Source organism: Sinorhizobium fredii NGR234 (assembly GCF_000018545.1).
Taxonomy (GTDB): Bacteria; Pseudomonadota; Alphaproteobacteria; order Rhizobiales; family Rhizobiaceae; genus Sinorhizobium; species Sinorhizobium fredii_A.
Map to the genome: position 1 here is coordinate 285,741 of NC_012587.1, position 56,063 is coordinate 341,803.

The following is a 56,063-nucleotide window of genomic DNA, read 5'->3' on the forward strand; positions in this document are numbered from 1 at the left end:
TACCTTCCAGATGGTGCATTTCCTCGCCAACCGCCGGATGCAGGTCTTCACCAATTCCTTCCCGATCGCCGAGCACCTGCTCAAGCACTCGAAGAACACGGTGATGCTTTCGGGCGGGACGATCTATCGCGAGCAGAACATCATCCTCAGCCCCTTCGACAATGACGTGACGCGCAACTTCTATGCGCGCCGCATGTTCATGGGGGCGCAGGGGCTCGGGCCGCTCGGCCTGATGGAGGCCGATCCGCTCTTGATCCAGGCCGAGCAGAAGCTGATCGATCAGGCCGACGAACTGGTCGTGCTCGTCGATTCGTCGAAATTTCACAAGCGTTCGAGCCTCATTCTCTGCGGTCTCAAGCGCATTGCCACAGTCATTACGGATTCGGGCATCGAGGACAGGCATGCCTCGATGCTCGAAAGCGCCGGCGTCACTCTCGTCATCGCCAATGCGAAGTCGAAAGTCGACGCGGAAACTGCTTCGACATCCGCCTGAGGCGGGTGAGGAGGGGGAAAAGAAAGGCGGCCTTAGCGGGCGCAAGCCGGTAGCAAGACCGCCAGATGGAGTTGTCGGGTCGGACGATGCATCCACTCCAGATGCATGGACCCAAGGGAGGAGAACGTGATGAAAATTCTCAAATCATTGATGGTGACGGCCGCCGTCGCGGCCGCGCTCATGGCGAACGCCGCTCATGCGGAGAACAAGAAGATCGCGCTCGTCGTCAAGGCGCTCGGCATCGGCTTCTTCGAGGCCGCCAACAAGGGTGCCCAGGAAGCGGCCAAGGAACTCGGCGACGTCGAGATCATCTATACCGGTCCGACTTCGACGACAGCCGAGGGCCAGATCGAGGTAATCAATTCGCTGATCGCCCAGAAGGTCGATGCGATCGCGGTTTCGGCCAACGACACCGACGCACTCGTACCGGCGCTCAAGAAGGCGATGGACCGCGGCATCAAGGTGATTTCCTGGGATTCGGGTGTCGCCAAGGAAGGCCGGCTGATGCATCTCAACCCGTCGTCGAGCCCGCTGATCGGCAACATGATCATCAAGCTCGCCGCCGATAACCTGCCGGAAGGCGGCGATGTCGCCGTGCTCTCGGCCTCGGCAACGGCAACCAACCAGAACACCTGGATTGCCGAGATGAAGAAGGTCCAGGTCAACTACAAGGGCATCAACGTCGTGGCCACAGTCTATGGCGACGACCTTGCCGACAAGTCCTACCGTGAGACGCAGGGCCTCATCCAGTCCCATCCGAACCTGAAGGCGATCATCGCGCCGACCTCGATCGGCATCGTCGCGGCCGCCCAGGCCGTCACCGACGCCGGCAAGATCGGCCAGATCAACGTCACCGGTCTCGGGCTGCCCTCCGAAATGGCCGGTCATGTGAAGTCCGGCGCGTCCAAGTCCTTCGCGATCTGGAACCCGATCGACCTCGGCTATTCGGCGACGATGATCGCCTATGACATCATCAACGGTGCCGAAGCCAAACCCGGTGCGGAACTGAAGATGGGCCGCATGGGAACGGTCAAGCTCGACGACAACAACGAAGGCGCCATGGCCGACCCGTTCGTCTATGATGCCTCGAACGTCGAAGAGTTTGCCAAGATCTTCTGATCGGCGAAGGGGGTGGGGGCTGTTCGGTTCGCCTCTCATCCGCCTGCCGGCACCTTCTCCCCGCAGGCGGGGAGAAGGGAACACGCGGCGACGCATCGCCTTTTGGTGAATGCCGGCGGATAACGCGGGCTGCGACTTGTCCCTCTCCCCGCGAGCGGGGAGAGGGTTAGTCCTCGGGTTAAACCCGAGGAGAGGGGCAGCCTTTCCCCTCGTTGTGCCTGAGCAACCGCCCAATTGAAACGACTGAACTGGTGGACCCTCTCTTGTTGCAGGAAAAGACCACATCGCGGATGAAGCCCGCCATCACTCTCGAGGGCATTTCGAAGTCCTTCCCGGGTGTGCGGGCTCTCTCCGATGTCTCTCTCGCGCTCTATCCGGGTTCGGTAACGGCGCTGATCGGCGAAAACGGCGCCGGCAAATCGACGCTCGTCAAGATCCTGACCGGCATCTATCAGCCGGATTCCGGCATGATCCGGGTCGCCGACACGGAAACGACATTCCCCACCGCCCTCGCCGCGGCGCGCGCCGGGGTGACCGCGATCCATCAGGAAACGGTGCTCTTCGACGAGCTTTCGGTTGCGGAAAACATCTTCCTCGGCCATGCCCCGCGCAACCGCTTCGGTTTAATCGACTGGAAGAAGCTGAACGCCGACGCCGCGGCCCTGCTGCAGCGGGCCGGCGCCGATTTCGACCCGACGATCCGGCTGCGCGACCTCGGCATCGCCAAGAAGCATCTGGTGGCGATCGCCCGTGCGCTCTCCGTCGATGCGCAGGTCGTCATCATGGATGAGCCGACGGCGGCGCTGTCGCACAAGGAAATCCATGAGCTCTACGCCCTGATCGAGCGGCTCAAGGCCGACGGCAAGGCGATCCTCTTCATCAGCCACAAGTTCGACGAAATCTTCCGGATCGCCGATCGTTATACCGTCTTCCGCGACGGAACGATGGTCGGCGAAGGGCTGATCGCCGACGCCAGCCAGGATGATCTCGTCCGCATGATGGTCGGCCGTGCGGTCGATTCCGTCTACCCGAAGAAGGACGTCAAGATCGGCGAGGCGGTGCTGACGGTCTCCGGCTACCGCCATCCGACCGAATTCGAGGACATCAATTTCGAGCTGAGGCGCGGCGAAATCCTCGGCTTCTACGGTCTCGTCGGGGCCGGGCGCTCGGAATTCATGCAGTCGCTGATCGGCATCACCCGCCCGTCGGCCGGTGCGGTCAGGCTGGATGGAAATGTGCTGGTCATCCGCAACCCGGCCGAGGCGATCCGTGCCGGCATCGTCTATGTCCCCGAAGAGCGCGGCCGGCAGGGCGCTATCATCGGCATGCCGATCTTCCAGAACGTCACATTGCCGTCGCTATCGCACACCTCGCGCTCGGGTTTCCTGAAGCTCGCCAACGAGTTCGCCCTGGCGCGCGAATACACCGCGCGCCTCGATCTGCGCGCCGCCTCGCTCGATCAGGACGTCGGCACGCTCTCCGGCGGCAACCAGCAGAAGGTGGTGATCGCCAAGTGGCTGGCGACCAAGCCCAAGGTCATCATCCTCGACGAGCCGACCAAAGGCATCGACATCGGCTCCAAGGCCGCCGTGCACGCCTTCATGAGCGAACTCGCGGCGCAGGGCTTGAGCGTCATCATGGTCTCCTCGGAAATCCCCGAGATCATGGGCATGTCCGACCGGGTCATCGTCATGCGCGAAGGCCGGATCGCCGGCCGCTTCGAACGCTCCGAACTGACGGCCGAGAAGCTGGTGCGCGCCGCGGCCGGCATCGAAACGCAGATCAACGGGAGGGCCGCATGATCGCCAAGCTCCTCAAGAACCGCGAAATCCTGCTCGTCGGCGCGATCGCCGTGCTGCTCGCCCTGATCGCCTTGCGCTTTCCTGGTTTCGTAGCGCCCTTCAATCTCGCCCGCGTCTATAACGACACGTCGATCCTGATCATCCTGGCGCTCGGCCAGATGGCCGTGATCCTCACCCGGTGCATCGATCTGTCGATGGCGGCGAACCTCGCGCTCTGCGGTATGGTCGCGGCGATGCTGAACGCCGCCTTTCCCGGCCTGCCGATCCCGCTCATCATTCTTGCCGCCATGGCGCTCGGCGGCCTGCTCGGCATGATCAACGGGACGCTCGTCTGGAAGCTCGACATTCCGCCGATCGTCGTCACGCTCGGAACGCTGACGATCTATCGCGGCCTGATCTTCCTGCTGACGGACGGCAAATGGATCAATGCGCATGAGATGAGCGACGCCTTCAAGGCGCTGCCGCGGCTGGATCTCGCTGGAATGCCGGTGCTCTCCTGGCTGTCGCTCCTGATGATCGCCGTGATGTTCCTGGTCATGAGCCGCACGCCGATCGGTCGAGCCTTCTATGCGGTCGGCGGCCATCCGCATGCCGCCGTCTACACGGGGATCGATGTCGGCCGCACACGCTTCTTCGCCTATTGCCTGTCGGGCACGCTCGCCGGCCTCTCCGGCTATCTTTGGGTGTCGCGCTATGCGGTCGCCTATGTCGATATCGCCGCCGGCTTCGAACTCGACATCATCGCGGCCTGCGTCATCGGCGGCATCTCGATCGCCGGCGGCATCGGCTCGGTGGCCGGTGCCGTGCTCGGCGCGCTCTTCCTCGGCGTGATCAAGAACGCACTGCCGGTGATCAACATTTCGCCCTTTGCGCAGATGGCGATCTCCGGAACGGTCATCATCATCGCCGTCGCCGTCAACGCCCGCGCCGAGCGGCGCAAGGGCCGGGTCATTCTCAGGAAAGCGGAGGCGGTCTGATGGCGCACGCTCAACTCTCTCCCCGCAACATCCCCGATCGCCTCGAGGGGCGCGGCGCCCGCCTCCTGAGGAGCTGGGAAGCGCTGCTCATCGTGGTCGCGACGGTGATCTTCCTCGGCAACTCCTTTGCTTCGCCCTATTTCCTCGATCCGTGGAACCTGTCCGACGCCACCTTCAACTTCACCGAAAAGGCGATGATCGCCTTCGCGATGGCGCTGGTGATCATCTCCGGCGAGATCGATCTCTCGGTCGCCTCGATCATCGCGCTCGCCTCGACCGCCATGGGCTACGCCGTGCAACTCGGCGTCGACACGCCGGTGCTCGTCGCGATCGGTCTCGGCGTCGGGCTTGTCTGCGGCGCCGTCAATGGCCTCTTGATCACCGGCCTCGGCCTCCCGTCGATCGTCGTGACGATCGGCACGATGAGCCTGTTTCGCGGCCTGTCCTTCATCATTCTCGGCGACCAGGCCTTTACCGGCTATCCCGAAAGCTTCGCCTGGTTCGGCCAGGGCTATGTCTGGTGGGTCCTCTCCTTCGAATTCACCCTCTTCGCGCTGCTCGCCGTCGCCTATGGCGTGCTGCTGCACAAGACGAATTTCGGCCGCGCCGTCTACGCCATCGGCAACAACCAGACGGCGGCGCTCTTTTCGGGCGTCCGCGTGGCGCGGGTGAAATTCACGCTCTTCCTCTTGACCGGGCTGATGGCCGGCCTTGCCTCGATCTGCCTCACCTCCCGCCTCGGCTCGACGCGTCCCTCGATCGCACTCGGCTGGGAACTCGAGGTCGTCACCATGGTGGTGCTTGGCGGCGTCAACATTCTCGGCGGCTCGGGCACCATACCAGGCGTCGTGCTCGCCGCCCTGATCATGGGCATGGTCACCTTCGGGTTCGGCCTCCTGAACGTTCCCGGCATCGTCATGTCGATCTTCATCGGCCTGCTGCTGATCTCGGTCATCGCCTTGCCGATCCTCTGGCGGCGCGCCCGCCGCCGTCTCGCGCATTGAGGTTTCCCGATGGAAAAATACGCTTTCCGAATGCGGCTCAACCCGGGCATGGCCGAGGAATACAGAGCGCGTCATGATGCGATCTGGCCGGAGCTGGTGACGCTGCTCAAAGAAGCCGGCATTTCCGACTATTCGATCCATCTCGACGAGGAGACCGGCCTGCTCTTCGGCGTGCTCTGGCGCACGGAGAACCATACGATGGCCGATCTGCCCTCGCACCCGGTGATGCAGAAATGGTGGGCCTACATGGCCGACATCATGGAAACGCGGGCGGACAACGAGCCGGTCGCCGTTCCGCTCAAGACCGTCTTTCATCTGTCCTGACATGAAGACCGTTGCCGTCATCGACATCGGCAAGACCAACGCCAAGATCGCGCTGGTCGATCTCGAGCAGTTCGAGGAGATTGCCGTCCGCAAGACGCCCAACGTCGTCGTGAAGGACGGTCTCTATCCGCATTTCGACGTCGAGTATCTCTGGCGATTCATCCTTGATAGCCTCGCCGCACTGCACCGCGAGCGCCCGGTGGATGCGATTTCCGTGACAACACATGGGGCGACCGCCGTCCTGCTCAACGACGCAGGCGAGCTCGCAATGCCGGTGCTCGATTATGAATATGCCGGACCGGATGCGCTTTCCGAGGAATATGGCCAAGCACGCCCGCCCTTTTCCGAGACCGGCTCGGCCCGCCTGCCGATGGGGCTCAATGTCGGTGCGCAGCTCTTCTGGCAGCAGCGCATGTTTCCGCGAGATTTCGCCGAGGTCGCGACGATCCTGACCTATGCGCAATATTGGTCCTATCGTCTCACCGGCGTTGCGACGAACGAACTGACCTCACTCGGCTGTCATACCGATCTGTGGAATCCCAAGACTGCAACGTTCTCGACGATGGTCGAGGCACGGGGTTGGACGCCGCTTTTTGCGCCGGTGCGCAAGGCGGACGAGGTGATCGGCGGCCTGCTTCCCGCCCTTGCCGAGGCGACGGGCCTGCCGGACAGACTGCCAGTCTATTGCGGCATCCACGATTCGAACGCCTCGCTGCTGCCGCACCTGCTGACCCGCAGCGCGCCGTTTTCCGTCGTCTCGACCGGGACCTGGGTCGTCATGATGTCGGTCGGCGGCGAGCAGGTGGAGCTCGACGAGAGGCGCGATACACTCATCAATGTCAATGCACTCGGCGATCCGGTCCCATCTGCCCGCTTCATGGGCGGCCGCGCCTTTTCGCTGCTGATCGGCGACGATCCGCCGCCACCTTCAGCCGAGGCCGAACGTCGTGTGCTTGCGGAAGGCCGTATGCTGCTGCCGTCGGTGCCGGGCGGCTCCGGTCCTTTCCCCTCGGCAGAGCCGCGCTGGACGGTGAACGAAGACAACCTCACCCCGGCCGAGCGGCTCGCCGCCGTCTCCTTCCATCTTTCCCTGATGACGGCGACCTGCCTCGATTTGATCGGCGCGAGGGGCGAAATTGTCGTGGAAGGTCCGTTCGCTGCGAATTCCGCCTATTTGCGGATGCTGGCCGCTGCGACCGGCCGGCTGGTGCTCGCCAACCGCCTCAGCAGCACCGGAACGAGCCTCGGTGCGGCCTGCCTCGTCGCAGGTGCCACGATCAGGACAGGAGCGGAAGCCTTCTCGGAAGCTGTCCCGCGGAGCTATGTCGATTACGCACACAAATGGCAGCGCTTGACCGCCGAGCATGTGTAGAGCGGCTGCAGTCGCAAGTGTGTATCGATGGATGGAAGAAGTAAGAGCGAACGGATATTCTTGGACGCTGGTCGGAGGGCCTGCGTCAGAAAATGTTTCTGTTCGCCGCTCGTCTATGTTCGAGATTGATGACGATCGAGATCGCCGTCATTGCGAGGATTGCGATGGTGGCGGCGCTAATTCCAAGAACAATCATTGCTCATTCCCGTGGACGCATCTTCATGATGTCGCCTGTGCCTGTGACGGTGCAGCGTGCGCGGTTCGCGCCCATTTGACCTTCGATTCGATACTGGACGACAAGTAGAACCGCAATTCTAAACTCTTGTGATTAAAAACCTGTTGTCTCCGGTAGAGTAAAACAGTGCAAGACAGCGGCGAGTAGCGCGTTGGTTGAATTTTAGCGATTCCGATTACGGGCTGGAAACCGTTAACCTTCAAGCAAGGAATTAACCATAAACATGGTCCAACACGTCGGAATAGGAAGTCTCAGCTTCTCTCAAGGCATGATGCCAAGCCGCCGTACCGGTTCCGGTCCGGTATGCAATCTCACCGAAGTTACTTGCGGGATGGACGATAGAGAACGCTCAGGCGCGCCGATTTCATCGACTGGGCGTGACCGGCCACAGCCCCTTCAGCGGGCCACATCTTCCCTCAGGCAAATTTCGTCTACGCATCAGGCCGGGGAACAGCGTGCAGCAGGAAGCGTCAGAACAGGCAAGGAAGGGCCAGGCAGGCAGCCTGCTCGAGCGCCTGCGCTTTGCCGGCCTCGACGAGAGAGCCTGCGCACTTCTGCGCGACCATCGCCAGGTGCTGTCACCGAGCATCGAGCTTGCGCTGCGTGATCTTTTCCAACGGCTGCAGGCCAATCCGGACGCCGTCCGTCATTTCGACAGCGACCGCCAGCTCGACCGGCTGCACGACCTCCAGTCGTCCCATTGGAATGTCCTGACCGACGCCCGTTTCGACGGGCTTTATGCCGAGCGCGTCAAGGTGCTCGCCGACACGGAAGCCCGCATGGGGCTCGACCCGCGCTGGCAACTCGCAAGCCATGCGGTCGTGCTGGAGCATCTCATTGTCGGCGCCATCGAGAATGCTTGGCCCAAATCCTTGCTTCCGTTCGGCAAGGCACGCAGGAGCGAGCTCTGCCGGCTGGTCGCCGCACTCGTCCGCGCCGCCTTCGTCGACGGCGAGATCGCGGTGTCGCTGCGCTTCAACGCGCTTCGCCAGCAGCACCAGCGCCACCTCTCCGACCAACGCAAGGGCGACGAGTCCGAAGTGGCGGCGCTCTTTTCCGATTTCCTGCAGGCTCTCGGCACCGGTGACCTTGGCGCTCGCCTCCCCACGGATGCGCCGGATGCGTATCGGCCGATCGCCGCAGGGCTGAATGCCGCTTTGGACCAGATCCAAAACGCGCTGCTGTCCGGCGACAAACGCGCCGCTGCCGCCGAAACCATTGTGGAAAGCCTGCGCGGCCGCACGAGCGAGTTTTCCGGCTCGGCCAGCGGCGAGGCGGAAGCGCTGACCGGCCAGGTCGCAGCACTCGGTGCGATGACCGAGCGAATGCGCTCGGGCTCGATCAGGATCAGCGAGACCGAGACCAGGGCGAGCGAGACGCGGCAGGCTGCCGAGCGCAGCGGCGAGATCGCCGGTCAGGCGATTTCCGCCATGGCGGATATCGAAGCTTCGGCCGAAAAGATCGGCCAGATCATCGGCGTGATCGACGAAATTGCCTTCCAGACCAATCTGCTCGCCCTCAATGCCGGCATCGAGGCGGCACGCGCCGGCGAGAGCGGCCGGGGCTTCGCGGTCGTGGCGCAGGAAGTCCGGGCGCTTGCGCAGCGTTCGGGCGAGGCGGCGCGCGAGATCAAGCAACTCGTCAACGGCACGAAGACGCAGGTCGAGGCCGGCGTCGAGATCGTCGGCCAGACCCAGAACGCGATCAGCAGCATCGTCGACCAGGTGATTTCCATCAACGCCGCGGTCTCCGGCATCGCGCGCGAGGCGGAGACGCAGGTGAACGATCTGGCCGCCGCGGCCTCCGAGATCGGCGGCATCTCGAAGGCGATGGCCCGAAGCGCGACGCTTGCCGGCGAGGCGGCGGCTTCGACCGAAGATCTCCACGGCACCATCCTGGAGTTGGGACAGACGATCCGCCGCTTCCGTTTCGAGCGCCAGGCAGGCTTGAGGGCTTCGACCATTGCCCCGCCGCCGGCGCTTCTGCCGCAAGTCGATGGGGACGAAGCTGCGATGCCGTTCAGCGATGATACCGCCCTCGGGCGGCACGTCGCCGGATGGCGGCGCTAGTTCAGGGAACAGGTCAGTCGAGGAACAGAATGGCCAGCAAGAACACCGCAAAGAAATCGCTGAAGCTCGCTCCGGTCCTGGACCTGAACGAGGCGACGGCGCTGCATGAAAGGCTGCTCTCGCTCAAAGGGTCGCCCGTCGCGATCGATGCGTCCGCCGTCGAGCGCATCGGAACGCTCTGCGCACAGGTGCTGATGGCCGGCGCAAGAAGTTGGGAAGAGGATCGGGTGTCCTTCACCTTTGCCAAGGTGTCGGACGCGTTCGTTAAAACGACACAGCTCATCGGCGTGGACATCGCGCCCCTGATGGCAAAGGAGATTTGAGAAATGAAGAAGAGAGTTCTGACTGTGGACGATTCCCGGACGATCCGGAACATGCTTCTTGTCACCCTCAACAATGCTGGCTTCGAAACGATCCAGGCGGAGGACGGCGTCGAAGGCCTCGAAGTGCTGGAGACCGCCAATCCCGACGTGATCGTTACCGACATCAACATGCCGCGCCTCGACGGCTTCGGCTTCATCGAAGGCGTCCGCAGGAACGACCGCTACCGCGCCGTCCCCATTCTGGTGCTCACCACCGAAAGCGACGCCGAGAAGAAGAACCGCGCACGGCAGGCGGGTGCTACCGGGTGGATCGTCAAGCCGTTCGACCCGACCAAGCTGATCGATGCCATCGAGCGCGTAACGGCCTGAAATCCGAGGGTGTCCTCCAATGGATATGAACGAAATCAAAGAGATTTTCTTCCAGGAATGCGAGGAGCAGCTCGCGGAACTGGAGTCGGGTCTCCTGAGGCTCAACGACGGCGACCGCGACCCCGAAACGGTCAATGCTGTCTTCCGTGCGGTCCACTCGATCAAGGGCGGCGCCGGTGCGTTCGGGCTGGATGACCTCGTCTCGTTCGCGCATGTGTTCGAGACGACGCTCGATTGCGTTCGATCCAACCGGCTTGAACCCAACCAGGATGTGTTGAAGGTCATGCTGAAATCGGCGGATGTGCTCGCCGATCTCACCAACGCCGCGCGCGACGGCGGCAGTGTCGACGAGGCGCGCAGCCGGCAGCTGATCAAGGAACTTGAGGCGCTCGCCAATGGTGAATTGCCGCAGGCAGCCGTTTCAGAACCGGCCGCAAAGCCGGCGCCGCCCGCCGCGCCGGTACCGGCACCCGCGCCCGCACCGGTCGTCAACGATGAAGGCTTCCAGCCCGTTGCCTTCTCCTTCGACGACTTCGAGGCGAGCGAGCCTCCGGCAATCGAGCCGTCCACCTTTGAGATCCTCTTCAGGCCGAAGTCCGAACTCTATGCCAAGGGCAACGACGCGACGCTGCTGCTGCGCGATCTCTCCCGCCTCGGCGAGATGAGCATTCACTGCGACATGGACGAACTGCCGGCGCTCGGCAGCATGAATCCGGAGGCCGCCTATTTCGCCTGGAAGATATCGCTGAAGACTGACAAGGGCGAAGAGGCGATCCGCTCCGTGTTCGAGTTCGCCGAATGGGATTGCGAGCTCGACGTGGCGCTGGCCGGCGGCAACGCCGGCGCCGGCGAGGAACTGCCGATGCAGCCCGTTCCGTTCGATCTGTCGCTGCTCGACGGCGACGTGTCCGCCTCGTCGGGGGCGGCTGAGGACGACGAGCAGGTTGTTGCCCAGCGCGAGGCCCGCGACGAGGCCGTCTCGGCTGCGGCGACCGCCAGCAATGTCCTGCAGATGGCCCAGACCGCACGCGCCTCCGCCGAGAGCGCCAAGAGTGCATCGCCTGCCTCGGCGGCACAGGCGGCTGCGCAGCAGGCCGCGTCGGCGGCCACTCCGACGATCCGCGTCGATCTCGACCGCGTCGACCGCCTGATCAACCTGGTCGGCGAGCTGGTGATCAACCAGGCGATGCTGTCGCAGAGCGTCATCGAGAACGACACGAACGGCACCTCGTCGATCAACATGGGCCTCGAGGAGCTGCAGCAGCTCACCCGTGAGATCCAGGACAGCGTCATGGCGATCCGCGCGCAGCCGGTGAAGCCGGTCTTCCAGCGCATGTCGCGTATCGTCCGTGAAATCGCCGACATGACCGGAAAGTCGGTGCGCCTCGTCACCGAGGGTGAGAACACGGAAGTCGACAAGACGGTCATCGACAAGCTCGCCGAGCCGCTCACCCACATGATCCGCAATGCGGTCGACCACGGTCTCGAAACGCCGGAAAAGCGCGTCGCCGCCGGCAAGAACCCGGAAGGCACGGTGCGGCTGACCGCCAAGCACCGTTCCGGCCGCATCGTCATCGAGCTTGCCGACGACGGCGCCGGCATCAACCGCGAGAAGGTCCGCCAGAAGGCGATCGACAACGATCTGATCGCCGCCGATGCCAATCTGTCGGACGAGGAAATCGACAACCTGATCTTCCATGCGGGCTTCTCGACCGCCGACAAGATCTCCGACATTTCCGGTCGCGGCGTCGGCATGGACGTCGTCAAGCGCTCGATCCAGGCGCTTGGCGGCCGTATCAACATCTCGTCGAAACCGGGGCAGGGCTCCGTCTTCACCATGAGCCTGCCGCTGACGCTCGCCGTCCTCGACGGCATGGTGGTGACGGTTGCCAACCAGACGCTCGTCGTGCCGCTGACGGCGATCGTCGAAACGCTGCAGCCGGAAGCCTCGGCGATCCACAGCTTCGGCGCCTCGCAGCGGCTGATCTCGATCCGCAACTCCTTCTGCCCGCTGGTCGATGTCGGCCGCATCCTGAACTTCCGCGCCATCCAGGCCAATCCGGTCGACGGCGTGGCCCTGCTGGTCGAGTCCGAAGGCGGCGGCCAGCGCGCCCTGATGGTCGATGCCATCCAGGGCCAGCGACAGGTGGTGATCAAGAGCCTCGAGGCGAACTACACCCATGTGCCGGGCATTGCGGCGGCGACCATTCTCGGCGACGGCCGCGTGGCGCTTATTCTTGATGTCGATGCGATCGTTGCCGCCTCGCGCGGACAAACCCTGAAACCTGAAATGTCCCTTGCTGCAGCCGGATAATACTATGACTTATGTCGCAAAAAATCTGACGACTGGCGGACGGGAGCTGATCGCTTTCCGCGTCGGCGGCCAGGAATTCTGCGTCAACATCATGTCCGTCCGCGAGATTCGCGGCTGGACGCCTGCGATCGCCATGCCGCATGCGCCGAGCTATATGCTCGGGATCGTCAACCTGCGCGGCGCAGTGCTGCCGATCATCGATTTTTCGGCGCGCCTCGGCATGAAGGCGGCCGAGCCGACGGTGCGTCACGTCATCATCGTCGCGCAGGTGAAGAGCCAGGTGGTGGGGCTTCTGGTCGATGCCGTCTCCGATATCCTGACCGTCTCGGATGGCGACATCCAGCCGACGCCGGATATCGCGTCGGACTTCGAAAGAAGCTTTGCGCGCGGCGTCCTGGCGATCGAGGGACGGATGATCTGCCTCGTCGAACTCGACCAGGTCTTCCCGCACGAGGAAAGGGAAGCAGCATGAGAGCCCAAGCCACTTTCGAGCAGAAACTGTCGCCGGATGAATGCCTTGCAGCCGGCGAATACCCGCTGACGCGTCGCGACCTTGGCGAAATCGCCGCGATGATCTACGCGGATGCCGGGATCTATCTGAATGAATCCAAGGCGTCGCTGGTCTATTCGCGGCTGTCGAAACATATCCGCAATCTCGGGCTCAAAGGCTTCCGCGACTATTGCCAGCTCGTCGCCTCGCCGGCCGGTGCTGCGGCGCGCCGCGACATGCTCTCGCATCTGACGACCAACTTCACCCGCTTCTTTCGTGAGAACCATCATTTCGAGCATCTGAAGACCGATGTCCTGCCGGGCCTGATCGCCCGGGCCAAGAACGGCGGCCGGGTCCGAATATGGTCGGCGGCCTGTTCGGACGGCCAGGAGCCCTACTCGATTGCGCTGACCGTGCTGTCGCTGCTGCCGAATGCAGCCGACTACGACTTCCGCATTCTCGCGACCGACATCGATCCGAAGATCCTGGCGCTCGCCCGGGCCGGCGCCTATGACGCGACGGCGCTCGAAACGGTCAGCCCCGCCATGCGCAAGCAATGGTTCCGAGAGGTCGACGTCAACGGTCGCGGCAAGTGGCAGGTCGATGACCGCGTCAAGCGGCTGATCACATTCAACGAGCTCAATCTCATGGCGCAATGGCCGCTCAAGGGGCCCTTCGACGTGATCTTCTGCCGCAACGTGGTGATCTATTTCGACGAGCCGACGCAGATGAAGATCTGGTCGCGCTTCGCGGGCGTGCTCGATACCGGCGGTCATCTTTATATCGGCCACTCGGAGCGCGTCTCGGGGGATGCCAAGGCGATCTTCGACAATATCGGCGTCACCACCTATCGCCACACCGGAAAATTCCATGGAGGTCGGGCATGAACGCTCCCGCCCGCGTTCTCGTTGTCGACGACTCTCCCACCATGCGTGGCCTGATCTCGGCGGTGCTCAATGCCGATCCGGAGGTAAAGGTCGTCGGCCAGGCGGCCGATGCGCTCGAGGCCCGTCAGGCGATCAAGCAGCTCGATCCCGATGTCGTCACCCTCGACATCGAAATGCCGAACATGAACGGCCTCGAGTTCCTCGACAAAATCATGCGGCTCAGGCCCATGCCGGTCATCATGGTCTCGACGCTGACCCACAAGGGCGCTGAAGCGACGATCGCCGCCCTCGAAATCGGTGCCTTCGATTGCGTCGGCAAGCCGCACCCCGGCGATCCGAACCCGTTCGGCGGCCTGGTCGACAAGGTCAAGGCGGCGGCCCGCTCGCAGCGCAAATCGATGATCACCAGCAACCGGGCGGCTTCCGCACCGGCCGTGGCTACCGCTTCCGACTACAGGGCGGGCCGCAAGATCATCGCGATCGGCGCGTCGACCGGCGGCGTGGAGGCGCTGATCGCAGTGCTGCAAAAGTTCCCGGCGAATTGCCCGCCAACGGTGATCACCCAGCACATGCCGCACACCTTTACGAAGAGCTTTTCGGAACGGTTGAACCGCCTCTGCGCGCCGACCGTCGAGGAGGCGACCGACGGCGCCCGCCTCGAAGTCGGCAAGGTCTATCTGGCCCCCGGCGGCGACCGGCACCTGCAGATCGCCAATGCCTCTGCGCCGTGCTGCAGGCTGGTTGACCGGGAGCCGGTCAACGGGCATCGCCCGTCGGTCGACGTCCTGTTCGATTCGGTCGCCGAACTGGCCGGGCGCAATGCGATCGGCGTGATCCTGACCGGCATGGGGCGCGACGGCGCGGCCGGTCTCCTCAAAATGCGGCACGCCGGGGCGCGCACCTTCGGACAAAACGAAAAGACTTGTGTCGTCTATGGAATGCCCAGAGTGGCCCATGAATTGGGTGCTGTCGAAATGCAGCTCCCCCTCGGATCGATCGGGGAGGAGATATTGAAGTCGGCAGCAGCCCGGAAGGAAGGAAACGAATAATGTCCATCGCCGAAAAGATTAAGGTTCTGATCGTCGACGATCAGGTCACGAGCCGCCTGCTGCTGGGCGACGCCCTGCAGCAGCTCGGCTTCAAGCAGATCACTGCCGCCGGCGACGGGGAGCAGGGCATGAAGATCATGGCGCAGAACCCGCACCATCTGGTCATCTCGGATTTCAACATGCCGAAGATGGACGGTCTCGGGTTGCTGCAGGCCGTGCGCTCGAACCCGAACACCAAGAAGGCCGCTTTCATCATCCTGACCGCCCAGGGCGACCGGGCGCTGGTTCAGAAGGCCGCCGCACTCGGCGCCAACAACGTTCTCGCCAAGCCATTCACCATCGAAAAGATGAAGGCAGCGATCGAGGCCGTGTTCGGGGCGCTGAAATGATGCTGGAGGCTGCCGGCAGGCGTGTGCATGTCATTCAGGGCGAGTTCAAGGTCGTCAACGATCCGGATGTCGTTCTCTCGACCATTCTCGGCTCCTGCGTGGCTGCCTGCATGCGCGACCCGGTGTCGGGCGTCGGCGGCATGAACCACTTCCTGCTGCCGGGCTCTTCGACGTCGCCGGCATCGGCCGGCGACGCGACGCGCTACGGCGTGCATCTCATGGAATTGCTTATCAACGGTCTCCTGAAACAGGGTGCGCGCCGCGATCGGCTCGAGGCGAAGATTTTTGGCGGAGCCAAGACGATCGCACGGTTCTCGAATGTCGGCGAACAGAACGCCGCCTTCGCACGGCAGTTCCTGCTCGACGAAGGCATCCGTGTTGTCGGAGAAAGCACCGGCGGCGAACATGGCCGCAAGCTGGAATATTGGCCCGTGACCGGCCGTGCCCGCCAATACGCGCTGACCGGTGTTGAAGCCCAGAGGGCCATCCACCAGGATCAGCGGCCCGCGCCTGCACCGAAGCCGGTCGAAAGCTCGATCGAGTTCTTCTGATCGCCCATCGAGGGCCGGCCAGCCGGGTGCCAACGAATCCTTCAAGACCACGTGAGAAAAACAATGCAGACCGACCACCAGAGCTACATGCCTCACGCGGAAGAATCGCTGCCGGAAGTGCTGATGCGCATCGTCACGGAGCTCCATGACGTCGCCTACCTCATCGAGCGCATCGAGCCACAACTCTGGAACGGCCATGATGGATCAGCGACAGAGGACAAGATGATGGTGCTTCAGGGCATCGACCTTGCCGTCCAGAAGACCCGGGGGCTCGCCGAATTCATCGACACGATCACCGCGTCGATCCCCGACACCTGCCTCGTGGATATCTCGACTGCCGTGAACCTGGTCAAGCTTGCCGACATGAAGAAAGCGCTCGGCAACGGCCTGTTGCGCCACGGCCACTCGCAGCCGCTCACGAAGGCCTCGGGCGATTTCGAGGCTTTCTGATCAGGAAAAGTGCGAGGCTTTCCGCCGGACCGCGCGTCGGTCGTAGCGGCGGGCCGATAAAACATCCTTGCTTCGACATTCGTCAAGTTCGCGCAAGTTTCGCCGCCTAGCTTCGCTTCCGGGGCTGGTAGATTCGCGCGTATCGATACTTGGCTTACCAGAATGTTGGATCTTCGCATGACGCCGTCGAGTACCGGCAAGGGTGCCATGCGATACTGGGTGCGGAAACAGAATGAATCTGTTCGATCAATTCTCGACGTTCACGAAAAACCTGAGCAATCTCGGGCAGAGCAAGCTGATAGCACTCGCGGTGGCCGGCATCGTCGCAATCGGCTTCGTTCTCGGCGCCGCCATCTACGTCAACAAGCCGGCCTATGAAACGCTCTATGTCGGCCTCGAGCGCAGCGATGTCACCCAGATCAGCATTGCGCTTGCCGAGGCCAATCTCGACTTCGAGGTCGGCTCGGATGGCGGCAGCATCCAGGTGCCGGTGGGCATGACCGGCAAGGCTCGGCTGCTCTTGGCCGAGCGCGGCCTGCCGAGCAGCGCCAATGCCGGTTACGAACTCTTCGACAATGTCGGCTCGCTGGGGCTCACTTCCTTCATGCAGGAGGTCACCCGCGTCCGCGCGTTGGAGGGCGAGATTGCCCGCACCATCCAGCAGATTTCCGGCATTGCCGCGGCGCGCGTTCATATCGTGATGCCCGAGCGCGGCAGCTTCCGCAAGGCCGAGCAGACGCCGACGGCATCGGTGATGATCCGCGCCAGCGCGACGGTCGGCCGGGGGGCCGCTTCCTCCATTCGCCATCTCGTCGCCTCGTCGGTCCCGGGTCTCGATATCGACGATGTGACCATTCTCGATTCGACCGGCCAGCTTCTGGCCTCGGGCGACGATCCGGCAAACAGCGCCCTCAACCAGTCGCTCGGCGTGGTGCAGAACGTTCAGACCGATCTCGAGAAGAAGATCGACAACGCGCTTGCCCCCTTCCTCGGCATGGACAATTTCCGCACCAGCGTCACCGCCTCGCTCAACACCGATGCCCAGCAGATCCAGGAGACCGTGTTCGATCCGGAATCGCGGGTCGAGCGCTCCACCCGCGTCATCAAGGAAGAGCAGAAATCCAGCCAGCAGCAGCCGGACAACGCCGCGACCGTGCAGCAGAACGTGCCGCAGGCGGCGCCGCGCGGCGGTGCGGGCCAGCAGTCGAACGACGAGGCGGCCAAGAAGGAAGAGCAGACGAATTACGAGATCAACAGCAAGACGATCGCGACCGTCAAGAACAGTTATTCGATCGAACGGCTGTCGATCGCCGTCGTGGTCAACCGCGGCCGTCTGGCGGCGATGGTCGGCGAAGGGGCTGACCAGGCAAAGATCGATGCCTATCTTCAGGACATGCAGAAGATCGTCGCCTCGGCGGCTGGCGTCGACACGAATCGCGGCGACGTCGTCACGCTGAATGCTATGGATTTCGTCGAGACGCAGCTGCTCGATCAGGCAGTGGCCGGACCGGGCGTCATGGAGATGCTGACGCGCAATCTCGGCGGCATCATCAACTCGCTGGCTTTCATCCTCGTCGCCTTCCTGGTCGTCTGGCTGGGCATGCGGCCGCTCGCCCGGCAGATGGGCTTCGGAGGCCAGTCGGGTCATCTCGAAGGCGAGGGCGCCGGTCTCGAGCTGCCGGATTTCTCTCCGGCCGGCGCCAGCGCCGCGGGCGGGGCCCTCATGGAAGGCTTCGGTTCGGACTTCGGCTTCGACAGCACGGACGACCTGCTCAATATCAGCGACGAAGGCAATGGTTTCAATCGTCGCGTCAAGGAAGGTCCGGAGCGCCGGCTTGCCCGCATGGTGGAGATCAGCGAGGAGCGCGCCGCAAAAATCCTCCGCAAATGGTCGCTCGACCGCGCCGCCTGAAATTGTCCGAGAGACGCTTCTGCAGAATCCCGCCGCACCGGCGGGATTTCGCGTTTCTGTGCGACAGGCGAGTTCGGTACGCGCTACCACGATCGTCCGATGATTTGTCGCGTCGATCGAAATAGTGCCTGAGTCAATTCCGCCCTGGCTGCGCGGACATCACATCCGTGCCAAGAATCCACACCGACCGGGCGAGTCTTGATGAGGGGCCGGATCGAAACTTTTAAAGAAAATTTAACCATATTAGATTCGGAAGGGCCGACACTGCCCGTCCGGCGCTGCTTGTCGACTGACGATTGTTTTTGAAGTGTTCAGCTTTTCGGAGATATAACTTCCAAAAGCCAGAATAAATTTCGGATCCTCTTTGATTTTATACAGTTCACTGCTGCTGCCAGCGCGTCTCCGACTTGGTGCATTTTAGCAACAGGCGTCATTCTAAAGTAAATCTCACTCATCTATATTCGAACGGCTGGAGGCATCGAAGGCACAGGAAGTTGCCGGAAAGCGACCGCATCCACGCCTTAGGCGTGTCCCGTGATGCCTTTCCCGACGACCGCGCCTGGCAATCGCGATTCGCGGAAAAATGATAGAAATCATCTGTATACGATAACTGGTCAGCGCATGGGGGCACAGCCGCAATCGTCATGCAAACCGGACCGCCAGCAGAGTTGCTACCTAGAGATGCGCAAGCAAATCGCGCCGCAATCACAGTGTCTTTTTAGGGGCGGCGATGTACAGTTTCCATATTGATTCGCGCCCTGGTTTGCGGGCGGAAAAACCGGCTCCGTTGGCTGTCTGACGGCGGGGCAAGGGTGATTTCCGGGCGTCGAATCCGGCACGGGGGCTGAAAGGCATGGAGATTTCAACGACTGGCGCGGCCTGGTCCTTGCAGACCGCCGCGCCGCGCGTGAGCAGTCGCGGCATATCGCGAGAACAGTTGATCCGAAGGCTCGGGGAAGCTGCCGAGCGCAGCAGCCTCGCCAACGGACTGGCCATTCTGACCGAATATGTCGGAGCGACGCACCACCTTCTGGCTCGCCATGATCTCTCGCAGGACGGCGGACTTGATTTCGTTCTATGCTCCGACTGGCCCTTCGACGTCGTGCGGCGTCTGGCAAGCATCGTCATCGGCCTGAACGCAAAGACGACCGAACTGGAAAAGTGCCTGGCGGCGCTGCAGCCTTGCTTCCAGGTGCTGCCGGATGACATCGATCTGCCGCGCGGGGTCAACCGCTCCTATTGCTCGGTTACCTTCAATGTCGGCCGGTCCCGTTTCTCGTTGATGCTGCTGTTCCCCGAAGACGTCATCCTGTCCCAGGAGGGGCTGCGCGACATCGCCGTGCTCGCAAGCTATCTCGCGAGTTTCAAGGCCGGTGCCGGGGTTCGGCACGACCGGGACTTCGAACTGACCGAGCGCGAGATCGAATGCCTGTTCTGGATCGCCGAAGGCAAGACGAGCGAGGAGATCGCCGTCATCCTCGGCATCTCCCGCAACACGATCAACAACTACATCACCAGCGTCATGCGCAAGACCGCGACGCGCACCAGGTCGGAGGCCATCGCCCACGCCGTCCGGCACAATCTGGTATAGGAGCTGAACGATGATGCACCTGGATCCGGAGGGGCGCGTGGATGATGCCCGTCTCGGCCGAAGCGCCCGCGCGGCGCGCGCGGCGACGCTGGTGACGCGGCTGCAGGCCATGCAGCGGCAGGTCAACGCGAAGAACTTCGCGGTCTTGCGTGTCAATGGAAGGGGCATGCCGGCAACGCGCAAGCTCACCTGCGTCCTGCACAATTGGGGTGCCGCCTCCGAGACGAATGCGCACGAGCTCTTGAAGGTCTATGGCGAGGAACTGCTCCAGCACCTCGATCGTTCTCCGCTGGCGGTGCTGTGGGATGGCCAGGGAGAGCATCAGGCCGCCGACGCTCCGGACATGGCGCTGTTCTCCAACCGGCTGAAGGGCCGGAAGCTCTCCTATTCGGGCATCGCCTTCCCGATACGGCTCGGCGCGCAGGGCAACGGCTATGTGGTCTTTGCCGGCAGCTACATCGACGCGCCGGCCGAGCAGGTCCTCGACCTGCATGGGCGCTGCGCGCAGGTCATGGCCGACATGCTGGCGGCAGACGAAAGACGACTGTTCAAGGGTGAGAGCCTCAGCGACCGCGAGATCGCCTGTCTGCAGATGGCGGGCGACGGCTATATCAGCGAGGAGATCGCCGAGAAGATGGGACTTTCGGTCCACACCGTGAATGCCTATCTCGGCGCCGCCACGACCAAGCTCGATTCCGTCAACCGCATCCAGGCGATCGCCAAGGCCATTCGCTTGGGCTACATCAGCTAGTTTCCGGGGAAGTTTGCCCCTCATCCGGCCTGCCGGCCACCTTCTCCCCGCAAGCGGGGCGAAGGCAACGCGCCGCGCCGTCTTCATTCCCTCTCCCCGCACATGCACGTGCGAGGAAAGGTTAGGGTAAGGGGCGATTCTGTGGAGAGGACCTTCCCAATCCTGCTCGACTAGCTCGCCAGTGGCAGGGGATAGGACTTGACGAACTTAGCCTCTTCCAGGCTTCTGGCGAGGAAGGCCGTGTTCTCGTCCGGATCGGTCGACGGATGCTGGAAGTTGATGTGGCTGATCTCGATGCCGGCTGCTTCCCCGGCCAGCACGAGCCGCGCATAGACCGTTACGCCTCGGGGCTTCAACTCGAGGTCCAGAATAATTTCCGGACGGCTGTTCCAGTCGAGATTGTAGTTGCCGCCAAGGCCGAAATTCACGGTACCCGGCAGAAAATAGAGTTCCGCCGCTGATTCCACCAGGTCGGCGAGGCTCGCATGCGACTCGAACCGCAGGAGGGCGATGAAGTCCGCGGCGTCGATCAGGCGCAGTTCGGTTGCCACCGGACGAATCGCCTCTGCCACCAGTTTTTCGCGTTTTTCGGAGAATTCGCACTTCTTCAAGATCATGTCACCCGTTTTTGTTGCGGCTGAGCTGCGTAAACCCGGTGAATGAGTTCGGCGACTGCCTTGTAAAACACCGGTGGAATAACACTATCGACCGAGACTTGTGCAAACATGGAGCGCGCGAGCGGCGGATCCTCGAAGACGGGAATGCCATTTTTCTCGGCTATCTCGCGGATCTTCAGGGCCACCAGATCCTGTCCCATGGCGACGACGACGGGCGCGTCGCTCTCTTCGCGCACGTAGCGCAGCGCGACCGCGTAGTGCGTCGGGTTGGCGATCACCAGAGTGGCGCGGGGCACGGAGGCTATCATGCGTTTGCGAGCCCGGTCGCGCTGCATGGACCGAAGCCGCGACTTGACGATCGGGTCGCCCTGGGACTGTTTCAGTTCCTCCTTCACCTCCTGCTTCGTCATCTTCAATTCGCTGTACCAATGATGACGGGTCCAGAAGAGATCGACGATCGCCAGCACCGCGGTGGCAAGCAGCACGACGGTGACGATCTGCTTGAGGTCGGAGATCATCGTGGCGAAGATGGTCACCGGATCTGAAAACATCAGGTCGAGCGTGGCGAAATAATCGTTCCAGAGAACCAGGACGACGATGATCGACACGACGATGATCTTGAACAGCGACTTGGCGAACTCCACCAGCCCCGGAACGCCGAAAATACGCTTGAAGCCTGCTATCGGCGAGACGCGGTTCATGTTCGGCATGATCCGGTCGAGCACCGGCCGCGGCAAATTCTGGAAGATCGACGACCCGACGCCGAAGATGATCAGCAGCACGAAAACAGGGAGGACCAATCCTGCGGACTTCAGTACGACGTGCGAGATCAGCCCGACCGCATCCGTTGCCGTTTCGAGGCGCCAGGCCTCCGGTTGCTCGAATATGTCCTTGAGTGCCTCGGCCGTGCTGGCCGCGCCGTCGGAAAGAAAGAAGACGATGAAGATGTAGACCGCGAGCGTCGAGGCGAAGGCGGTCACTTCGCGAGAAAAGGGGACATTCCCCTTCTCGGCCGCGTCGGAGAGTTTCTTCTCCGATGGCGCTTCGGTTTTACTGTCCTTGTCCTGATCGTCCGACATGAAACAGGAAGCTCCCATCCTGGCAAGGAGCGGCGGCCTCCCTCATCCCCGACGGCCTGCCGTTCCTATCGGCCGGCGCCGACGCGCTCCACAGCCTCCGTGGTGGACCGCGCAGGTCTCATGCGCAAGAGCCGGACGGCAAGAAGGCGCCCGGCTCAACAGAAATCAGATCAGGTTCTCGCCATCAAGCGGCTTCCGATTCCTTTTCCTTGAGCTCCAGCTGTCCGCTGGCGGCGAGGCGAATCGCTTCCTGCGTGATGGAGCGGCGGGCGATAGCGATGTCGCGCGGGTTGATGCCGGCATCGCCGACCGCAAGGTCCGATTCGATTATGCGCCGCTGGCGCGCGCCGACGGAGGCGAGAACTGATTCGCGCAGTTCCGGACCCGAACCCCTGAGCGCCATGGTGATGACGTCGGTCGAGACGTCGTTGAACAATTGCACGCGGCTTCTCTGCGGCATGTAGAGGATGTCGTCGAAGAGGAAGATCTTCGGCCGGACCTTCTTGGCGGAATCGGTGCTGATCGTTTCGAGCGAGGCGAGCAGCGTATCGACCTGCTTCTTCTCGAGCTCGTTCATCACCTCGGCGATCTTCGCCGGGCCGGGCGAATTGCGCTCGGCCTCCATCTCCTCGATCATCTCGATGACGCGCGCCTCGATGATCGAGGCGGCCCTCGGGCTGACACTCTTCATGTTGACGGCGCGATTGAGAATGTCCGGGCGCAGTCGGTCCGATAGCTGCAGCAGCACCTTGGCCCCGAAGCTCGAGGGCATCATCGAGAGGACATAGGCAATCGTCTGCGGGTGCTCCTCGGCGAGCGACTGGGCAACCGCTGCCGGATCGCATTCCTGCAACCGATCCCAGATGCTTGCCTCGTAGGACTGGAAGGTGGCGCGCCGCCCGAGCAGGCCGTCGACCTCGTCCGGGGTCAGGCCTTCCTCGAGAATGCTCTCCATCGCCTTGGCGTTGTCCATCAGGCCGGCGCCTTCGGTGAACAGGTCCTCGAATTCGTTGACCAGCGCCTCGAGTTCGTGGGGAGGGATGGCGCGCAGCGACTGCGCCGCGGCGATGATGGCCTGCAATTCGCTCTGCGTGAAGAATTTCAAGAGTTTACCGGCCACGGATTTGCCCATGGCGAGCAGCACGGCGGCGGCCTTCTCCGTCTGACTGAGCGGTGTTGCCAATGCCTGCGCTTCGAAACCGTCGAAATCCATCATGGATTCATCCCTCGCCCGATCATCGGGCCTATTTCCTGCTGCCCTTTATCTCGATGAGCTTGACGCCGAACCGGGTCACATCGCCCTCGAGGACGGTAATCTCGCCGCGGCCGATGACCCGGCCGTTGACCATGATCTCCACCGGCTCGCCGATCTTGCGGTCGAGCGCGATCGTTGCCCCCTCGGTCAGCCCCATGAGACCGGAGACCTGCATCCGGCTCGTGCCGAGCACGATCTGGACATCGATCGGGATGTCCATGATCAGGTCCATGTTTGCCGCCATGCCGCTGCCCGGCGCAGTCTCGATGCCGGATGACACCGCACCGAAATCGCCGCCGCCGAAATCGCTGCCGCCGAAATCGCTGCCGGCAAAGCCGGTTCCAACGTCGAGGCCGCCGTCCAGGGAGGTGTCGGCGAAATCGCCGCCGAAGCCGCCCGCACCGAGGCCGCCACCAAAGTCCGCGCCCTGGCCGAACGGCTCGGCAGCGCCGAACTCGGCGCCGAAATCCGTTGCTGCGCCGTCCTGCTTGAGAACGCCGCGCAGATCGTCGATCGCCTGATCGAGCTCGGCGTCTCCTGCAAATGCGGCCTGTTCTTCGATGGATGCTGCTTTCTTGCGTACCATGTGCGGATTATTCCAGTTGAAGCTTGCCTCAGGCATTCTGCGATGCGAGGTCGGTTTAACTCATGATGTGACGAAGGATGTCCTGCTCGGAGCCGTGCGTGTCCTTGACGCGAACCGTGTATCTCGACCCCGATCGGCCGAACTCGCAGACATAGAGATCGCGACCGTTGGCGTTGACCTCGACCCTGACGTCCTGGCCGTCATGAAACGGGATCACGTCTCCCGGTTGCAGCCGGCTGATCGTGTCGAGCGTCAGGCTCTCCAGCTGGATGCGTGCCTCCAGCGTCACGGCCGAGCGGCGAATCTGCTCCTCGAGCTGCTCGCTCCAATCCGTCTTCATGCTTTCGTTTCGTCCGGCATTGCCGGGAGGGACGATCTGGGTCTTGAGCAGTACGTTTTGCGGGATGATCACCGAGAAGGTGGAGAGTACCGGTCCCAGCCCGAAGGTCATGTCGATCGAGGCGGCATAGACATCCTCGAGCGCGGGGTCGGGCGGCAGGCGTTCGGCCCCGTTATGCGGCCGTCCGACCACCGGCTCGAAACCGCCCGGCGCGTCCACCGCCATGCGCACGGCCTCGGCGATCCTCTCGAACACCGGCACCGCGACGTCGATCTCGATCTTGGAGAGCGCCCGTGGCAGCGGCTCTTCGATGTCGATGGGTTCGGCGCCGAGCAGGGCTTCGACGAGGGCAATGAGAACCGGGCTGTCGCAGCCGATCTGGAATTCGGCGCACCAGTTGCGGAGAGATACGTCACTGAGCAGAACCGCTTCTCCGAGATCGGCGATGAGTTCATTCCTGAACCCCATCTTGACGCCGGCATAGCCGATCGCGATGTCGCGCCCGGTCTCCTGCTTGAGCATTTCGGGTAGGCGTTCGCTGAAGACATGGCCGAGTTCCAGAGCGGTGCGGCCGATTGTCTTGTCGTCGCCGAGCGCGCCCGTCATGCGCGCCAGCAGTTTCTTGTCGAAAGCATAGACGTTCGAATCGGTGCTCGGGTTCATGGTTTCACGCCGCCTTGCTTTCGCCGCCGCCGCCCGGATTCATCATCTCCTGCTCGACCGCATCGATGGACGGCCGCTCATAGGCGGAGATCGTCTTGCGGCCATATTCAAGGGCGACCTGGGGAACGGAGCCGTTCATGTATGCGAGCAATGTCTGCTTGACGATGACGTAGAGCCGGTTCTGCTTTTCGCGCACCGCCTTGATGTTGGCGACGAGCGGCCCGACGATCGAATAGGACAGGAACACGCCGAGCAGCGTTCCGACGAGGGCGGCGGCGATCTTTGCACCCAGCACTTCCGGCGCCTCGCTGATGGCGCCCATCGCCTTGATGACCCCGAGAACCGCCGCGACGATGCCGATCGCCGGCAGCGCATCCCCCATGCTCGTCAAGGCGTGATAGCACTTCATCTTATCGTGGGTGATCGTATGGATTTCCTCGTCCATCAGCGCTTCGATCTCGTGCGAGCGGGCATTGCCGATGATGATGAGCCGCACATAGTCGCAGATGAACGCCGTCAGCTCCTTGTTCTGCAGGACGGTCGGCGCGGATTGGAAGATCGGCGATTCCTCGGGATTGTCGATGTGGCTCTCGATCTCGTTGCGCGACTTGGTTCTCAGGTCGCGCATCAGGCTGTAGAGCACGCCGAGCGTGTCGAGGTAGTGGCGCTCCTTCGGTACCTTGTGCTTGAAGGCTTCGCCGAGCGCTTTGCCGGTATCTTTCACCACCTTCATCGAATTGGCCATGATGAAGCCGCCGATGCCGGCCCCGCCGATGATCATCAGCTCGAAGGGCTGGTTGAGGACTTCCAGGTGGCCGCCCATGGCGAGGTATCCGCCGAGGATACAGCCGAAAGTCACAAGGAGCCCGATGATGATATTCATGTCGATACCTGTCGCGATCGTGATTTCCCTCCGAAGGAATAGGTTTTCATCCTTGCGTGAGGCTGGCCGCGAACCCTGCTCGCCACCGGCGCGCCGAACAGGTTCGCGCAAGCCAATACGGTCAGGATTTATCAAGGTCGGGCCATCGCGCCGGGCCGCTACTCCGCACGGGGCGACCGATCGTGACCACGACCTATACGAGCTACAAGCTGATTACCGCCGACATCACCGGCTCGCTGGAGCGCGTCTCGGAGCAGCCGGTCGTGGCGCGCGAGACGGAATACTATCTTTCCAGGATCGGCAGCATCAAGTCGCTCGACGAGTTCTTCGCCGACAGCCGGCTTTATGATTATGCGATGAAGGCGCACGGTCTGGAGGACATGGCCTATGCCAAGGCCTTCATGCGCAAGGTGCTGACGGAGGGCATCGACAGCGAGGACGCTTTTGCCAATAAGCTGGCGGACAGCCGCTACAAGGCCCTGGTCGAATCGCTGAATTTCGCGCGGCACGGCGATACGGCAACCTCGTTCGAGCGTGCCCAAAAGGGCGTCGTCGACAAATACGCACGCCAGACGCTGGAGCAGAATGCCGGCGAGGAGAATGGCGGCGTGAGGCTGGCACTCTACTTCGAGCGCATGGCGCCTCTGATCACCAGCGGTTACGAGATCATTGCAGACGAGGCGCTGGCCCAGGTGGTGCGGGCCGCGCTGCAACTGCCCGAGGAGTTTGCCGCAGCCGACGTCGACCGGCAGGCCGAAGCCTATGAGGAGGCGATCGACCTCAAGGATTTCCAGGATCCGGTAAAGCTCGCCGCCTTCATCGATCGCTTCACGGCCCTTTGGGAGATCGAGAATTCTTCGGACAGCTACGATCCGCTTGCGGTCTTCGGTTCTTCGAGCGGCTACGGCATTTCCCCCGACCTGCTCCTTTCCATCAACAATCTGAAACTCGGGGGACGCTGACGTGCAGACCGGGCTCTATGTGGCGCTTTCATCACAGATGGCGCTTGAGAAGCGCTTGAACACGCTTGCCGACAACATCGCGAACGCCAATACGGTCGGCTTCCGCTCCACGGAAGTGAAATTCGACCAGGTTCTCGGCGATACGAAGCCGTCCAAGGTCTCTTACGTATCCGAAGGCGAGGAATACTTAAACACCGGCAACGGCGCCTTGGCGCGGACCGGTTCTGCGCTCGACTTCGCCATCAAGGGGAACGCCTGGTTCAACATCGACACGCCCGGCGGGCCGGCGCTGACCCGTGACGGCCGTTTCACCCTGACGGAGACCGGCGAGCTGGTGACCCTCAAGGGATATCCGGTGCTGGACGCCGGCGGTGCACCGATTCAGCTGAACGGCGGTGCCGGCGAGATCACCGTCGGCGCCGACGGAGCCATCCACCAGAACGGCGTCCAGGTCGCCCTGCTCGGCCTCTACGAGGCGGATTTCTCCAGCGGCTTCGTGCGCTATGACAACAGTGCCGTCATGCCGGCCGCTCAACCGGAGCCCGTCGTCGACCGCTTCGACGTCGGCGTGATGCAGGGCTTCCTCGAAGAGTCGAACGTCAATGCCGTCCAGGAAATGACCCAGCTCATCATGGTGACGCGCGCCTTTGACAACGTCACGGCTTTGATGCGCGACAGCGAAGGATCGCTTGAAGAGGCGATCAAGACGCTCGGCGGCGAGCGCTAGTGCATTTTGCAGTCAGGTGGAATCACCTGACGTCGCATAAATGCGGCAAAAACAAAAAGTTAGAGCGGTAGCGCGAACGCATGTGAGCGCATTCCGCTCTAGAGCGAAGCAAGCAAGAAGAGGCTCACGGCAACCGGCCGGGGTCCACCGCAACGGAAATCTGCATGGAACCCCAAGGCTCTGACACCATTCCAGCTTCGACCTCGCTGGCGGCGCTCGCCGGCCTTGTCGAGCGCTATGCCAATCCCGATGTTTCGATCGCCCCTGGCGGTCATGTCCAGACGATCTCGCCGGGGCACTATACCGTCAGCGGCCTGTCCCGGCATGTGCGGCTGGGGGATTTCGTGGCGCACAAAAGTGCCACCGGCACCCATCTCGGCGAAGTGGTCCGCGTCGAACCGGATCGGGTCGTCGTCTGCCCGATCGAGCCGGGCGATCCGATCGGCATCCATGACACCGTCATCCGCAAGGGCGCCTTCCGTATCGCCCCGACGGACAACTGGTGCGGCCGGACGATCAACGCGCTGGCCGAACCGATCGATGGCCGCGGCCCCCTCATGCAGGGCGACATGCGTCGTTCGATCTCCAATACCGCGCCGCCGTCGATGACCCGCAGACGGGTCGAACAGGGTTTCAAGACCGGCGTGCGCGCCGTCGACATCTTCTCGCCGCTCTGCCTCGGCCAGCGCCTCGGCATCTTTGCCGGCTCTGGTGTCGGCAAGTCGACGCTGCTGTCGATGCTGGCGCGCGCCGACGCCTTCGACAAGGTGGTGATCGCGCTGGTCGGCGAACGCGGCCGCGAAGTGCGTGAATTCATCGAGGATACGCTTGGTGACAATCTCGCCAAATCCGTTGCCGTCGTCGCCACCAGTGACGAGAGCCCGATGCTCCGGAAAATGGCGCCGCTGACGGCGGTGACGATCGCCGAACACTATCGCGACAAGGGCGACAACGTCCTCTTGATCGTCGACAGCGTGACGCGTTTTGCCCATGCGATCCGCGAGGTGGCGACAGCGGCCGGCGAGCCGCCGATCGCCCGCGGCTATCCGGCTTCGGTCTTTACCGAATTGCCGCGCCTGCTCGAACGCGCCGGCCCTGGCGCCGAGGGGACCGGGACGATCACCGCGATCATCTCGATCCTGGTCGACGGCGACAATCACAACGATCCGGTTGCCGATTCGGCACGCGGCATCCTCGACGGCCACATCGTCCTCGACCGCAGCCTGGCCGAAGAGGGGCGCTATCCGCCGATCGACCCGCTGGCCTCCATCTCGCGCCTGGCAAGGAAAGCCTGGACGCCGGATCAGGAAAAGCTCGTGGCGCGGCTGAAATCGCTCATCCATCGCTTCGAGGAGACCCGCGACCTCAGGCTGATCGGCGGCTACCGCGCCGGCGGCGACCCGGACCTCGACATGGCGATCAAACAGGTGCCCGTCATCTATGACGTCCTCAAGCAGACCCCTGGCGAGCGATCCGTCGCCGATGCCTTCACCGACCTTGCAAACGCGCTGAAGGCAGCCGCCATGGGTAACGCGCCCGCCGCGGCTATCCGGGGGAAGGGGTAGCAATGACCGACAACGAAGCCGACGAAATCGTCCACCAGCGCCGGCGCGACGCCAAGATGCCGCTGACCGACAAGGTCCTCGGCGCGATCGGGCTCGCCATGGCTGCCTTTGCGACGTTCTTTCCGTGGTACGCCTTCCTGCACCAGGACCAGTTCTCGATCCCGCCGCTCTGGCGCGGAACGACGCGGGATCTGCCGGAGCGCCCCGGTCGCGGCGTCGTGTCGGTATCGCCGCTGGCGATGACCGATGTGGACGCGGAAACCGCCGCGGCGATCGATCGGCTGACGACCGCGACCGTGCCCGGACTGGAGCATCAACCAGCTGCCGGTGCAGGCGAGCCGCAAGCCGGCCCGGAACAGCCCTTTCCCGAGCCGTCCGGCTTCAAGCTGATGCATGTTGCCAACGGAAGGGCCCTCATCGAGGATGCGACCGGCATGTATATCGTCCGCATCGGCTCGGTCCTGCCGGACAACAGCCGGCTTGCCACTTTCGAAGAGCGCAACGGCCGCTGGGTGATGATCACCTCCAAGGGCCAAGTGTACCAGGCCAACTAGGCGGCCAGCTCGGCTGCGCTACGCTCGGCAGTCGCGGCACAGCGTGAGACTTTGGAGAGGCGACCGCTTCGCCGCCAAGTTCCCCGTCGAGAATTTGTCGCACGACTGCGCATCCCGTTTCTCGACAAGTCCCACGCAAGATTACCCGCCTAGGGTCCTCCTCATCTCATGAGGAGTATTCGATGGATCCGATTCAGCTTTTCGAACTCGCGTCGCGCCAGGCCCAGTGGCTGACGGTCCGCCAGAATGTCGTGGCCGGCAACATCGCCAATGCCAACACGCCGCATTACAGGGCCAAGGACGTCCAGCCCTTCGAAAGCGTACTCCAGAACACCGGCGTCCAGATGGCCGCGACGCATCGTGCCCATTTCACCGAGAGCCCGGATGCCGCGCAGGTGACCGACGTCGGCATGATCGACGACGTGGCGGTCCAGCAGTCCGGCAACACCGTCGCGCTCGAGCAGGAAATGATGAAGACGGGCGAGATCAAGCGCGACTACGAACTCAATTCCGGACTGGTGAAATCCTTTCACCGGATGATGCTCATGACGGTACGGAAATAACATCCATGGATCCTTTGACCTCGGCACTCAAGGTTTCGGCTTCGGGCCTGCAGGCGGAGTCGACGCGCCTGCGCATCGTTTCCGAAAACATCGCCAATGCCCGCTCCACCGGCGACGTGCCCGGCGCCGACCCCTATCGCCGCAAGACGATTTCCTTCGCCGCGGAAGTCGACCGGGCGAGCGGCGCATCGCTCGTCGAGGTCCAGCGCCTCGGCACCGACGATTCGGATTTCAGCATCGAGTTCGATCCCGGCAATCCGGCCGCCGATGAGAAGGGCATGGTGAAGATGCCGAATGTCAACGTCCTGATCGAGATGGCCGACATGCGCGAAGCCAACCGCGCCTACGAGGCCAACCTGCAGACCGTCAAGCAGTCTCGCGATCTCATCTCCCAGACAATCGACCTGTTGAGGGCCTCGCAATAATGATCGATGCAATTCAGTCCGTCGGCGCGTTTTCGAACCTGAAGGAGGCCGAAGGCACCAGCCTGACCGCCTCGACCGCGCTCTCGCTGCCGAGTGCGGGCGCTTCCGCTCCGCAATCACAGAGCTTCGCCGAAGTCCTCGGCACGATGACCACGGATGCCATCCGCTCGATGAAATCGGCCGAAGGCGTGTCGCTGCAGGCGATCCGCGGCGAGGCGAACACGCGTGAGGTCGTCGATGCGGTGATGAATGCGGAACAGTCGCTGCAGACCGCGCTCGCCATCCGCGACAAGGTGGTCACCGCCTATCTCGAAATCGCCCGCATGCAGATCTGAAGGAACGTGACATGAAGGCCCTTTCCATCGCCGCCACGGGCATGAACGCCCAGCAGCTGAACCTCGAAGTCATCGCCAACAACATCGCCAACATCAACACGACCGGCTACAAGCGGGCGCGCGCGGAATTTTCGGATCTGCTCTACCAGACGGAGCGCGCCCAGGGCGTGCCGAACCGCTCCAACCAGGCGATCGTGCCGGAAGGGGCGATCGTCGGTCTCGGTGTCCAGACGGCCGCCGTCCGCAACCTCCACGTCCAGGGCAGCCTCGTCAACACCAGCAACGATCTCGACCTTGCGCTTGTCGGCCGCGGCTGGTTCCAGGTCGAAACGCCCAACGGCGAAACGGTCTATACCCGCTCGGGCGCCTTCAACACCAACGCCACCGGCCAACTCGTCACCATCGACGGCTACACGGTCGTTCCCGGCATCACCGTGCCGCAGGACGCGACCGAGATCACCGTCTCGGCTTCCGGCCAAGTCCTGGTGCGGATCGGCGACGCGACGGAAACCCAGGAAATCGGTCAGTTGACGATCGCCAATTTCGTCAACGAGGCCGGGTTGGAGCCGCAGGGCGAAAACCTCTTCAAGCAGACAGCCGCATCCGGCGAACCGATCGTCGGCACGCCGGCCGATCCCGGCTTCGCGCAGATCAAGCAGGGCTATCTGGAATCCTCCAACGTCGATCCGGTCAAGGAAATCACCGACCTGATCTCGGCCCAGCGCGCCTACGAAATGAACTCCAAGGTCATCCAGGCCGCGGACGAGATGGCCGCCACGGTGAGCAAGAACCTCAGGTAACGGGAAGAGGGGGCAAACATGATGTTTCGCCGATCCGCCGAAAGGGCAGCAATCGAAGGTCGCTTCGCGCGCTTGACGCGGCCGCTCGCATTTGCAGCGATCGCCGCCGCACTGCTGTCGCCGGCGCTCGTCTCCGCGCAGCAGCCGACCGCAGTCATCCCGAAGCAGATCATCTATCCCGGCGAAACCATCGAGGCGAGCATGCTGGAAGTCGTCGACGTGACCAATCCGGATCTCGCCGACGGCTATATCGGCTCCCTCGAAGAGGTCGAGGGCAAGGTGACGAAGCGGACCCTCCTGCCGGGACGGGTGATCCTCGCCTCGGCGCTCCGCGACCGCTATGCGGTCGAGCGCGGCTCGACGGTACGGCTGATCTTCAACAATGGCGGGCTGACGATCACCGCCGCCGGCTCGCCGCTTGAGGACGCGGCGGTCGGCGAACTGATCCGCGCCCGCAACATCGATAGCGGCGTCATCGTCTCCGGCACGGTGATGGCCGACGGCACGGTCCATGTGGTGGCGAAATGACGATGCGCGTCTGTAAGTGGTTGCTGACCTTCGCGTTGTTGTTTGCGGCGACATTGACGCCCGCTCATTCCGCGTCGCGCATCAAGGACGTGGCCTCGCTGCAGGCCGGGCGGGACAACCAGCTCATCGGCTACGGTCTGGTGGTCGGGCTGCAGGGAACCGGCGACAGCCTGCGGTCCTCGCCGTTCACCGACCAGTCGATCCGCGCCATGCTGCAGAACCTCGGCATCTCGACCCAGGGCGGCGAGTCGCGGACGCGCAATGTGGCGGCGGTGCTGGTCACCGCCACGCTGCCGCCTTTCGCAAGCCCCGGCAGCCGTGTCGACGTCACCGTCGGCTCGCTCGGCGACGCGACGTCGCTGCGCGGCGGCACGCTGGTCATGACGTCGCTCTCGGGCGCCGACGGGCAGATCTATGCGGTGGCCCAGGGCTCGATTGTCGTCACCGGCTTCAGCGCCCAGGGTGACGCAGCCAGTTTGTCGCAAGGCGTGACGACGGCCGGCCGCGTGCCGAACGGCGCCATCATCGAACGCGAGCTGCCGTCGAAGTTCAAGGACGGCTTCAACCTCGTGCTGCAATTGCGCAACCCGGATTTCTCGACCGCCGTCGGTATGGCGGCGGCGATCAACAAATTTGCCTCTGCGCAGTTCGGCGGCCGCATTGCCGAAGCCTTGGACTCGCAGTCCGTTCTCGTCCAGAAGCCGAAAATGGCCGATCTCGCCCGGCTGATGGCCGACATCGAAAATCTCGTCGTCGAGACGGACGTCCCGGCCCGCGTCGTCGTCAATGAGCGGACCGGCACGATCGTCATCGGTCAGGATGTGCGCGTCAACGAAGTTGCGGTCAGCTACGGCACCCTGACGGTGCAGGTGACCGAGACCCCGACCGTCGTCCAGCCGGCGCCCTTCTCGCGCGGCGAGACGGCCGTCGAGCCGAATACCACCATCGAGGCGCAGTCGGATGGCGGCACGGTGGCGATCCTCAACGGGTCGAGCCTTCGCTCGCTTGTCGCGGGTCTCAACAGCATCGGCGTCAAGCCGGACGGAATCATCGCGATCCTGCAGAGCATCAAGACGGCGGGAGCCCTTCAGGCGGAGCTTGTGCTGCAATGACCGGAACTATGGACCTTCTTCCCGGCAAGTCTCGCCGCACGCTGTTGGCCGCGGCCGGCGGAGCACTGATGCTGGTTATGCCGGGCGCATTCGCGCAGGACGTGACCGCGCCTCCTGCCGAAAACGGCGCGACCAACGAAATCCAGCAGTTCTGCACCAATATTGCCGATGCGGCGCGCGACCAGCGCTACCTCCTGCAGCGCAAGGATCTTGAGACCCTGCAGGCGAGCGTCGACGAACGCATTGCGACGCTGGAAAAACGCCGGGCCGAATACGAGGACTGGCTGAAGCGCCGCAACGATTTCCTCAAGCAGGCGGAACTCGGCCTCGTCGACATCTACAAGACGATGAAGCCCGACGCCGCCGCCGGCAAGCTCGAGATGGTACGGCCGGAGATCGCCGCAGCGATCGTCATGAAGCTGCCGGCACGCCAATCCTCGCTGATCCTCAGCGAGATGAGCGACGAGAAGGCGGCGGTGCTCACCAACATCATTTCCAGCGCCAGCGACCCGAACACCTCGAAGGAGCCATCATGAGAATGCAACTTACGGCCGTTCTGGCCGCGAGCCTTCTTGCGGGATGCCAGAACCAGGCCTTCAGGGAGATCGGCCAGGCGCCGTCGATGAGCCCGATCGGCAGCGGCCTGCAATATACGCAGGCGCCGCAATTGGCGGCGTATCCGAAGCAGCCGCATCAGATGACCGCCGGATACTCGCTGTGGAACGACCAGCAGGCCGCCCTCTTCAAGGACGCGCGCGCGATCAATGTCGGCGATATCCTGACCGTCGATATCCAGATCGACGACAAGGCGTCGTTCAACAACGAAACGGACCGCAGCCGCACCAATTCCAGCGGCTTCAACCTCGGCGCCAGCGGTGAATCGCAGACCAGCGACTTCGAATGGTCCGGCAATCTCAAATACGGGTCGAACATCAAGACCGAAGGCGACGGTAAGACCGAGCGCTCCGAGAAGCTCCGGCTGCTCGTCGCCGCCGTTGTCACCGGTGTCCTGGAGAACGGCAATCTGCTGATCAGCGGCTCGCAGGAAGTGCGCGTCAACCACGAACTGCGCATCCTCAATGTCGCCGGCATCGTCCGGCCGCGGGATGTCGACGCCGACAATATCATTTCCTACGACCGCATTGCCGAGGCGCGTATCTCCTACGGTGGCCGCGGCCGGCTGATGGAAGTGCAGCAGCCGCCATGGGGCCAGCAGGTCGTCGATCTCGTCTCACCGATTTGAGGGGCGTGACGATGGAAGAAATCGACATCAAGCAACAAAAGTCCCCGTCGCTGGTGATGACCATCGCCGCAGTCGCCGTACTGACGCTCGTCGCCGGCGGCGGCGGCTGGCTTGTCGGCATATTTCTGGCGCCGCCACCGGCCGAGAAGGCGGAAGCGGTGGCCGAAGTCCCCGAGAATGCCACCGGCGAGGAGGGCCTTCCGAAGATCGCCACAGAAGCCAACGGTATCGTCCAGCTCGAACCGATCACCACGAACCTTGCCTATCCGGCGGAGAACTGGGTTCGCGTCGAGGTCGCGCTGCAGTTCAAGGGCGTCCCTGACGTCGCGCTCGCGGAAGAAATCCACCAGGACATCATCGCCTACCTCAAGACCGTGTCGCTGCAGCAAATCCAGGGGCCGCGCGGCTTTCAATATCTCCGGGATGACATCCAGGAACGGGTTGACCTGCGCTCCGACGGGCGCGTAACCAATGTGATGTTCCGAACCTTCGTCATCCAATGATTCGGCGGGGTCAGGACCACTAGATTCATTCCATTCGTACAGGCCCTGACCCTGGATGCTCCGGATTGCTGCCTTCATAGTCGCCATGATGGCGATGTCGGGAATTGCCGGGGCGCAGAGCTTTCCCGCCGATATTCTGAACACGCCGGTCGATGGTTCGGTCGCCTCCTGGATCATCCGCACATTCGGGCTGTTGACCGTCCTTTCGGTCGCCCCGGGCATCCTGATCATGGTGACGAGCTTTCCCCGTTTCGTCATCGCCTTTGCGATCCTGCGCTCGGGCATGGGGCTTGCGACCACACCGTCGAACATGATCATGGTGTCGCTGGCGCTGTTCATGACCTTCTACGTGATGGCGCCCACCTTCGACCGCGCCTGGCGCGAGGGCATCGATCCGCTGTTGAAGAACGAGATTTCCGAGACCGAGGCGCTGCCGCGGGTATCCGAGCCGTTCCGTGAGTTCATGCTCGCCAACACGCGCGACAAGGACCTGCAGCTCTTCATCGACATCGCCCGCGAGAAGGGCCAGACCGTCGTCGTCGACGACAAGGTCGATCTGCGCGCCGTCGTGCCGGCCTTCATGATTTCGGAGATCCGCCGCGGCTTCGAGATCGGCTTCCTGATCATGCTGCCCTTCCTGGTCATCGATCTCATCGTCTCGACCATCACCATGGCGATGGGCATGATGATGCTGCCGCCGACGTCGATCTCGCTGCCCTTCAAGATCCTGTTCTTCGTGCTGATCGACGGCTGGAACCTGCTCGTCGGCAGTCTGGTGCGCTCCTTCACTTAAGGCTCGGGCAGTGTCCCCCGTTAAGACATCCGGCGGCCCCGAAACAATCCGTTAAGCATAGGATTTCACGCGGGATTCACCACATTCCCGGGTCGTCTTCCGGGCGCTCCGCCGGTTAAGCTGTTGGCAAGAAATGGCTGCGAATTTCGTCCTCACACGACGGGTTTGGTGTCCTTCACGAGCTGAGCGGAACCGAGTGGCATGATGCCGGATCGTCGTGACCGGTAACGTTTTTTGAGCCCGGTATGTCCCCCCATAAGTATTTCGTAAAAGGGACAACGAACATGGCAAGCATTCTCACCAACAGCTCGGCAACGGCCGCTCTGCAGACGCTGCGCTCCATCTCCTCCAGCATGGAAGACACGCAGAACCGCATTTCGACCGGCATGCGTGTCGGCTCTGCTTCCGACAACGCCGCTTACTGGTCGATCGCGACCACCATGCGTTCTGACAACGCAGCCCTTTCGTCGGTCACCGACGCGCTCGGCATGGGCGCCGCCAAGGTCGACACCGCTTATGCCGGTATGGAAGCGGCCATCGACGTCGTCAAGGAAATCAAGGCGAAGATCGTCGCCGCCACGGAAGAAGGCGTCGACGGCGCTAAGGTCCAGGAAGAAATCGACCAGCTCCAGGACCAGCTCCTGAGCATCGCGGAATCCGCCTCCTTCAACGGTGAAAACTGGATCGCCGGTGAAGCTGCCACGAAGACCGTCGTTACCGGTTTCGTCCGTGCTTCGGACGGCACAGTTTCGATCAAGACGTCCAGCTACACGCTGACAGATGCGGCCGACGGTACGCTCCTCTTTGCCGACGATGGCGCCGGTGGACTTGATACCGCGACCGGTATCCTCGGCACCGCAGGTACGAACGGCAATGACGTCTACGGCCTCGATATCTCTGCAATGGACGCCACGGCTCTCGGAGAAGCTCTCTCCGACGTCGAAGACGCCCTGACGGCAATGACCAGCGCCGCCTCGTCGCTCGGTTCGATGTCGACCCGTATCGATCTGCAGGCCGACTTCGTTTCCGAACTCAGCGACTCGATCGAAAACGGTATCGGCCGCCTCGTCGATGCCGACATGAACGAGGAGTCGACCCGCCTGAAGGCCCTGCAGACGCAGCAGCAACTCGCCATCCAGGCCCTGTCGATCGCCAACTCCGACTCGCAGAACATCCTGTCGCTCTTCCGCTAATCGGCGAACCGGCACGGGGGCTGACCGTGCCGCAACGCTGGAAAAGAGCCGCGACCGTAATCGGTCGCGGCTTTTCGCATTTTTTGTTCCGCTTCAGCATTCCTTAACCATCTTGCTGTTTCCTAGGGCCATCGAAACGACGGGTTAACCAACAAAATTAATTGGTTAGCAGGCATGATGCTGACCGTTGCTTCCCGGTGAGCTCCGGAATGTCCCTTCTTAATCAGCCACTAAGGGGCACTCAGAAATGACAAGCATTCTTACCAACATCGCAGCCATGTCCGCACTCGAAACGCTGCGGAGCATCGGCTCCAACATGGAAACGACCCAGGGCCGCGTCTCCTCCGGCCTGCGCGTCGGCGAAGCCTCGGACAACGCCGCCTACTGGTCCATTGCGACCACGATGCGTTCGGACAACATGGCCCTCTCCGCCGTCCAGGACGCCCTCGGCCTCGGCGCCGCCAAGGTCGATACCGCCTATGCCGGTATGGAATCGGCGATCGAAGTCGTGAAGGAAATCAAGGCTAAGGTCGTGACGGCAACTGAAGAAGGCGTCGACAAGGCCAAGGTCCAGGAAGAAATCGACCAGCTGCAGGAACAGCTGCTGTCGATCGCAGAGTCCGCTTCGTTCAGCGGCGAGAACTGGATCGGTGGCGTCGCCGGCAATACTGTGACCGTGGTCTCCGGCTTCGTCCGCGCTTCCGACAGCACGGTCTCGGTTAAGACCACGAGCTATGCGCTGGTTGACGGCGTCACGGGCGGCAACCTGCTGTTCAGCGACGACGGCACTGGTGCTCTCGATACGGCGACCGGTATCCTCGGCACTGCCGGCGCCTCTGCAGGCGGCTACGATGTCTACTCGCTGGATATCAGCGCGCTCGCAACGGCGGACATGAACGACGTGCTGTCGGACGTCGACGACGCTCTCTCGGCCATGACCAGTGCTGCCGCCGAGCTCGGTTCGATCTCCATGCGCATCGGCCTGCAGGAAGATTTCGTCGCAAAACTGTCCGACTCGATCGACTCCGGCGTCGGCCGCCTCGTCGATGCCGACATGAACGAGGAATCGACCCGCCTCAAGGCCCTGCAGACGCAGCAGCAGCTCGCTGTTCAGTCGCTGTCGATCGCCAACAGCAACTCGGAAAACGTTCTCCAGCTCTTCCGTTAATCGACGGGGGCCGACTAGGGATCGGTCGATCCCTCAGACGCTCAAATATGCTGGAAGCTATAGGAGGCCGCACCTTGCGAAAGGTGCGGCTTTCCTGCTTTTGGGCTCCAGCGCAAGGAAATTGTTAGGTTTTGTTAATTTTGCTAACCCACCTTTAGACTTTGTTAACCATGTTCGCTTTAGCTGGCCGCATCGAAACGATGAGTTAACCAAGGTGACCAGCGGGTTAACAGGCATGACGCCGACCATTCGTTCCCGGCGGCGATCCGGAATGTTCAACCATTCTAATGCCATTCGAGGGGCGAGCAGACCATGACCAGCATCCTGACGAACACGGCGGCGATGGCCGCACTTCAGACCCTCCGCGCCATCGACGACAACATGGAGACGACGCAGGGCCGCGTTTCTTCGGGGTTGCGTGTTGGCGAGGCGGCAGACAACGCCGCCTACTGGTCGATCGCCACAACGATGCGCTCCGACAACATGGCGCTCTCGGCCGTCCAGGACGCGCTCGGTCTCGGCGCTGCGAAGGTCGATACCTCCTATGCCGCGATGGAAAGCGCCATCGAAGTCGTCAAAGAAATCAAGTCGAAGATCGTCGCCGCTACCGAAGAAGGTGTCGATAAGACGAAGATCCAGGAAGAAATCGACCAGTTGCAGGAGCAACTGATGTCGATCGCCGAGTCTGCTTCCTTCAGTGGCGAAAACTGGGTGGCCGGCGACGCGGCCGATAAGAGCGTGGTCTCGGGCTTTGTGCGCGCCTCGGACGGCACCGTTTCGGTGAAGACGACAACCTACACGCTCGACGACACGGCGACCGGCAATCTGCTTTTCGGCGGTGACGGTGCCGGCGCCATCGTGGACACCAACGGCATTCTCGGCACCACCGGCGGCGCGACGATCGGCGTTTCCATCTATGCTCTCGATATCACCGGCTTCGACACCGCCGAAATGGCCGAAGCGCTGACCCTTGTCGAAGATGGCCTGCAGGCGATGACCAGCGCCGCCTCGGAGCTCGGCTCGATCTCCATGCGCATCGGGCTTCAGGAAGATTTTGTCGCGGCGCTGACCGACTCGATCGACTCCGGCATCGGCCGCCTCGTCGATGCCGACATGAACGAGGAATCGACCCGCCTGAAAGCCCTGCAGACGCAGCAGCAGCTCGCCGTCCAGTCGCTGTCGATCGCCAATACCAATTCGGAAAACATCCTCCAGCTCTTCCGCCAGTAGGACGCGTCGGCAGCCGGTTAAGGCTGCTGTCCCAGACATTTATCATTTCCAAGGCCGCGCACTTGTTGCGCGGCCTTTGTCGTTCTGGAAGCGCCGATCCCGGCAATGTAACTTTTTCTTTACACGTCTTAATGGACCGTTAACCGCGTTAACCATTTGTTAACCATTTCACATTAACGCTTTGTTAAGCACGATGGTCTGTCGCCCAGGGCAAAACGGTGGCAGCGCGCATGACGCCGTACCATCCCTGCCGGTTCCCACCCGGAATGTCCTCGATCTCCCATCGACAGGGGCGATAGCCAATGACCAGCATCATGACCAACGCTGCCGCCATGGCGGCATTGCAGACCCTGCGTTCAATCAACAGAAATCTGGACGAGACCCAGAGCCGCGTGTCCTCCGGCTACCGCGTCGAGACCGCCGCGGACAATGCCGCCTATTGGTCGATCGCGACGACGATGCGGTCGGACAATGCCGCGCTTTCGACCGTGCAGGATGCGCTTGGCCTCGGTGCGGCCAAGGTCGATACCGCCTATGCCGCCCTGGACACGGTCATCGACCTGATGAGCGAGGTCAAGGCGAAGCTGGTGGCGGCGCGCGAGCCTGGCGTCGACAAGACCAAGATCGACAAGGAGCTTGCGCAGCTCAAGGAACAGCTGGTGTCGGCGGCTCAGTCCGCATCCTTCTCGGGTGAGAACTGGCTCTACAACGACGCAGCCACCGCGGTCGGCACCAAGTCCATCGTGGCCTCCTTCAATCGCAGCGCCGACGGCAGCGTCTCCGTAACGACGCTCGATTATGATACGTCGGGCTCCATTCTCGTGGACGTCCAGGACGCGAGCCGCGGCTTGCTGACGATGGCGGTGGATGCGGACACGCTCGTCTCGGCTCCGACGGGATCGGCGCGTGAATACTACCTGATCGACGCCGGCAGCCCGCCGGCCGGCACGGAAATTGCGCTTTCCGAAACGACCACTGACGAAGAGCTGGACGACATGATCAGTGTCGTCGATGACCTCGTCAGCCAGTTGACGAATTCGGCCGCGACCCTTGGTGCGATCACCAGCCGCATCGAAATGCAGGAAAACTTCGTCGCCAACCTGATGGATGTGATCGACAAGGGCGTCGGCCGTCTCGTCGACGCGGACATGAACGAGGAGTCGACGCGGTTGAAGGCGCTGCAGACCCAGCAGCAGCTCGGCATCCAGTCGCTGTCGATCGCCAATACCAACTCCGAAAACATCCTGAGACTGTTCCAGGAGTAAGCAAAAGCTTCGCTTCCGCCGTGCCGCCGGTCATCGGCATCTGGCGGGACTGGTTGGACCGCGCTGTTGCCCTGGCGCGGTCCAACAACCTTCATTTTCGCACAAGTTTGACCGGCTAGTTTCCCTACGCAGTCTGCTCGTCCGGCTGCCGGCCAAAATGATCCTGGCCGCCGTTGCACCGGTCCCGCCCCGGGTCCGCCCTTCGCGAACCGTTGCGCATCGAGAATGTTGGTCCTGTCGCTGTCGCGGGCGGCAAGGGCCGAAGGAGACATCACAGACGTGTCAGCCGCTTTGGATTTCCGGACCATGAGGCAGTCTCTGCCAGGCGGGCGCAACGCGCCGGTATTGGCTGCGTGCCCCCAGGGGGCTGGCCGATGAGTGCGTCGCTCTCCCGCTATCTCAAGGATTTCAGCGCGCCGAAGATCGAACTCACGCGGATGCCGCCAAAATATTTTCCGGACCTCGAGGCCGACTTTCCCACCGAAGACCGATCCGCCCAAAGGCCGACCATGCCAGAGATCGACGTCGATGCCGAGCGGCGCGAAGCCTTTGCGCAGGGGCGCGCGGAAGCCGCGGCCGAACTGGCCTTCGAGCACCAGCGGGAGCTCGCCGAACTCAAGGCGCGCCACGCCGAGGAACTCGACGCCGTGAGGCATCGCCTGGCGGAAGAAACCGCTTCGAAACTCGCTGCCGGCTTCGATCAGATCACCGAGCGGCTGGCGCTGGCCCTTGGCGACCAGACCGCCCGCGTGCTTGCCCCGGTCTTGGAGGCGGCGCTGCTCAAGCGCGCCATTGAAGACCTGGCGACGATGATCAGGCAGGGCGTCGGCGCGGGAGAGGGGCTTACCATCACCGTCAAGGGATCGCCTGTGCTCTTCGAAGCGCTGAAACAGCATCTGGACGACGACACGCTGCTGTTCCGGCACGTGGTTGCCGACGACATCGATCTCACGGTTGAGTTGGGCGAAACGGTCCTGGTGACCCGAATGGCGGCCTGGTCCGATACCGTCCGGAAGGTTCTGGCATGAGCGAAGAAAGCCATCACAACGGCAAGAACGAAATCATCATCGTCAAGCGCTCCGGAGACGGCCACGACGGCCATCACGGCGGCGGATGGAAGATCGCCTATGCCGACTTCATGACCGCGATGATGGCCTTCTTCCTCGTCATGTGGCTGATCAACGCCGCCAACGAGGAGACGAAGGCGGCGATTGCCTCCTATTTCAATCCGGTGCAGCTCACCGATCAGAAGCCGGCAGAGAAGGGCCTGAAGAATCCGGCCAAGGATGCCCAGGGCGAAGAGACGCAGCAGCGCTCGAAGTCGGATGGCGAGCAGACGAAATCCGGCGGTTCCGCCAAGACCGGCGACCAGTTGACGGCCACTTCCGGCGAGGAGACGAAGTATTCCGACGCCGACTTCTTCGAGAACCCCTATTCGGTGCTCTCCGAGATCGCCAAGGAGGCCGGACAGCAGGCCAATATCAGCGCCAAGGGGGAGGGCGGTGCCGCCCAGTCGGGACCGGCGACCGGCGCCGAAGGCGGCGAGGCCTATCGCGATCCGTTCGATCCGGATTTCTGGACCAAGCAGGTTGAAGTCAAGGATGCCGGCAATGCCACTGAAGGCGACGTCGCGGATGCCGATGCCGGGAATAATCCGGCTGCCGGCGAAGCGCTGAAGACCGCGGAAGCCCGCAAAGGCGAGGTGCCGCTCGAGCAGGAAGCGGAAGCACAGCAGCAGCAGAAGGAGGCCGAAGCCCTCAAGGCCGAAATCGAGAAGGCGGTCGGCGGTGAGGCCGGACGGTTGCTCGAAGGGCTGGTGGTAACGCCATCCGAAGGCGGGCTGCTGGTGACGATCAGCGAGCAGACGGATGCGCCGATGTTTGCGGTGGGCTCTGCGGTTCCCGCGAAGGACCTCGTCCTCGCCATGGAAAAGATCGGCACGCTGCTCGCCGAGCGTCAGGGGGCCGTGGCGATCCGCGGCCACACGGATGGCCGCCCATTCAAGGACGGAACCTACGACAACTGGCGGCTGTCGGCGGCACGCGCCCAGAGCGCCTATTACATGCTGGTCCGCGGCGGTCTCAAGGAACAGCGCGTCAATCAGATCAGCGGCTTTGCGGACCGGCGCCTGCAGGTGCCGAACGATCCCTATGCTGCCGCCAACCGGCGGATCGAGATCCTGTTGCAGTCGGGGCAGGGTTGAGAGACATGCTGAAGCGGCTCGGCGCCATCCTGGCGACATCGGTTCTTGCGGTCCCGCTGGCGATCGGCCTTGCGCGCGCAAGCGAGACGGAAGAGCTCGCACCGTTCAAGATGGTCAGGTCTCTGCAATATGTCCAGGATTCCGTCGTGCTCGGCGACCATTCGGCGATCGAGATGCAGCGCTTCATGCTGAACAAAATCGACAAGCGTCTGCGGGCGGCAGACGAAGCGATCTTTCGCGATCCGCGCAACGTCGATGCGGCGCTTGTCTATGTCATGAGCGGCGGCAATCCGGAAACGCTGGATTATCTGACCGACAGGGATGTCGAGGGCAACTTCGATGCCCGGGTCGCGGAGGCGCTCCGGCAGTATCTGCGCGGCAAGGGGCCGTTGATCGTCGAAAATCTCGCCAAGGCGGCGCCCGAATACAAGAATTCGCGCGTCGGCCCTTACCTATTTCTCATCCTCGGTAACGCCACGTCGCAGCAGGATCCTGTTGCCGCGATGAAATACTACGACTGGGCGCGACTGACGGCGCCCGGCACCATCATAGAGGAGGCGGCGCTTCGCCGCTCCGTGTCTCTCGCGGTGCAGGCAGGCGACCCCGAAAAAGGCTTCCGCTATGCGCTGAACTATGCGCGGCGCTACCTGACGTCGCCCTATGCGAGCCAGTTCGCCGACGTCTTCGTCGAACTGGCGGTCACGCATTTCGACGAGACGGTCGAGAAGAGAGTCGCCGAGATTCTTGCCTTCATGGACCAGTCGCGCCAGCGCGAGGTCTATCTGCGCGTCGCAAGGCGGGCAGCGATCGGCGGCAACCAGACACTGGCGCGCCTGGCGTCCAGCCGGGCCGAAGAGCTCGCTCTGGACGGCGGCGGGCAATCGCAACTGCTGGCGAGCTTCTACGATGGCCTTGCGGCCGTGCCATCCGAGGACGTCTTCACGGCGGCGCAGACGCTGGCGGCGATTCCGGACGGGAAGCTTTCGCGACGCGACCGCGCCCTGAGGGAGGCCGCCCGCGCGATTGCGGAAGAGGTTGTACGACTACCGAGGGATGAAAGCTCCGCGCAAGCGTCCATGCCTATACCGGAGGCCAACACTGGTCCCGCCAAGGATGGCGGCGAAACAGGGGAGACGGGAAGCGGCATGAGCCCCTTTGCCGTGGCGTCCGATCGGCCGCCCGCGCCGGGTGGCGAACGGCCGGCAAGCGCGGAAACCGCTGCGGCGTCCGACCCGGCTCTTGACGGTTTCGTGGCCAATGGGCGCTCGAAGATCAAGGAGATAGATGCGCTCCTTGCGGAGGAAGGACTATGAGGCCACTTGAAGAGACGTTCCGTGCGCCCGCCGCCGCGGTCGGCGCCCGGCCCGGTTCCCGGCAGGGCGGAAACGAGCAGGTTGCTGGAGAGCCCGGCGCCTTCGAGAGCGCGGTCGCCGATGCCGGTCGCCAGAAGACGGCGGCCCAAGGCGCGGCTCAGGGCAGCGGCGAGAGTGCCGTTGATTCTGCCGCGGAGGGCACGCAAACGGCGGCAGCCGAATTTACAATCGGCAAGCCCAAGGCGGGTGTCCTGATCGCGAGCGCCACCATCACCGGGACCGGTCGCCTGTCGACCCCTTCGGCCAAGGGTCGCGGAGAGGGTGATGCGGACGGCGCGCTTGCGGAGGGGCAGGCATCCTCCGAGCTCAAATCTGTTCGGGAGAAGGGAAACCGGCAGTTTTCAGCGGCCCAGGCAGATCTCGAGGCCGAGGAGGCCAGCGATCCGGACGGCAAGGCCGTTACGGGTAAGCCGAAGGGACACATGGCCGCGCAGACCGGCGCAATGGAATACTCTGAGGCGGGGGCGACGCCCGAGGGTGATACGGGTTCGGCTGCGCCGGCAAACGGCCCGGTCAGCGACCTCCTGTCGTTGCTCGGCAGCGCGCCGCCAGCCGCGGCCCTCGACACCGCGGGCGGCGAGAACACCAGTAACGCAGCACGGTCGACGGGCGGCCGCGTCGCCGCCCTGGCCGCCGAAACGGCCGATGTCCCGGCGGACGCCGACGCGGCGGAGGGTTCGCGGACGGGAGAGCAGGGCGATGCCGGATCAGACCGGCTCTTCCGCTTCGCCCGCGCCGACGGCAAGGGACAAGCGGTCTCGATGAGCATTTCGGCGGACGGCGAAGCAACGGCCGTCGAGAACGGCAGGCCTACGGCCAATGCCAAGGCCGAAGCCGTGACCGTCCTCGAAGCGCGCCGTTACCTGGGTGTCGCGATGAATACCAACTCCGCCGCGGTGACGGGTGCGATCGCCGGTGACGGCGCGTGGGCGCAGGCGCTCCAGTCGAGCGCGCTGTCGACCCAGCCGGAGGCATCAAGCCTGGCCGGCAAGACGCTCAATACACTGAAAATACAGATGCACCCGATCGAACTCGGTACGGTCACGGCGACGCTGCGCCTGAAGGACGACGAGCTGCAGGTCGACCTGAAGGTGGAAACGGGCGAGGCGTTCCGGCAACTGCGCGACGACCAGAGCGAGATGGTGAAGGCGTTGCGCGCCCAGGGCTTCGCGGTCGACCAGGTGAACGTCGTGTTCAATGCCGGCGGCGATGCCTCGAACGGCAGCGGTTCGCAGCCGCAGACGCAGGGCCAGCTTGGCCAATCGGCCGGCGAGCGCACCGGTGGAGACAGCGGGCAGGGGCGTCAACGGCCGAACGGCGGCGAGGCGGCGCAGGCCGAGACATGGTGGGGCAATGATGGAACGGACGATGCGGCTGCTGGCGTTGGGCACTCTCGCACTGGTGACGTCTACATGTAGCGCCCTGGCGAGCGCCGGCATCTGCGAACGCGAGATCGCGTCGGCTGCGGCCAAGTACGGGATCCCGACCGGCATTCTCTACTCCGTCGGCCTGACGGAGACCGGCCGCAAGGGATCGCTGCAGCCCTACGCGATGAATATCGAGGGCAAGGCCTATTTCGGCACCAGCGTTCAGGATGTCCTTGGCCGTTTCGGAGCCGCACGGGCGCAAGGGGCGAAGCTCATCGATCTCGGCTGCATGCAGATCAATTATCACTTTCACGGCGAGCATTTCAGTTCTCCGGAGGAAATGCTTGATCCCCGGCGGAATGTCGACTATGCCGCGCGCTTCCTCTCCAATCTGCGCGCCAGGCACGAGAGCTGGACGATGGCGGTTGCTCGCTATCATGCCGGGCCGAACAACGATCCGGCGCAAAAGAAATATGTCTGCCGGGTCATCGCCAATCTCGTCGCGACAGGCTACGGCAAGTGGACGCCGAACGCGGCGCAGTTTTGCCAATAATCAATCATCGGTTGCGGAAATCGGGCCCGTGCCGCATTGTGGCGACAATGCGGAGAGAATGTGATCGCAAGCGCAATTGTTGTCGGGCGTTAACTTTTCCACACCAATTTAGTACCATAGTTAACAGGGACCTACTAGATATAGATCAAATCGGCACGCATTCCTTAATCAACTATTAAAATCTCCCATTAACTTCCTCTAGTTGTTCGTGAATCCCCGGATTCGTACTTCTCGATCAGTGAGACACCCATACTGATTCGGAGGCGGACGAATGATCGTGGTGGTTGATGAAAGAGAGCTTGTGAAGGATGGCTACGCGTCCCTGTTCGGCCGCGAGGGCATCCCTTCGACCGGGTTTGATCCCAAGGACTTCGGCGAGTGGGTGAACACCGCCGCCGATTCGGACATTGATGCTGTCGAGGCGTTCCTGATCGGTCAGGGGGAAAGCGCTTTCAGCCTGCCGCGGGCGATCCGTGACCGCTCGCAGGCGCCGGTGATCGCCATGAGCGACACGCCTTCGCTGGAAAACACCCTGGCGCTGTTCGACTGCGGCGTCGACGATGTCGTTCGCAAGCCCGTGCATCCGCGGGAAATTCTCGCCCGAGTCGCGGCGATCCGCCGGCGCCTGAAGGCGATCGCCAACTACACCGACATCGGGCCGATCCGCGTCTTCGCCGACGGCCGCGATCCGGAGATCAACGGCGAGGTCTTCGCGCTGCCGCGCCGCGAGCGGCGCATCCTCGAATACTTGGTCGCCAATCGCGGCCGGCGGGTGTCCAAGTCGCAGATCTTCAACGCGATCTACGGCATCTTCGACGAGGACGTCGAAGAGAACGTCGTCGAGAGCCACATCAGCAAGTTGCGCAAGAAGCTGCGCAAGAAGCTCGGCTTCGACCCGATCGATTCCAAGCGTTTCCTTGGCTACTGCATCGACTGGAACTGAACCGGACCAACAGCTGGTCGGGTCAAGACAGGTTCACGCAAGGCCCGACTTCTAGTCTCCCACTGAAGCAGGAAACGAGGATCCTCAATGAGTCTCTACGGTACCATGAGAACGGGCGTCTCTGGCATGAACGCCCAGGCCAACCGCCTCAGCACGGTCGCTGAAAACATCGCGAACTCCAGCACGACCGGCTACAAGCGCGCATCGACCGAGTTCTCCTCGATGATCCTGCCCTCGAGCAACGGCTCCTACAACTCCGGCGGCGTAGAGACCTCGGTGCGCTACTCGATTTCCGACCAGGGCTCGACGACCTATACGACATCGGCAAGCGACCTCGCGATCGACGGCGACGGGTTCTTCATCGTTCAGGGCGCCAACGGCCAGGAATACCTGACGCGCGCCGGTGCCTTCGTTCAGGATGACTCGGGCAATCTCGTCAACGCCGCCGGCTTCACCCTGATGGGCTACGAGTATGAGGCGGGCGTCGATCCAACGGTCGTCGTCAACGGCTTCGACGGGCTGACCGAGGTCAATCTTGCCTCGGACGGTCTCACGGCAGCCGGCTCGACCGCCGGCGCGATGGGCGCAAATCTGCCATCCGGTGCAGCCAACGGTGACGTCTCGACCACCTCGCTCGTCGTCTACGACACACAGGGCAATACCCGAATCCTCGATTTCAACTATACGAAAGTCGCCGACAACCAGTGGGAGTTGGACATTGTCGACAGGACGTCAGCAACTTCGCTTGGAACTGCGACACTGGACTTCGATGCCGATGGTGTGCTGACGACATCGCCGGCGACCCTGACGCTGGACGGCACGTTGATAAGCCCGATCACCGGCACAGGCGCCGAGCTTAATAACATCACGATCGACTTCACCGAGACGACGCAGCTCGGTACGTCCTTCACGCCGGATGGCGGCTCCATCGACGGCAACGCACCGAGCAAGGTCTCCGGCTATCAGATCGACACCGACGGCGTCGTCTACATCAAGTATGCAAATGGCGAACTCGAGCCGCGCTACCGCATTGCTCTCGCCAGTGTTCAAAGCCCCGACAAGCTGGTCCCGGAATCCGGCAACGTCTATTCGCAGGGCGTCGATTCCGGCGTCATCGTCACCGGCTTCGCCGGCTCCGGCAGCTTCGGTGAAATCCTTTCCGGCGCACTTGAAAGCTCCAACGTCGACATCGCCGACGAATTGACGTCGATGATCGAATCGCAGCGCAACTACACGGCCAACTCCAAGGTCTTCCAGACCGGTTCGGAGTTGCTCGAAGTTCTCGTGAACCTGAAGCGGTAATTCCAAGAAGACGGTCCCAGCATGTCGTTGTCCTCGGCAATCGCGATTGCGCAATCAGCATTCAGCACCACCGCCTCGCAAACGGCCACGGTGTCGAAGAACGTCGCCAATGCGAGCAACGCAGACTACTCGCGCCGCATGGCCATGCTGGGAACGACGGCCGATGGCGCCCAGATCGTTTCCATTTACCGGGCCCAGAACGAGGCTCTGCTCAAGCAGAACCTGACAAGCATCTCGCAATCCTCGGCACAGAGCAGCCTGCTTTCGGGGCTCGAGCTGTTGAAGTCGGCGCTTGGCGGCAACGACTACGAGACGGCGCCGTCGACCTATCTCTCCGCATTCCGCGACAGCCTGCAGACCTTCGCCTCGACCCCCGGCAATTCGACGATCGCCGCGACCGTCGTCGCCGATGCGTCGGATCTTGCCAACTCGATCAGCAAGACGGCGACCGCCGTCCAGGACCTGCGTCTCGATACCGACAAGCAGATTGCCGAAGAGGTCGACAACCTGAACGCACTCTTGGCGAGCTTCGAAACGGCGAACAATGCCGTCAAGCAGGCGACGGCGACGGGCGCCGACGCCACGGCCGCACTCGACGAGCGCGACAAGCTGTTGAAGCAGCTCTCGGAGCTCGTCGGCATCTCCACTGTCACCAGGGCGGACAACGATACCGTTATATACACCTCGGACGGCACCGTGCTCTTCGAGACCCAGGCCCGGCAGGTGACGTTCACGGCCACCTCGGCCTTTGACGCGTCGACGACCGGCAACGCCATCTTCATCGATGGCGTGTCGCTTTCGGCCGGCGCCGGCGCGGACACCACCGCCGAGGGAAAGCTTGCGAGCCTTCTCCAGCTTCGCGACGACATCGCTCCGACGTTCCAGTCGCAACTCGATGAGATGGCCCGCGGACTGGTCAGCCTTTTCCAGGAGGACGGCGCCCCCGGCCTCTTCACCTGGGAGGACGGAACGCTTCCGGCGGACGGCACGGTCGAGCCCGGCATCGCGGCGACGCTGAGCGTCAACGCCGCCGCCCAAACCAATCCCTTCCTGCTGCGCGACGGCGGATTCAACGGCCTTGTCTCCAATCCGGGCGGCGCCACGGATCCGAATTCCGGCTACACCGATCTCCTCGACGGCTTCATCACCGCCATGGACGGCGACATGGATTTCGACGCGGCGGCCGGACTGGACAGCACCAGTTCGATCATGGAGTTCGCCGCCTCGTCGATCGGCTGGTTCGAACAGATCCGCAGCGCCGCCTCGACGGCCGACGACAACAAGACGGCTCTGTTGGCGCGGACCGAGGAGGCTCTGGGCAACGTGACCGGGGTCAGCATCGATGAAGAGCTGTCGCTGCTGCTCGACCTCGAGCAGTCTTACAAGGCATCTGCCAAGTTGATCAGTACCGTGGACGCCATGATGGCGTCTCTTCTGGAAGCCGTGAGGTAATCATGAAGACATCCTTCGTTTCTAATCTGGCGGTGCAGAATGCCATGCGCCTGACCATTCAGCAGGGCCAGGAGGAACTGCTGAAGCTTCAGACGGAGGTATCGACCGGCCGGCATGCGGATGTCGGCCTCGAGCTTGGTTCCTCCACCGCACGTTCGGTCAATCTGCAGCGCGAGCTGGCGCGATTGGAAACCCTGGTCGATACCAATTCTGTCGTCACGCAGCGGCTCGCCTCCTCCCAGCAAGCCCTTGGAACGATGGCCGAGGCGGCCGAGCAGGTCCGCAACACGCTCGTCACCTTCAAGGGCAATGATTCCGTCGACCAGTTGTCGGTCCAGAAGACCGAAATCGAAAGCGCCATGTCGCTTTTCACCGCGTCGGCGAACACCTCCTTCAACGGCGAGTTCCTTTTCGCCGGCATCAACACCGACGTGAAGCCTTTCGAGGATTACGCAGCCTCCGGTTCAGCCGCGAAGACCACCTTCGACGATGCGCTGGCGACCTACATGTCGGCAAACGGCATCGCTTCCATGAGCGACTTCACCGAGGCGCAGATGGAAGATTTCATCACCAATACGCTGGAGCCGCTCTATACGGATGACGCGCAGTGGGCCGGCGATTGGTCGGCGGCCTCGAGCCAGAACATGACGAGCCGCATCAGCACGTCCGAAGTCGTGCAGAGCTCGACCAACGCGACGACCAGCGGTTTCCGGATGTTCGCCCTGGCCAGCGTCATCTCCTCGGAACTGATGGACGAGGACATCGGGTCGGAGGTCCGGGCCTATATCGGCGAGGCGTCCCTCGGCTATGTCGAACAGGCGATCACCGGACTGACCGCCGAACGCAGCACGCTCGGCATTTCCGAAGCGCGCGTGGAAAAGGCGAACACCTCGCTCGAGGTTCAGATCAAGCTCATCAACACGCATATCACCGATCTCGAAGGCGTCGACACCTATGATGCGTCGACCCGGATGAACACGCTGCTGACGCAGATGGAGACATCCTACACGCTCACCGGGCGGATCCAGCAGTTGAGTTTGATAGATTTCCTCTGATGACAAGAGGACAAGGACAAGCATGAAGGATGTCTGAATGTATCAGTTTGCATACGCCGAGATCATGGAGGAAGGCGTAGCCGTTTCCAAGGATCGCGAGTGGCAGGTCCTCAATCGCTCGATCGCGCTCCTGGAAGCAGCCAAACAGCAGAAGGGATACTCAAGAGAAGCGATCGAGGCGATCTACTACACCCGACGAGTCTGGATACGCTTCATCGAGGATCTGCGCGCCCCGGATAACCAGCTCAATGACGAATTGCGTGCCAACCTGATCTCGATCGGGATCTGGATACTGAACGAGACGGAGAAGATCCGCAAACGCGACTCCTCCAACTTCCAGGGCATAATTGACATTACCACCATCATCAGGGATGGACTGAAATGAAGAGCACACTGCGTATCTCGCTGAAATCGGGCGAACGGATCTTTGTAAACGGCGCGGTGCTTCGCGTTGATCGCAAGGTTGCCGTCGAATTCCTCAACGACGTAACCTTCCTTCTGGAAAACCATGTCCTGCAGCCGGAAGATGCCACGACACCGCTGCGGCAGCTCTATTTCATCGCCCAGATGATCCTGATCAATCCGGAAGGCGCCGAGCAATCGACCGCCATGTTCCGCAAGTCGATCGTCATGCTGCTCGCCTGCTTCAAGAACGAGGAAGTGCTGGCCGAACTGAAGCGCATCGACGGCCTGGTCACCCAGGGCCGCGCCTTCGAAGCGTTGAAGGCGATCCGTGGCCTGTACCCCATCGAAGAGCGCATCCTGAACAATCAGGAAATCACCCCGGCCACCATCGACCAGATTCGCAAGGAGATCGCGCCATGGCGGTAAGCGGTGTGTCGTCGAGCGCATCAGCGAGCACGACATCGACGACGAGCACGACATCGACGAGCAGTACGGACGCGGCTGACGCGACCCTGAACTATCAGAGCTTCCTGAAGCTGCTCATCGCGCAGATGCAAAATCAGGATCCGACCGATCCGATGGATGCGACGGAGCAGATTTCGCAGCTTGCGACCTTCTCGCAGGTCGAACAATCGATCAAGACGAACAGCAATCTGGAAAGCTTGCTGGCGAGCGAAAGCCTGACCCAGGCATCGACCTATATCGGCAAGACGATCACGAGCAGCGACGGCAAGACGAGCGGTGTCGTTGCCGAGGTCGAGGTCACGTCGGATGGCGTGACGGCGATCACGACCGACGGCAAGGAGATCGCCATCGAGACCGGGATAAGCGTGTCGACGACCTCGTCCGATTCGGAAACGTGATCGTTCTGACGGACCGGCGGCAGGTCAGCCTAACGGCCTGCAGGCCCTCCGCTTGACGAGCGCCCGCGAGTGTTGAGAATCGGTAGAGAATCATCGACATCGAAAGCTTGGCTTTGGGCTGGGCTTGCCCGCCGCTTCTAGGCGCCGGCAGAGATAGGACCGAACCGGAATGAATGAGGCGGACGCCCTCGACATCGTGCAGGCCGCGATCTGGACCGTGATCGTCGCCTCGGGTCCCGCCGTCCTGGCGGCGATGGTGGTCGGCGTCGTCATCGCCTTCATCCAGGCGCTGACCCAGGTTCAGGAAATGACGCTGACCTTCGTGCCGAAGATCCTGGCGGTAATGGTCACTGCGGCGATCTCGGCACCGTTCGTCGGTGCGCAGATCTCCATCTTCACCGATATCATCTTTTCAAGAATCCAGTCCGGCTTCTGAGGCATCACGCCGATACCACCCTCGCGCAAGCTTGGGGGCCTAGAGCTTCCGTCATAGTTTGGGGCAGCCTCGCGTGGCGTGCTGCCCGCCTCTCATGACGAGACGGAAGAGACATGGCACAACAGGCGACCCTGACCATCCCGAAACTCGCACCGAAGAGCCGGGACATCGGCTTCGCGCTCGGGATCGTGATGATCCTGTCGATCCTGTTCCTGCCCATTCCGCCGTTCCTCATCGATTTTGGGCTGGCTTTTTCCATCGCCTTTTCGGTGCTGATCCTGATGGTCGCGCTGTGGATCCAGCGGCCGCTCGAATTCTCGTCCTTTCCGACGATCCTGCTGATCTCGACGATGACCCGCCTGGCGCTGAACATCGCCACGACGCGCGTCATCCTGTCCCACGGCCATGAGGGGCATGGCGCCGCCGGCGGCGTCATTTCGGGCTTTGCGAGCCTCGTCATGTCCGGCGACTTCGTCATCGGTCTGATCGTCTTCCTGATCCTCATCACGGTGAACTTCATCGTCATCACCAAGGGTGCGACGCGTATCGCCGAGGTGGGCGCCCGCTTCACCCTCGATGCGATCCCCGGAAAGCAGATGGCGATCGATGCCGACCTCTCGGCCGGCCTGATCGACGAGAAGGAGGCGCAGCGCCGCCGGCGCGAGCTGGAAGAGGAAAGTTCCTTCTTCGGCGCGATGGACGGTGCCTCGAAATTCGTGCGGGGCGATGCGATCGCCGGCCTGATCATCACGGCGATCAACATCTTCGGCGGCATCATCATCGGCTATCTGCGCCACGACATGCCGATCGGCGAAGCCGCCGATGTCTTCGTCAAGCTCTCGGTCGGCGACGGTCTCGTCTCACAGATCCCGGCGCTGATCGTCTCGCTCGCCGCCGGCCTTCTCGTGTCACGCGGCGGCACCGCCGGCTCGACAGACCAGGCCGTCGTCGGGCAACTCAGCGGTTACCCGCGCGCACTGATGGTTGCGGCCGGCCTCATCGTCATGCTCTCCGTCATGCCCGGCCTGCCCTTCGTGCCTTTCGCCGTCCTCGGTGGCGGCATGGCCTTTCTCGGCTGGTTCATTCCCAGGCAGATCGAAGCGGCCAATGCCGAGAGGCGTGCCCAGGAAGCTGAGAAGGCCCAGCAGACGAAGGACAGCGACAAGGATTCCGTCAAATCGGTCCTGAAAACCGCCGAGATCGAGCTGCTGCTCGGCAAGCAGGTCTCGACCAGGTTGCTCGGCGCGCATCAGGAACTCGCCTTCCGGGTCGGCAAGATGCGCCGCAAGTTCGCCCTGCAATACGGACTTGTCGTTCCGGAGATCAAAGTTTCCGACGACATCACCATTCCGGACAAGGCCTATCATGTCCGCATTCATGGCACGACGATCGCCTCCAACACGGTGCGCGTCGGCGAAGTGCTGGTCGTGACCGGCGGCGGCCGCCGGCCGAGCGTGCCCGGCGACGAGATCCGCGAACCGGCCTTCGGCATGCCGGCCCTCTCGATCCTGGAGACCTTCACCGACGATCTGAAGCGCGAGGGCTTCCACCCGATCGACAACGTCTCGGTCGTGCTGACGCACTTGAGCGAAGTGATCCGCAACAACCTGCCGCAGCTTCTCTCCTACAAGGACGTGAAGGTGCTGATCGAGCGGCTTGACCCGGAGTATCGCAAGCTCGCCGACGAGATCTGCACCTCGCACATGTCCTATTCCGGCCTGCAGGCGGTGCTCAAGTTGCTGCTCGCCGAGCGCGTTTCGATCCGCAACCTGCATCTCATTCTCGAAGCCGTGGCGGAACTGGCGCCGCATGTCCGCAAGACCGAGCAGATCGTCGAGCATGTCCGCGTGCGCATGTCGCAGCAGCTCTGCGGCGACCTCGCCGAAAACGGCGTGCTGCGTGTGCTCCGGCTCGGCAACAAGTGGGACATGGTCTTCCATCAGGCGCTGAAGCGCGACGCCAAGGGCGAGATCGTCGAGTTCGATATCGACCCGCGCCAGCTTGAGGAATTCAGCGAGCAGGCGACGAAGGTTATCCGTGAACATCTCGATCGCGGCGTGCCCTTCGTGCTGGTAAGTTCGCCCGAATCCCGCTCATATGTGCGCATGATCATCGAACGCCTCTTCGCCACGCTGCCCGTGCTTTCCCATGTCGAACTCGCCAAGGGGCTGGAAATCAAGATCATCGGCGCGCTTTCATGATCACAGATCCCGAGGGCACGGTGCTGGCGCTTTTTGCGGCATTCTGCCGGATCGGCGGTTGCATCATGATCATGCCGGGATTTTCGACCGCGCGCGTCCCGATGCAGGTACGGCTGTTCATCGCCGTCGCGCTTTCCATGGCCATCCTGCCGATCATGTGGACCGACATCTATCCGCAGGTCGCGGGCAAGGGCCACACCTACATCTATCTCATCGCGACCGAGAGCGTGATCGGCGCCGTCATCGGCCTCGTGGCCCGCTACTACGTGCTTGGCCTGCAATTCGCCGGGACGGCGATCACCATGCTGATCGGCTTCAACCCGCCGCCGGCGACCGACGTGCTTGAAGAGACGGCGGAAAACCAGCTCACCAGCATGATCAGCTTCGCCGGCCTGATGCTTCTCTTCATGCTCGACTTCCACCATGTGATCTTCGAGGCCATCGCGCAGTCCTACCGCGTCATGCCGATCGGCATCGGCTTCGATCCGCAGGGCATGCTGATCACGCTCACGAACTCGCTCGGACAGACCTTTCTGATCATGCTGCGCCTTGCGAGTCCCTTCGTCATCTATGGCCTGCTCTTCAACGTGGCGATCGGCATGGTGAACAGGCTTGCGCCGCAGGTTCCGGTCTATTTCATCTCCCAGCCCTATCTCATCCTGGGCGGCCTGTTCCTGCTCTATCTGGGGATTGCCGCGATGCTCCGCCTGTTCGCCGATGGTTTCGCGCCGGTGATGCAAGGGGGGTAAGGGGGAAGGCGATGAAATCGCGATCGAAAAAATTGAAGCGCCTGGTCGACGTACAGCGGCATCTCGAGCGGATGGCCGAAAGCGAGCTTGCCGAGACGACGCGCCAGCGCGGCGTACTCTCCGAGACGATCGACGTTGTCGTCGATGCCATGGGCTCGGCCCATCCCATGCATCGCGTCTTCTCGGGCCATTATGCGGCGCAGCTCGGGCGGCTGGTGCAGAAGGACCAGATGCTGCTCGGCATCCAGCAGGTGCACGAGGCACGCATGCTGAAGGAGCGTGCGAAGGGCGACCGGCTGCA

Annotated in this window: 61 protein-coding genes (2 of these 61 cut by a window edge); 55 read left to right on the plus strand and 6 right to left on the minus strand. The window is 62.7% G+C overall.

The window, feature by feature from the left end; all coding sequences use genetic code 11:
• The 21 genes from NGR_RS12575 to visR form a co-directional block, all read left to right on the plus strand.
• Positions 1-493: the 3' portion of a DeoR/GlpR family DNA-binding transcription regulator gene (locus NGR_RS12575; protein WP_012706827.1), read on the plus strand. It extends 320 nt beyond the left edge of the window; the window shows 493 of its 813 coding nt (coding positions 321-813); its start codon lies off the left edge, out of view; its stop codon occupies positions 491-493.
• Positions 494-622: 129 nt separating this feature from the next.
• Positions 623-1,612, plus strand: coding sequence for a rhamnose ABC transporter substrate-binding protein (gene rhaS, locus NGR_RS12580; protein ID WP_012706828.1), 990 nt, complete (start codon positions 623-625; stop codon positions 1,610-1,612).
• Positions 1,613-1,902: 290 nt separating this feature from the next.
• Positions 1,903-3,414: a sugar ABC transporter ATP-binding protein gene (locus NGR_RS12585; protein ID WP_012706829.1), complete on the plus strand. Its 1,512-nt coding sequence runs from the start codon at positions 1,903-1,905 to the stop codon at positions 3,412-3,414.
• Positions 3,411-4,391 carry an ABC transporter permease gene (locus tag NGR_RS12590; protein ID WP_012706830.1) on the plus strand — a complete coding sequence of 327 codons (981 nt, stop codon included), beginning with the start codon at positions 3,411-3,413 and terminating at the stop codon, positions 4,389-4,391. Before NGR_RS12585 ends, NGR_RS12590 begins: the two co-directional genes overlap by 4 nt.
• Complete coding sequence (locus tag NGR_RS12595) at positions 4,391-5,395, plus strand: ABC transporter permease (protein ID WP_012706831.1); 1,005 nt, start codon at positions 4,391-4,393, stop codon at positions 5,393-5,395. The genes NGR_RS12590 and NGR_RS12595 overlap by 1 nt, the downstream gene beginning before the upstream one ends.
• 9 nt (positions 5,396-5,404) lie before the next feature.
• Complete coding sequence (gene rhaM / locus NGR_RS12600) at positions 5,405-5,719, plus strand: L-rhamnose mutarotase (RefSeq protein WP_012706832.1); 315 nt, start codon at positions 5,405-5,407, stop codon at positions 5,717-5,719.
• Between the two features lies 1 nt (position 5,720).
• Positions 5,721-7,091, plus strand: coding sequence for an FGGY-family carbohydrate kinase (locus tag NGR_RS12605; RefSeq protein WP_012706833.1), 1,371 nt, complete (start codon positions 5,721-5,723; stop codon positions 7,089-7,091).
• A 128-nt stretch (positions 7,092-7,219) separates the two neighbouring features.
• Entirely contained in the window at positions 7,220-7,366 is a 147-nt protein-coding gene (locus tag NGR_RS12610; protein ID WP_164924169.1) for a hypothetical protein, read from the plus strand.
• 415 nt (positions 7,367-7,781) lie between these two features.
• Positions 7,782-9,395 (plus strand): globin-coupled sensor protein, encoded by a 1,614-nt coding sequence (locus NGR_RS12615; RefSeq protein ID WP_012706834.1) that lies wholly within the window; start codon positions 7,782-7,784, stop codon positions 9,393-9,395.
• A 29-nt stretch (positions 9,396-9,424) separates the two neighbouring features.
• Complete coding sequence (locus tag NGR_RS12620; protein WP_012706835.1) at positions 9,425-9,718, plus strand: STAS domain-containing protein; 294 nt, start codon at positions 9,425-9,427, stop codon at positions 9,716-9,718.
• Positions 9,719-9,721: 3 nt separating this feature from the next.
• Entirely contained in the window at positions 9,722-10,087 is a 366-nt protein-coding gene (locus tag NGR_RS12625) for a response regulator (protein WP_012706836.1), read from the plus strand.
• 19 nt (positions 10,088-10,106) lie between these two features.
• Complete coding sequence (locus tag NGR_RS12630) at positions 10,107-12,401, plus strand: chemotaxis protein CheA (protein ID WP_012706837.1); 2,295 nt, start codon at positions 10,107-10,109, stop codon at positions 12,399-12,401.
• A 4-nt stretch (positions 12,402-12,405) separates the two neighbouring features.
• Positions 12,406-12,873 carry a chemotaxis protein CheW gene (locus NGR_RS12635; RefSeq protein ID WP_012706838.1) on the plus strand — a complete coding sequence of 156 codons (468 nt, stop codon included), beginning with the start codon at positions 12,406-12,408 and terminating at the stop codon, positions 12,871-12,873.
• Complete coding sequence (locus NGR_RS12640; RefSeq protein ID WP_012706839.1) at positions 12,870-13,778, plus strand: protein-glutamate O-methyltransferase; 909 nt, start codon at positions 12,870-12,872, stop codon at positions 13,776-13,778. The genes NGR_RS12635 and NGR_RS12640 overlap by 4 nt, the downstream gene beginning before the upstream one ends.
• Positions 13,775-14,827 (plus strand): protein-glutamate O-methylesterase CheB, encoded by a 1,053-nt coding sequence (cheB, locus tag NGR_RS12645; RefSeq protein WP_012706840.1) that lies wholly within the window; start codon positions 13,775-13,777, stop codon positions 14,825-14,827. Before NGR_RS12640 ends, cheB begins: the two co-directional genes overlap by 4 nt.
• Entirely contained in the window at positions 14,827-15,216 is a 390-nt protein-coding gene (locus NGR_RS12650) for a response regulator (protein WP_012706841.1), read from the plus strand. Before cheB ends, NGR_RS12650 begins: the two co-directional genes overlap by 1 nt.
• On the plus strand, positions 15,213-15,767 hold the full coding sequence (cheD, locus tag NGR_RS12655) for a chemoreceptor glutamine deamidase CheD (protein ID WP_012706842.1): 555 nt from the start codon (positions 15,213-15,215) through the stop codon (positions 15,765-15,767). Before NGR_RS12650 ends, cheD begins: the two co-directional genes overlap by 4 nt.
• A gap of 63 nt (positions 15,768-15,830) precedes the next feature.
• The gene (gene cheT, locus NGR_RS12660) at positions 15,831-16,217 is read left to right on the plus strand and encodes a chemotaxis protein CheT (RefSeq protein WP_012706843.1); all 387 of its coding nucleotides are present in this window, start codon (positions 15,831-15,833) and stop codon (positions 16,215-16,217) included.
• Between the two features lie 232 nt (positions 16,218-16,449).
• Positions 16,450-18,129: a flagellar basal-body MS-ring/collar protein FliF gene (gene fliF / locus NGR_RS12665; RefSeq protein ID WP_012706844.1), complete on the plus strand. Its 1,680-nt coding sequence runs from the start codon at positions 16,450-16,452 to the stop codon at positions 18,127-18,129.
• A gap of 853 nt (positions 18,130-18,982) precedes the next feature.
• Entirely contained in the window at positions 18,983-19,720 is a 738-nt protein-coding gene (gene visN, locus NGR_RS12670) for a transcriptional regulator VisN (RefSeq protein WP_012706845.1), read from the plus strand.
• A 10-nt stretch (positions 19,721-19,730) separates the two neighbouring features.
• Positions 19,731-20,471, plus strand: a complete 741-nt coding sequence (visR, locus tag NGR_RS12675; protein ID WP_012706846.1) for a transcriptional regulator VisR — start codon at positions 19,731-19,733, stop codon at positions 20,469-20,471.
• A gap of 170 nt (positions 20,472-20,641) precedes the next feature.
• Here visR and NGR_RS12680 read toward each other — a convergent pair whose 3' ends face one another.
• From NGR_RS12680 to motA, 6 genes are all read right to left on the minus strand, one after another.
• Positions 20,642-21,088: a hypothetical protein gene (locus NGR_RS12680; protein ID WP_164924170.1), complete on the minus strand. Its 447-nt coding sequence runs from the start codon at positions 21,086-21,088 to the stop codon at positions 20,642-20,644.
• Positions 21,085-22,167 carry a flagellar biosynthesis protein FlhB gene (flhB, locus tag NGR_RS12685; RefSeq protein WP_012706848.1) on the minus strand — a complete coding sequence of 361 codons (1,083 nt, stop codon included), beginning with the start codon at positions 22,165-22,167 and terminating at the stop codon, positions 21,085-21,087. The genes NGR_RS12680 and flhB overlap by 4 nt, the downstream gene beginning before the upstream one ends.
• A gap of 184 nt (positions 22,168-22,351) precedes the next feature.
• The gene (gene fliG / locus NGR_RS12690) at positions 22,352-23,383 is read right to left on the minus strand and encodes a flagellar motor switch protein FliG (protein WP_012706849.1); all 1,032 of its coding nucleotides are present in this window, start codon (positions 23,381-23,383) and stop codon (positions 22,352-22,354) included.
• A gap of 28 nt (positions 23,384-23,411) precedes the next feature.
• Complete coding sequence (fliN, locus tag NGR_RS12695; protein ID WP_193377892.1) at positions 23,412-24,008, minus strand: flagellar motor switch protein FliN; 597 nt, start codon at positions 24,006-24,008, stop codon at positions 23,412-23,414.
• 55 nt (positions 24,009-24,063) lie between these two features.
• The gene (locus tag NGR_RS12700) at positions 24,064-25,011 is read right to left on the minus strand and encodes a FliM/FliN family flagellar motor switch protein (protein ID WP_012706851.1); all 948 of its coding nucleotides are present in this window, start codon (positions 25,009-25,011) and stop codon (positions 24,064-24,066) included.
• Positions 25,012-25,015: 4 nt separating this feature from the next.
• The gene (gene motA / locus NGR_RS12705; RefSeq protein ID WP_012706852.1) at positions 25,016-25,894 is read right to left on the minus strand and encodes a flagellar motor stator protein MotA; all 879 of its coding nucleotides are present in this window, start codon (positions 25,892-25,894) and stop codon (positions 25,016-25,018) included.
• 182 nt (positions 25,895-26,076) lie between these two features.
• On the opposite strand from motA, the gene NGR_RS12710 reads away from it, so the two are divergent.
• The 34 genes from NGR_RS12710 to NGR_RS12875 form a co-directional block, all read left to right on the plus strand.
• Positions 26,077-26,856, plus strand: coding sequence for a DUF1217 domain-containing protein (locus tag NGR_RS12710; RefSeq protein ID WP_164924171.1), 780 nt, complete (start codon positions 26,077-26,079; stop codon positions 26,854-26,856).
• A gap of 1 nt (position 26,857) precedes the next feature.
• The gene (gene flgF, locus NGR_RS12715) at positions 26,858-27,583 is read left to right on the plus strand and encodes a flagellar basal-body rod protein FlgF (protein WP_012706854.1); all 726 of its coding nucleotides are present in this window, start codon (positions 26,858-26,860) and stop codon (positions 27,581-27,583) included.
• 164 nt (positions 27,584-27,747) lie between these two features.
• Positions 27,748-29,148 (plus strand): flagellar protein export ATPase FliI, encoded by a 1,401-nt coding sequence (fliI, locus tag NGR_RS12720; protein ID WP_012706855.1) that lies wholly within the window; start codon positions 27,748-27,750, stop codon positions 29,146-29,148.
• Between the two features lie 2 nt (positions 29,149-29,150).
• Positions 29,151-29,702 carry a hypothetical protein gene (locus NGR_RS12725; protein WP_012706856.1) on the plus strand — a complete coding sequence of 184 codons (552 nt, stop codon included), beginning with the start codon at positions 29,151-29,153 and terminating at the stop codon, positions 29,700-29,702.
• Positions 29,703-29,884: 182 nt separating this feature from the next.
• Positions 29,885-30,265, plus strand: a complete 381-nt coding sequence (gene flgB, locus NGR_RS12730) for a flagellar basal body rod protein FlgB (protein ID WP_012706857.1) — start codon at positions 29,885-29,887, stop codon at positions 30,263-30,265.
• Between the two features lie 5 nt (positions 30,266-30,270).
• Entirely contained in the window at positions 30,271-30,690 is a 420-nt protein-coding gene (flgC, locus tag NGR_RS12735) for a flagellar basal body rod protein FlgC (protein WP_012706858.1), read from the plus strand.
• Complete coding sequence (locus NGR_RS12740) at positions 30,690-31,025, plus strand: flagellar hook-basal body complex protein FliE (protein WP_012706859.1); 336 nt, start codon at positions 30,690-30,692, stop codon at positions 31,023-31,025. Before flgC ends, NGR_RS12740 begins: the two co-directional genes overlap by 1 nt.
• An 11-nt stretch (positions 31,026-31,036) precedes the next feature.
• Positions 31,037-31,825: a flagellar basal-body rod protein FlgG gene (gene flgG, locus NGR_RS12745; protein WP_012706860.1), complete on the plus strand. Its 789-nt coding sequence runs from the start codon at positions 31,037-31,039 to the stop codon at positions 31,823-31,825.
• 18 nt (positions 31,826-31,843) lie between these two features.
• Positions 31,844-32,353 (plus strand): flagellar basal body P-ring formation chaperone FlgA, encoded by a 510-nt coding sequence (flgA, locus tag NGR_RS12750; protein ID WP_012706861.1) that lies wholly within the window; start codon positions 31,844-31,846, stop codon positions 32,351-32,353.
• Entirely contained in the window at positions 32,350-33,465 is a 1,116-nt protein-coding gene (locus tag NGR_RS12755; RefSeq protein WP_012706862.1) for a flagellar basal body P-ring protein FlgI, read from the plus strand. Before flgA ends, NGR_RS12755 begins: the two co-directional genes overlap by 4 nt.
• On the plus strand, positions 33,462-34,001 hold the full coding sequence (locus NGR_RS12760; protein ID WP_012706863.1) for a MotE family protein: 540 nt from the start codon (positions 33,462-33,464) through the stop codon (positions 33,999-34,001). The genes NGR_RS12755 and NGR_RS12760 overlap by 4 nt, the downstream gene beginning before the upstream one ends.
• Entirely contained in the window at positions 33,998-34,708 is a 711-nt protein-coding gene (flgH, locus tag NGR_RS12765) for a flagellar basal body L-ring protein FlgH (protein WP_012706864.1), read from the plus strand. The genes NGR_RS12760 and flgH overlap by 4 nt, the downstream gene beginning before the upstream one ends.
• Before the next feature lie 11 nt (positions 34,709-34,719).
• Entirely contained in the window at positions 34,720-35,211 is a 492-nt protein-coding gene (locus NGR_RS12770) for a flagellar basal body-associated FliL family protein (RefSeq protein ID WP_012706865.1), read from the plus strand.
• A gap of 55 nt (positions 35,212-35,266) precedes the next feature.
• Positions 35,267-36,004: a flagellar type III secretion system pore protein FliP gene (gene fliP / locus NGR_RS12775; protein WP_012706866.1), complete on the plus strand. Its 738-nt coding sequence runs from the start codon at positions 35,267-35,269 to the stop codon at positions 36,002-36,004.
• A 284-nt stretch (positions 36,005-36,288) separates the two neighbouring features.
• Positions 36,289-37,197: a flagellin gene (locus NGR_RS12780; RefSeq protein ID WP_012706867.1), complete on the plus strand. Its 909-nt coding sequence runs from the start codon at positions 36,289-36,291 to the stop codon at positions 37,195-37,197.
• 247 nt (positions 37,198-37,444) lie between these two features.
• A complete protein-coding gene (locus tag NGR_RS12785; RefSeq protein ID WP_012706868.1) occupies positions 37,445-38,365 on the plus strand; it encodes a flagellin in 921 nt (306 codons plus the stop codon).
• A gap of 312 nt (positions 38,366-38,677) precedes the next feature.
• A complete protein-coding gene (locus NGR_RS12790) occupies positions 38,678-39,595 on the plus strand; it encodes a flagellin (protein WP_012706869.1) in 918 nt (305 codons plus the stop codon).
• Positions 39,596-39,897: 302 nt separating this feature from the next.
• On the plus strand, positions 39,898-40,860 hold the full coding sequence (locus NGR_RS12795) for a flagellin (RefSeq protein WP_012706870.1): 963 nt from the start codon (positions 39,898-39,900) through the stop codon (positions 40,858-40,860).
• A gap of 374 nt (positions 40,861-41,234) precedes the next feature.
• Entirely contained in the window at positions 41,235-41,888 is a 654-nt protein-coding gene (locus NGR_RS12800; RefSeq protein ID WP_012706871.1) for a hypothetical protein, read from the plus strand.
• Positions 41,885-43,063 carry a MotB family protein gene (locus NGR_RS12805; protein ID WP_012706872.1) on the plus strand — a complete coding sequence of 393 codons (1,179 nt, stop codon included), beginning with the start codon at positions 41,885-41,887 and terminating at the stop codon, positions 43,061-43,063. The genes NGR_RS12800 and NGR_RS12805 overlap by 4 nt, the downstream gene beginning before the upstream one ends.
• A 5-nt stretch (positions 43,064-43,068) precedes the next feature.
• Positions 43,069-44,376: a chemotaxis protein MotC gene (motC, locus tag NGR_RS12810; RefSeq protein ID WP_012706873.1), complete on the plus strand. Its 1,308-nt coding sequence runs from the start codon at positions 43,069-43,071 to the stop codon at positions 44,374-44,376.
• Positions 44,373-45,854 carry a flagellar hook-length control protein FliK gene (locus tag NGR_RS12815; RefSeq protein ID WP_012706874.1) on the plus strand — a complete coding sequence of 494 codons (1,482 nt, stop codon included), beginning with the start codon at positions 44,373-44,375 and terminating at the stop codon, positions 45,852-45,854. The genes motC and NGR_RS12815 overlap by 4 nt, the downstream gene beginning before the upstream one ends.
• Entirely contained in the window at positions 45,793-46,356 is a 564-nt protein-coding gene (locus NGR_RS12820) for a transglycosylase SLT domain-containing protein (protein WP_012706875.1), read from the plus strand. Before NGR_RS12815 ends, NGR_RS12820 begins: the two co-directional genes overlap by 62 nt.
• A 271-nt stretch (positions 46,357-46,627) precedes the next feature.
• Positions 46,628-47,299 (plus strand): transcriptional activator Rem, encoded by a 672-nt coding sequence (gene rem, locus NGR_RS12825; protein WP_012706876.1) that lies wholly within the window; start codon positions 46,628-46,630, stop codon positions 47,297-47,299.
• Positions 47,300-47,386: 87 nt separating this feature from the next.
• Positions 47,387-48,601, plus strand: coding sequence for a flagellar hook protein FlgE (locus NGR_RS12830; RefSeq protein WP_012706877.1), 1,215 nt, complete (start codon positions 47,387-47,389; stop codon positions 48,599-48,601).
• Positions 48,602-48,622: 21 nt separating this feature from the next.
• On the plus strand, positions 48,623-50,053 hold the full coding sequence (gene flgK / locus NGR_RS12835; protein ID WP_012706878.1) for a flagellar hook-associated protein FlgK: 1,431 nt from the start codon (positions 48,623-48,625) through the stop codon (positions 50,051-50,053).
• A gap of 2 nt (positions 50,054-50,055) precedes the next feature.
• Positions 50,056-51,108, plus strand: a complete 1,053-nt coding sequence (locus tag NGR_RS12840) for a flagellar hook-associated family protein (protein WP_012706879.1) — start codon at positions 50,056-50,058, stop codon at positions 51,106-51,108.
• A gap of 37 nt (positions 51,109-51,145) precedes the next feature.
• The gene (flaF, locus tag NGR_RS12845; protein WP_012706880.1) at positions 51,146-51,493 is read left to right on the plus strand and encodes a flagellar biosynthesis regulator FlaF; all 348 of its coding nucleotides are present in this window, start codon (positions 51,146-51,148) and stop codon (positions 51,491-51,493) included.
• The gene (gene flbT, locus NGR_RS12850) at positions 51,490-51,939 is read left to right on the plus strand and encodes a flagellar biosynthesis repressor FlbT (protein ID WP_012706881.1); all 450 of its coding nucleotides are present in this window, start codon (positions 51,490-51,492) and stop codon (positions 51,937-51,939) included. Before flaF ends, flbT begins: the two co-directional genes overlap by 4 nt.
• Complete coding sequence (gene flgD / locus NGR_RS12855; RefSeq protein WP_012706882.1) at positions 51,930-52,376, plus strand: flagellar hook assembly protein FlgD; 447 nt, start codon at positions 51,930-51,932, stop codon at positions 52,374-52,376. Before flbT ends, flgD begins: the two co-directional genes overlap by 10 nt.
• Positions 52,377-52,545: 169 nt before the next feature.
• Entirely contained in the window at positions 52,546-52,812 is a 267-nt protein-coding gene (gene fliQ / locus NGR_RS12860; protein WP_012706883.1) for a flagellar biosynthesis protein FliQ, read from the plus strand.
• 113 nt (positions 52,813-52,925) lie between these two features.
• Entirely contained in the window at positions 52,926-55,013 is a 2,088-nt protein-coding gene (flhA, locus tag NGR_RS12865) for a flagellar biosynthesis protein FlhA (protein ID WP_012706884.1), read from the plus strand.
• Entirely contained in the window at positions 55,010-55,762 is a 753-nt protein-coding gene (gene fliR, locus NGR_RS12870; RefSeq protein WP_012706885.1) for a flagellar biosynthetic protein FliR, read from the plus strand. Before flhA ends, fliR begins: the two co-directional genes overlap by 4 nt.
• A gap of 11 nt (positions 55,763-55,773) precedes the next feature.
• Positions 55,774-56,063, plus strand: the 5' portion of a protein-coding gene (locus NGR_RS12875) for a hypothetical protein (protein ID WP_012706886.1). The gene runs 124 nt beyond the window's last position; the window shows 290 of its 414 coding nt (coding positions 1-290); it begins with the start codon at positions 55,774-55,776; its stop codon lies beyond the right edge, outside the window.

Excerpts from the sequence above, each read along its gene's own strand:
- cheT (WP_012706843.1), top strand. The coding sequence starts at position 15,831 with ATGCAGACCGACCACCAGAGCTACATGCCTCACGCGGAAGAATCGCTG.
- NGR_RS12820 (WP_012706875.1), top strand. The coding sequence starts at position 45,793 with ATGGAACGGACGATGCGGCTGCTGGCGTTGGGCACTCTCGCACTGGTG.
- NGR_RS12815 (WP_012706874.1), top strand. The coding sequence starts at position 44,373 with ATGAGGCCACTTGAAGAGACGTTCCGTGCGCCCGCCGCCGCGGTCGGC.
- cheD (WP_012706842.1), top strand. The coding sequence starts at position 15,213 with ATGATGCTGGAGGCTGCCGGCAGGCGTGTGCATGTCATTCAGGGCGAG.
- NGR_RS12795 (WP_012706870.1), top strand. The coding sequence starts at position 39,898 with ATGACCAGCATCATGACCAACGCTGCCGCCATGGCGGCATTGCAGACC.
- NGR_RS12650 (WP_012706841.1), top strand. The coding sequence starts at position 14,827 with ATGTCCATCGCCGAAAAGATTAAGGTTCTGATCGTCGACGATCAGGTC.
- NGR_RS12830 (WP_012706877.1), top strand. The coding sequence starts at position 47,387 with ATGAGTCTCTACGGTACCATGAGAACGGGCGTCTCTGGCATGAACGCC.
- NGR_RS12790 (WP_012706869.1), top strand. The coding sequence starts at position 38,678 with ATGACCAGCATCCTGACGAACACGGCGGCGATGGCCGCACTTCAGACC.
- NGR_RS12805 (WP_012706872.1), top strand. The coding sequence starts at position 41,885 with ATGAGCGAAGAAAGCCATCACAACGGCAAGAACGAAATCATCATCGTC.
- NGR_RS12610 (WP_164924169.1), top strand. The coding sequence starts at position 7,220 with ATGACGATCGAGATCGCCGTCATTGCGAGGATTGCGATGGTGGCGGCG.
- fliP (WP_012706866.1), top strand. The coding sequence starts at position 35,267 with ATGCTCCGGATTGCTGCCTTCATAGTCGCCATGATGGCGATGTCGGGA.
- flgK (WP_012706878.1), top strand. The coding sequence starts at position 48,623 with ATGTCGTTGTCCTCGGCAATCGCGATTGCGCAATCAGCATTCAGCACC.
- NGR_RS12740 (WP_012706859.1), top strand. The coding sequence starts at position 30,690 with ATGATCGATGCAATTCAGTCCGTCGGCGCGTTTTCGAACCTGAAGGAG.
- NGR_RS12700 (WP_012706851.1), bottom strand. The coding sequence starts at position 25,011 with ATGAACCCGAGCACCGATTCGAACGTCTATGCTTTCGACAAGAAACTG.
- fliI (WP_012706855.1), top strand. The coding sequence starts at position 27,748 with ATGGAACCCCAAGGCTCTGACACCATTCCAGCTTCGACCTCGCTGGCG.
- fliR (WP_012706885.1), top strand. The coding sequence starts at position 55,010 with ATGATCACAGATCCCGAGGGCACGGTGCTGGCGCTTTTTGCGGCATTC.
- rhaM (WP_012706832.1), top strand. The coding sequence starts at position 5,405 with ATGGAAAAATACGCTTTCCGAATGCGGCTCAACCCGGGCATGGCCGAG.
- NGR_RS12585 (WP_012706829.1), top strand. The coding sequence starts at position 1,903 with ATGAAGCCCGCCATCACTCTCGAGGGCATTTCGAAGTCCTTCCCGGGT.
- NGR_RS12785 (WP_012706868.1), top strand. The coding sequence starts at position 37,445 with ATGACAAGCATTCTTACCAACATCGCAGCCATGTCCGCACTCGAAACG.
- NGR_RS12630 (WP_012706837.1), top strand. The coding sequence starts at position 10,107 with ATGGATATGAACGAAATCAAAGAGATTTTCTTCCAGGAATGCGAGGAG.
- NGR_RS12590 (WP_012706830.1), top strand. The coding sequence starts at position 3,411 with ATGATCGCCAAGCTCCTCAAGAACCGCGAAATCCTGCTCGTCGGCGCG.
- NGR_RS12780 (WP_012706867.1), top strand. The coding sequence starts at position 36,289 with ATGGCAAGCATTCTCACCAACAGCTCGGCAACGGCCGCTCTGCAGACG.
- motC (WP_012706873.1), top strand. The coding sequence starts at position 43,069 with ATGCTGAAGCGGCTCGGCGCCATCCTGGCGACATCGGTTCTTGCGGTC.
- NGR_RS12635 (WP_012706838.1), top strand. The coding sequence starts at position 12,406 with ATGACTTATGTCGCAAAAAATCTGACGACTGGCGGACGGGAGCTGATC.
- flhB (WP_012706848.1), bottom strand. The coding sequence starts at position 22,167 with ATGTCGGACGATCAGGACAAGGACAGTAAAACCGAAGCGCCATCGGAG.
- NGR_RS12605 (WP_012706833.1), top strand. The coding sequence starts at position 5,721 with ATGAAGACCGTTGCCGTCATCGACATCGGCAAGACCAACGCCAAGATC.
- flgG (WP_012706860.1), top strand. The coding sequence starts at position 31,037 with ATGAAGGCCCTTTCCATCGCCGCCACGGGCATGAACGCCCAGCAGCTG.
- rhaS (WP_012706828.1), top strand. The coding sequence starts at position 623 with ATGAAAATTCTCAAATCATTGATGGTGACGGCCGCCGTCGCGGCCGCG.
- flhA (WP_012706884.1), top strand. The coding sequence starts at position 52,926 with ATGGCACAACAGGCGACCCTGACCATCCCGAAACTCGCACCGAAGAGC.
- cheB (WP_012706840.1), top strand. The coding sequence starts at position 13,775 with ATGAACGCTCCCGCCCGCGTTCTCGTTGTCGACGACTCTCCCACCATG.
- NGR_RS12770 (WP_012706865.1), top strand. The coding sequence starts at position 34,720 with ATGGAAGAAATCGACATCAAGCAACAAAAGTCCCCGTCGCTGGTGATG.
- visN (WP_012706845.1), top strand. The coding sequence starts at position 18,983 with ATGGAGATTTCAACGACTGGCGCGGCCTGGTCCTTGCAGACCGCCGCG.
- NGR_RS12800 (WP_012706871.1), top strand. The coding sequence starts at position 41,235 with ATGAGTGCGTCGCTCTCCCGCTATCTCAAGGATTTCAGCGCGCCGAAG.
- NGR_RS12625 (WP_012706836.1), top strand. The coding sequence starts at position 9,722 with ATGAAGAAGAGAGTTCTGACTGTGGACGATTCCCGGACGATCCGGAAC.
- motA (WP_012706852.1), bottom strand. The coding sequence starts at position 25,894 with ATGAATATCATCATCGGGCTCCTTGTGACTTTCGGCTGTATCCTCGGC.
- rem (WP_012706876.1), top strand. The coding sequence starts at position 46,628 with ATGATCGTGGTGGTTGATGAAAGAGAGCTTGTGAAGGATGGCTACGCG.
- NGR_RS12725 (WP_012706856.1), top strand. The coding sequence starts at position 29,151 with ATGACCGACAACGAAGCCGACGAAATCGTCCACCAGCGCCGGCGCGAC.
- flgA (WP_012706861.1), top strand. The coding sequence starts at position 31,844 with ATGATGTTTCGCCGATCCGCCGAAAGGGCAGCAATCGAAGGTCGCTTC.
- fliQ (WP_012706883.1), top strand. The coding sequence starts at position 52,546 with ATGAATGAGGCGGACGCCCTCGACATCGTGCAGGCCGCGATCTGGACC.
- flaF (WP_012706880.1), top strand. The coding sequence starts at position 51,146 with ATGTATCAGTTTGCATACGCCGAGATCATGGAGGAAGGCGTAGCCGTT.
- fliN (WP_193377892.1), bottom strand. The coding sequence starts at position 24,008 with ATGGTACGCAAGAAAGCAGCATCCATCGAAGAACAGGCCGCATTTGCA.
- NGR_RS12755 (WP_012706862.1), top strand. The coding sequence starts at position 32,350 with ATGACGATGCGCGTCTGTAAGTGGTTGCTGACCTTCGCGTTGTTGTTT.
- NGR_RS12840 (WP_012706879.1), top strand. The coding sequence starts at position 50,056 with ATGAAGACATCCTTCGTTTCTAATCTGGCGGTGCAGAATGCCATGCGC.
- NGR_RS12640 (WP_012706839.1), top strand. The coding sequence starts at position 12,870 with ATGAGAGCCCAAGCCACTTTCGAGCAGAAACTGTCGCCGGATGAATGC.
- NGR_RS12595 (WP_012706831.1), top strand. The coding sequence starts at position 4,391 with ATGGCGCACGCTCAACTCTCTCCCCGCAACATCCCCGATCGCCTCGAG.
- fliF (WP_012706844.1), top strand. The coding sequence starts at position 16,450 with ATGAATCTGTTCGATCAATTCTCGACGTTCACGAAAAACCTGAGCAAT.
- fliG (WP_012706849.1), bottom strand. The coding sequence starts at position 23,383 with ATGATGGATTTCGACGGTTTCGAAGCGCAGGCATTGGCAACACCGCTC.
- visR (WP_012706846.1), top strand. The coding sequence starts at position 19,731 with ATGATGCACCTGGATCCGGAGGGGCGCGTGGATGATGCCCGTCTCGGC.
- NGR_RS12620 (WP_012706835.1), top strand. The coding sequence starts at position 9,425 with ATGGCCAGCAAGAACACCGCAAAGAAATCGCTGAAGCTCGCTCCGGTC.
- flgD (WP_012706882.1), top strand. The coding sequence starts at position 51,930 with ATGGCGGTAAGCGGTGTGTCGTCGAGCGCATCAGCGAGCACGACATCG.
- flgC (WP_012706858.1), top strand. The coding sequence starts at position 30,271 with ATGGATCCTTTGACCTCGGCACTCAAGGTTTCGGCTTCGGGCCTGCAG.
- NGR_RS12680 (WP_164924170.1), bottom strand. The coding sequence starts at position 21,088 with ATGATCTTGAAGAAGTGCGAATTCTCCGAAAAACGCGAAAAACTGGTG.
- flgH (WP_012706864.1), top strand. The coding sequence starts at position 33,998 with ATGAGAATGCAACTTACGGCCGTTCTGGCCGCGAGCCTTCTTGCGGGA.
- flbT (WP_012706881.1), top strand. The coding sequence starts at position 51,490 with ATGAAGAGCACACTGCGTATCTCGCTGAAATCGGGCGAACGGATCTTT.
- NGR_RS12760 (WP_012706863.1), top strand. The coding sequence starts at position 33,462 with ATGACCGGAACTATGGACCTTCTTCCCGGCAAGTCTCGCCGCACGCTG.
- flgB (WP_012706857.1), top strand. The coding sequence starts at position 29,885 with ATGGATCCGATTCAGCTTTTCGAACTCGCGTCGCGCCAGGCCCAGTGG.